At 62.3% G+C, this 55609-nt stretch carries 49 protein-coding genes and 1 pseudogene (1 of these 50 running past the window's edge); 27 read left to right on the top strand and 23 right to left on the bottom strand.

Translation table 11 applies throughout. The features are described from left to right. The first annotated feature begins 404 nt into the window (after positions 1-404). The 7 genes from J9892_RS01845 (at position 405) to proX (ending at position 6565) form a co-directional block, all read left to right on the top strand. Positions 405-743, top strand: coding sequence for a DUF3135 domain-containing protein (locus J9892_RS01845; protein WP_010675440.1), 339 nt, complete (start codon positions 405-407; stop codon positions 741-743). A 232-nt stretch (positions 744-975) separates the two neighbouring features. Next, complete coding sequence (locus tag J9892_RS01840) at positions 976-1773, top strand: threonine/serine exporter family protein (protein ID WP_050498274.1); 798 nt, start codon at positions 976-978, stop codon at positions 1771-1773. Continuing rightward, positions 1770-2237 (top strand): threonine/serine exporter family protein, encoded by a 468-nt coding sequence (locus tag J9892_RS01835; RefSeq protein ID WP_010675437.1) that lies wholly within the window; start codon positions 1770-1772, stop codon positions 2235-2237. Before J9892_RS01840 ends, J9892_RS01835 begins: the two co-directional genes overlap by 4 nt. Before the next feature lie 23 nt (positions 2238-2260). Further along, complete coding sequence (gene folA, locus J9892_RS01830) at positions 2261-2752, top strand: type 3 dihydrofolate reductase (RefSeq protein ID WP_039040330.1); 492 nt, start codon at positions 2261-2263, stop codon at positions 2750-2752. Positions 2753-3225: 473 nt separating this feature from the next. After that, on the top strand, positions 3226-4422 hold the full coding sequence (gene proV, locus J9892_RS01825) for a glycine betaine/L-proline ABC transporter ATP-binding protein ProV (protein WP_010675435.1): 1197 nt from the start codon (positions 3226-3228) through the stop codon (positions 4420-4422). Further along, positions 4419-5567, top strand: a complete 1149-nt coding sequence (gene proW / locus J9892_RS01820; protein ID WP_111896460.1) for a glycine betaine/L-proline ABC transporter permease ProW — start codon at positions 4419-4421, stop codon at positions 5565-5567. Before proV ends, proW begins: the two co-directional genes overlap by 4 nt. Beyond that, entirely contained in the window at positions 5564-6565 is a 1002-nt protein-coding gene (gene proX, locus J9892_RS01815) for a glycine betaine/L-proline ABC transporter substrate-binding protein ProX (RefSeq protein ID WP_111896459.1), read from the top strand. Before proW ends, proX begins: the two co-directional genes overlap by 4 nt. Positions 6566-6658: 93 nt before the next feature. Here the strand turns inward: proX and J9892_RS01810 are convergent, their stop codons facing one another. From J9892_RS01810 to J9892_RS01800, 3 genes are read right to left on the bottom strand one after another with little or no spacing between them, the layout of a single operon-like run. Further along, positions 6659-7465: a phosphoadenylyl-sulfate reductase gene (locus tag J9892_RS01810; protein WP_111896458.1), complete on the bottom strand. Its 807-nt coding sequence runs from the start codon at positions 7463-7465 to the stop codon at positions 6659-6661. After that, the gene (gene cysI / locus J9892_RS01805; RefSeq protein WP_103243634.1) at positions 7455-9167 is read right to left on the bottom strand and encodes an assimilatory sulfite reductase (NADPH) hemoprotein subunit; all 1713 of its coding nucleotides are present in this window, start codon (positions 9165-9167) and stop codon (positions 7455-7457) included. Before cysI ends, J9892_RS01810 begins: the two co-directional genes overlap by 11 nt. Beyond that, positions 9167-10954 (bottom strand): assimilatory sulfite reductase (NADPH) flavoprotein subunit, encoded by a 1788-nt coding sequence (locus tag J9892_RS01800; protein ID WP_103243633.1) that lies wholly within the window; start codon positions 10952-10954, stop codon positions 9167-9169. Before J9892_RS01800 ends, cysI begins: the two co-directional genes overlap by 1 nt. Before the next feature lie 198 nt (positions 10955-11152). On the opposite strand from J9892_RS01800, the pseudogene J9892_RS01795 reads away from it, so the two are divergent. Beyond that, positions 11153-11966: pseudogene (locus J9892_RS01795) on the top strand (PhzF family phenazine biosynthesis protein). Between the two features lie 106 nt (positions 11967-12072). Here J9892_RS01795 and lysS read toward each other — a convergent pair. Both lysS and prfB read right to left on the bottom strand, forming a co-directional pair. Continuing rightward, on the bottom strand, positions 12073-13551 hold the full coding sequence (gene lysS / locus J9892_RS01790) for a lysine--tRNA ligase (RefSeq protein WP_223302609.1): 1479 nt from the start codon (positions 13549-13551) through the stop codon (positions 12073-12075). 77 nt (positions 13552-13628) lie between these two features. Beyond that, positions 13629-14727, bottom strand: a protein-coding gene (gene prfB / locus J9892_RS01785; RefSeq protein WP_102948437.1) for a peptide chain release factor 2 whose coding sequence is annotated in 2 segments (ribosomal slippage) — positions 13629-14651 and positions 14653-14727 — 1098 coding nt in all. Because the reading frame shifts where the segments join, the coding sequence is not laid out codon by codon here. A gap of 252 nt (positions 14728-14979) precedes the next feature. On the opposite strand from prfB, the gene J9892_RS01780 reads away from it, so the two are divergent. Further along, positions 14980-16851, top strand: coding sequence for a methyl-accepting chemotaxis protein (locus tag J9892_RS01780; protein WP_041215693.1), 1872 nt, complete (start codon positions 14980-14982; stop codon positions 16849-16851). 225 nt (positions 16852-17076) lie between these two features. Here J9892_RS01780 and gltS read toward each other — a convergent pair whose 3' ends face one another. Next, positions 17077-18276: a sodium/glutamate symporter gene (gene gltS / locus J9892_RS01775; protein ID WP_041212483.1), complete on the bottom strand. Its 1200-nt coding sequence runs from the start codon at positions 18274-18276 to the stop codon at positions 17077-17079. Between the two features lie 489 nt (positions 18277-18765). On the opposite strand from gltS, the gene ansA reads away from it, so the two are divergent. Then, positions 18766-19773, top strand: a complete 1008-nt coding sequence (gene ansA, locus J9892_RS01770) for an asparaginase (RefSeq protein WP_010675424.1) — start codon at positions 18766-18768, stop codon at positions 19771-19773. Between the two features lie 249 nt (positions 19774-20022). Here ansA and J9892_RS01765 read toward each other — a convergent pair whose 3' ends face one another. Together J9892_RS01765 and J9892_RS01760 are read right to left on the bottom strand one after the other, a co-directional pair. After that, complete coding sequence (locus J9892_RS01765; protein ID WP_010675423.1) at positions 20023-20316, bottom strand: DUF1315 family protein; 294 nt, start codon at positions 20314-20316, stop codon at positions 20023-20025. 83 nt (positions 20317-20399) lie between these two features. After that, a complete protein-coding gene (locus J9892_RS01760; RefSeq protein WP_010675422.1) occupies positions 20400-21833 on the bottom strand; it encodes a glyceraldehyde-3-phosphate dehydrogenase in 1434 nt (477 codons plus the stop codon). Between the two features lie 211 nt (positions 21834-22044). On the opposite strand from J9892_RS01760, the gene J9892_RS01755 reads away from it, so the two are divergent. Together J9892_RS01755 and J9892_RS01750 are read left to right on the top strand one after the other, a co-directional pair. Next, entirely contained in the window at positions 22045-22848 is an 804-nt protein-coding gene (locus J9892_RS01755; RefSeq protein WP_139738047.1) for a DUF2989 domain-containing protein, read from the top strand. Further along, complete coding sequence (locus J9892_RS01750) at positions 22845-23402, top strand: NUDIX domain-containing protein (protein ID WP_045525756.1); 558 nt, start codon at positions 22845-22847, stop codon at positions 23400-23402. The genes J9892_RS01755 and J9892_RS01750 overlap by 4 nt, the downstream gene beginning before the upstream one ends. Before the next feature lie 62 nt (positions 23403-23464). On the opposite strand, the gene sppA is transcribed toward J9892_RS01750, so the two are convergent. Continuing rightward, positions 23465-25309 (bottom strand): signal peptide peptidase SppA, encoded by a 1845-nt coding sequence (gene sppA / locus J9892_RS01745; protein WP_128272961.1) that lies wholly within the window; start codon positions 25307-25309, stop codon positions 23465-23467. Positions 25310-25631: 322 nt separating this feature from the next. On the opposite strand from sppA, the gene J9892_RS01740 reads away from it, so the two are divergent. The 3 genes from J9892_RS01740 (at position 25632) to J9892_RS24985 (ending at position 29933) form a co-directional block, all read left to right on the top strand. Further along, positions 25632-27659, top strand: a complete 2028-nt coding sequence (locus J9892_RS01740; RefSeq protein ID WP_182954867.1) for an NADPH-dependent 2,4-dienoyl-CoA reductase — start codon at positions 25632-25634, stop codon at positions 27657-27659. A 107-nt stretch (positions 27660-27766) separates the two neighbouring features. Then, positions 27767-28315: an NAD(P)H nitroreductase gene (locus J9892_RS01735; RefSeq protein WP_104455425.1), complete on the top strand. Its 549-nt coding sequence runs from the start codon at positions 27767-27769 to the stop codon at positions 28313-28315. A gap of 538 nt (positions 28316-28853) precedes the next feature. Next, positions 28854-29933 carry a methyl-accepting chemotaxis protein gene (locus tag J9892_RS24985; RefSeq protein ID WP_201873044.1) on the top strand — a complete coding sequence of 360 codons (1080 nt, stop codon included), beginning with the start codon at positions 28854-28856 and terminating at the stop codon, positions 29931-29933. A gap of 20 nt (positions 29934-29953) precedes the next feature. Here J9892_RS24985 and J9892_RS01725 read toward each other — a convergent pair whose 3' ends face one another. The 3 genes from J9892_RS01725 to J9892_RS01715 all read right to left on the bottom strand — a co-directional run bounded on the left by J9892_RS01725 (position 29954) and on the right by J9892_RS01715 (position 33358). Continuing rightward, a complete protein-coding gene (locus J9892_RS01725) occupies positions 29954-30502 on the bottom strand; it encodes a sugar O-acetyltransferase (RefSeq protein WP_201955646.1) in 549 nt (182 codons plus the stop codon). A gap of 428 nt (positions 30503-30930) precedes the next feature. Beyond that, positions 30931-31809 carry a 50S ribosomal protein L11 methyltransferase gene (gene prmA / locus J9892_RS01720; protein ID WP_010675412.1) on the bottom strand — a complete coding sequence of 293 codons (879 nt, stop codon included), beginning with the start codon at positions 31807-31809 and terminating at the stop codon, positions 30931-30933. A 532-nt stretch (positions 31810-32341) separates the two neighbouring features. Beyond that, positions 32342-33358 carry a zinc-binding alcohol dehydrogenase family protein gene (locus tag J9892_RS01715; RefSeq protein WP_069784403.1) on the bottom strand — a complete coding sequence of 339 codons (1017 nt, stop codon included), beginning with the start codon at positions 33356-33358 and terminating at the stop codon, positions 32342-32344. Between the two features lie 100 nt (positions 33359-33458). On the opposite strand from J9892_RS01715, the gene J9892_RS01710 reads away from it, so the two are divergent. After that, a complete protein-coding gene (locus J9892_RS01710) occupies positions 33459-34331 on the top strand; it encodes a LysR family transcriptional regulator (RefSeq protein ID WP_180344901.1) in 873 nt (290 codons plus the stop codon). Here J9892_RS01710 and J9892_RS01705 read toward each other — a convergent pair whose 3' ends face one another. The 11 genes from J9892_RS01705 to J9892_RS01655 form a co-directional block, all read right to left on the bottom strand. Next, positions 34332-35756 (bottom strand): PTS transporter subunit EIIC, encoded by a 1425-nt coding sequence (locus tag J9892_RS01705; RefSeq protein WP_114522747.1) that lies wholly within the window; start codon positions 35754-35756, stop codon positions 34332-34334. 87 nt (positions 35757-35843) lie between these two features. After that, positions 35844-37301: a sodium/pantothenate symporter gene (gene panF, locus J9892_RS01700; RefSeq protein WP_114522746.1), complete on the bottom strand. Its 1458-nt coding sequence runs from the start codon at positions 37299-37301 to the stop codon at positions 35844-35846. Beyond that, positions 37291-37539 carry a YhdT family protein gene (locus J9892_RS01695; protein ID WP_039040309.1) on the bottom strand — a complete coding sequence of 83 codons (249 nt, stop codon included), beginning with the start codon at positions 37537-37539 and terminating at the stop codon, positions 37291-37293. Before J9892_RS01695 ends, panF begins: the two co-directional genes overlap by 11 nt. Positions 37540-37808: 269 nt before the next feature. Next, positions 37809-39149 carry an acetyl-CoA carboxylase biotin carboxylase subunit gene (accC, locus tag J9892_RS01690; RefSeq protein ID WP_010675406.1) on the bottom strand — a complete coding sequence of 447 codons (1341 nt, stop codon included), beginning with the start codon at positions 39147-39149 and terminating at the stop codon, positions 37809-37811. 15 nt (positions 39150-39164) lie between these two features. Then, positions 39165-39626 carry an acetyl-CoA carboxylase biotin carboxyl carrier protein gene (accB, locus tag J9892_RS01685; RefSeq protein ID WP_010675405.1) on the bottom strand — a complete coding sequence of 154 codons (462 nt, stop codon included), beginning with the start codon at positions 39624-39626 and terminating at the stop codon, positions 39165-39167. 36 nt (positions 39627-39662) lie between these two features. Continuing rightward, positions 39663-40112, bottom strand: coding sequence for a type II 3-dehydroquinate dehydratase (gene aroQ, locus J9892_RS01680; RefSeq protein WP_039040307.1), 450 nt, complete (start codon positions 40110-40112; stop codon positions 39663-39665). A gap of 283 nt (positions 40113-40395) precedes the next feature. Then, the gene (gene acs, locus J9892_RS01675; RefSeq protein ID WP_039040306.1) at positions 40396-42342 is read right to left on the bottom strand and encodes an acetate--CoA ligase; all 1947 of its coding nucleotides are present in this window, start codon (positions 42340-42342) and stop codon (positions 40396-40398) included. 175 nt (positions 42343-42517) lie between these two features. After that, positions 42518-44305: an EAL domain-containing protein gene (locus J9892_RS01670; RefSeq protein WP_029314774.1), complete on the bottom strand. Its 1788-nt coding sequence runs from the start codon at positions 44303-44305 to the stop codon at positions 42518-42520. A gap of 106 nt (positions 44306-44411) precedes the next feature. Beyond that, complete coding sequence (locus J9892_RS01665) at positions 44412-44780, bottom strand: hypothetical protein (protein ID WP_010675401.1); 369 nt, start codon at positions 44778-44780, stop codon at positions 44412-44414. A 7-nt stretch (positions 44781-44787) separates the two neighbouring features. Continuing rightward, positions 44788-45456 (bottom strand): molecular chaperone TorD, encoded by a 669-nt coding sequence (torD, locus tag J9892_RS01660; RefSeq protein ID WP_010675400.1) that lies wholly within the window; start codon positions 45454-45456, stop codon positions 44788-44790. A gap of 150 nt (positions 45457-45606) precedes the next feature. Beyond that, positions 45607-45894 (bottom strand): hypothetical protein, encoded by a 288-nt coding sequence (locus tag J9892_RS01655; protein ID WP_010675399.1) that lies wholly within the window; start codon positions 45892-45894, stop codon positions 45607-45609. A 341-nt stretch (positions 45895-46235) separates the two neighbouring features. Here J9892_RS01655 and glyA point away from each other — a divergent pair, with 341 nt between their 5' ends. The 11 genes from glyA to J9892_RS01600 form a co-directional block, all read left to right on the top strand. Further along, the gene (gene glyA / locus J9892_RS01650; RefSeq protein WP_010675397.1) at positions 46236-47489 is read left to right on the top strand and encodes a serine hydroxymethyltransferase; all 1254 of its coding nucleotides are present in this window, start codon (positions 46236-46238) and stop codon (positions 47487-47489) included. Positions 47490-47576: 87 nt separating this feature from the next. Further along, a complete protein-coding gene (locus tag J9892_RS01645) occupies positions 47577-48011 on the top strand; it encodes a hypothetical protein (RefSeq protein WP_010675396.1) in 435 nt (144 codons plus the stop codon). A gap of 134 nt (positions 48012-48145) precedes the next feature. Further along, complete coding sequence (gene nrdR / locus J9892_RS01640; RefSeq protein WP_010675395.1) at positions 48146-48595, top strand: transcriptional regulator NrdR; 450 nt, start codon at positions 48146-48148, stop codon at positions 48593-48595. Positions 48596-48872: 277 nt separating this feature from the next. Then, complete coding sequence (gene ribD, locus J9892_RS01635; RefSeq protein ID WP_010675394.1) at positions 48873-49982, top strand: bifunctional diaminohydroxyphosphoribosylaminopyrimidine deaminase/5-amino-6-(5-phosphoribosylamino)uracil reductase RibD; 1110 nt, start codon at positions 48873-48875, stop codon at positions 49980-49982. 55 nt (positions 49983-50037) lie between these two features. Beyond that, positions 50038-50691, top strand: a complete 654-nt coding sequence (locus tag J9892_RS01630) for a riboflavin synthase (protein WP_010675393.1) — start codon at positions 50038-50040, stop codon at positions 50689-50691. 137 nt (positions 50692-50828) lie between these two features. After that, on the top strand, positions 50829-51938 hold the full coding sequence (gene ribBA / locus J9892_RS01625; protein WP_010675392.1) for a bifunctional 3,4-dihydroxy-2-butanone-4-phosphate synthase/GTP cyclohydrolase II: 1110 nt from the start codon (positions 50829-50831) through the stop codon (positions 51936-51938). A 133-nt stretch (positions 51939-52071) separates the two neighbouring features. After that, entirely contained in the window at positions 52072-52542 is a 471-nt protein-coding gene (gene ribE / locus J9892_RS01620) for a 6,7-dimethyl-8-ribityllumazine synthase (protein ID WP_010675391.1), read from the top strand. A 14-nt stretch (positions 52543-52556) separates the two neighbouring features. Further along, on the top strand, positions 52557-52970 hold the full coding sequence (nusB, locus tag J9892_RS01615; RefSeq protein WP_010675390.1) for a transcription antitermination factor NusB: 414 nt from the start codon (positions 52557-52559) through the stop codon (positions 52968-52970). 57 nt (positions 52971-53027) lie between these two features. After that, the gene (thiL, locus tag J9892_RS01610; protein ID WP_109112126.1) at positions 53028-53987 is read left to right on the top strand and encodes a thiamine-phosphate kinase; all 960 of its coding nucleotides are present in this window, start codon (positions 53028-53030) and stop codon (positions 53985-53987) included. Then, complete coding sequence (locus J9892_RS01605) at positions 53984-54472, top strand: phosphatidylglycerophosphatase A (protein WP_109112127.1); 489 nt, start codon at positions 53984-53986, stop codon at positions 54470-54472. The genes thiL and J9892_RS01605 overlap by 4 nt, the downstream gene beginning before the upstream one ends. Positions 54473-55119: 647 nt before the next feature. Beyond that, positions 55120-55609: the beginning of an ABC transporter ATP-binding protein gene (locus J9892_RS01600; RefSeq protein WP_010675387.1), read on the top strand. The gene runs 1235 nt beyond the window's last position; 490 of the gene's 1725 nt are visible here — the first part of the coding sequence; the start codon lies at positions 55120-55122; its stop codon lies beyond the right edge, outside the window.

Genomic DNA, 55609 nt, shown 5'->3' with positions numbered 1-55609 from the left:
GAAATAAGGGAAAGACTGGAATGGGCAGCTGATTATTTGGCCAAGAACGCTTGCCGAACCAAGCAGAGAAAATCGATACAGAACAGGACCTTGGAAGGAGTTTTAAAGGGACTCAACGCTTAAGGTCCTGTACATGAATAAGGCATAAGGCCGAGAAAAATGGTGCTGAAATTTTATAAAAAAACTGACGCAGGCCGGATTCGGTTAATTTCATGAATCATAAGGAATAAATGATTTTTTCCGCCAACGATGCGCAATTCGTGCCAAAAACCGGACTCCTGTGGCTCGGCGGTGAATGGCCCAAAATCGCCACCATCCTATATAACCTTCCCTAGGGACAGTGAAACATAGTGATGTGCCCGGCGTCGTTCCATTCCATGGGCGAGGTCCGGCCAGGAGGGTATATGGAGCTGCCTGATTTCGATACCCTGAAGTACTGGGCGCTGGCCGAGCCGGAGCGACTCGACGCGCTGCTGCACCAGCAGATAGAGACCCTGATCGCCCAGGTGGGGCCAGAGCGGCAACGTCGGTTGCGAGGTCTGCAATTTCGCATCGACTGCCAGCGCCGCCTGGCAAGAAACAACCTCGACAGCTGCATCCGGATAGCCAACATGATGCATGACTCCGTCTACGCCATGCGCCAGCACATTCTGGATCTGCAGAACGAATCTTGTCAGGAAATGGCAGAGCCCCCGCTGCCGGATAATGTGATAGCGTTTTCCAGTTATCTGAAACGGAAATAATTCACGGCCCTGTTCAAGATATAAAAAAACAGGGTATTTATTAATTTGTTTCACCCCTTCTAAAACAAGTTGTTAAGCAAGTTGGGTGAATTGTTTTTTATTTGCTGCAAATATTCCCCGGGCGGCTGAATAATAGTGACCAGTGCACGCAGTCCGATAGAGATGGATGAAGGTGTATTTATTTTGGGGTAATATCCAGACACATTTCATCTTGCTATGACTCAAAGGGATCATGAGAAGCATCACACCAGGAAGGGTGCTGTCGCGAGAGCAGCAGACGGAGATCACCCGGATCATCGTCAAGGCGGGCCAGATGCTGGCCCAGTTTGGGGCGGAGAGCCGCATCATCGAGCAGACCACGGTCCGGCTCGGCATGGCGCTCGGGCTGGAGAGCGTCGAGATGGCCATCTCTTCCAGCGCCATCGTCCTCACCAGCCTCTACCAGGGCAGTTGCGTCACCACCACCCGCCGGGTGCGGGAGCACGGCATCAACATGCAGGTGGTGTGCGAGATCCAGCGCATCTGCATCATGACGGAAAAGTCGCTTATCGGCGCGCGCGAGGTACGTCAGCGCCTCGAGGCCATCACGCCGTTCCACTATCACCCCTGGCTGGTGGTGCCCATGGTGGGGCTCTCCTGCGGTGCCTTCTGCCTGCTGTTTGGCGGTGACTGGCCCATCTTCCTGGTGACCTGCTGCTCGGCCTCGGTCGCCATGCGGGTGCGCCAGCTCATTGCCCGCCATCACCACAGCCCCCTCATCAACTTTGCCGCCACCGGGTTTATCGCCACCCTGCTCGCTTCCAGCGCCACCTTCTTCGGCTGGGGCGAACAACCCTATCTCGCCATGGCCGCCAGCGTGTTGCTGCTGGTGCCGGGGTTCCCGCTCATCAATGCGGTCTCCGACATGGTGAAGGGTTACTTCAACATGGGGCTGGCCCGCTGGGGCACGGCGACACTGCTGACCATCAGCGCAGCCATAGGGATCATTCTCGCCATGTCGGTGACCGGTATCTGGGGGTGGAAGGTATGATGGAACTGCTCTGGCTGCTGGCCAAGGATGCCTTCTGGTCGGCCATTCCGGCGGTGGGCTTTGCCATGCTGTTCAACGTGCCGCCACGGATGCTCAAATATTGCGCCATGGGGGGCGCGCTGGCCCACAGCCTGCGTACCCTGCTCATCCACTACGGCATGCCCATCGAGTGGGCCACCCTGGCAGCGGCGACCACGGTCGGTTTTGTCTGTGTCTACTGGTCGCGCCGCCTGCTGGCACCGCGCCCGGTGTTCAGCGTCGCCTCCATCATCCCCATGATCCCGGGCAGCTATGCGTTCAAGACCATGATCGCCATCGTGGAGCTCAATATCTCCGGGGTGACCATGGAGCTGCTTCAGAGCGCGGTGGAGAACGGCCTCAAGGCGCTGTTTATCGTGGGGGCCCTGAGTTTCGGTTTGGCGATCCCCTCTCTGGTCGTGTACCGTAACCGCCCCATTATCTGACGACGGTGCGAGAGGTTGACCCCATGATGATTTCCATGATTGCCGCCATGGCCCAGGATAGGGTGATCGGCCTGGACAACCAGATGCCCTGGCACCTGCCGGCGGATCTGGCCCACTTCAAGCGGGTCACCCTGGGCAAGCCGGTGCTGATGGGGCGCAAGACCTTTGAATCCATCGGACGACCGCTGCCCGGGCGCCGCAACCTGGTGATCAGCCGCAACCCCGACTACCGGGCCGACGGCGTGGAGGTTATCGACTCGGTGGAGGCCGCACTGGCCCTGCTGGCGGATAGTGACGTCGCGGAGCTGATGGTGATCGGGGGCGGTCATCTCTACGGCCAGCTGCTGCCACGGGCCGACAGGCTCTATCTGACCCGCATCGATCTGGCGGTGGAGGGGGATACCCGTTTCCCGGCCTTCGACGAGGGCGACTGGTCGTGCATCGAGCGCGAGTTACATCAGCCTGACGAGAAGAATCCCCATCCCTACTGTTTCGAGACCTGGCAGCGGCGCTGAGCCCTCTGATGCCATGAAGAGCCCCTTGCGACAGCCGGGGGCTTTTTTGTGCCCTGTTACTGCAAAGAGAAGAGCGCTGAACCGACATGGCTGAAGATGCCTGAAGCAATATCCAGAATGCGTGACATTAAAATGATTAGTTATGTAATGAATAGGCCATTCATCGCCCCGGTGGGCGCCGTCGTCCCCGCCCTCTCTTTTCGCCTGCTGCTAACGCCTTTTAATCATTAATGAAATGTGCTGCGAGTGCATCGCTACTGTGGCGGCCTTGTCTGTTATAGGCGTTTTTATCGTGATTTAATGGATTTTTATGAATAAAAATAACTAATAAAAATCAATGGCTTAAATTTAATCTTTCCTGCTCAGCTTCAATTGGTTCTTTTGTTTGGGTGTGAAATTGCTTAGTGTTAAAAGTAATTGGCTCACGTTCGACGGTTTGCCAGGCAAGGCGTCGGCCAAGAAAAAAGGACAATATGACAGTCAAACTCGAGGTCAAATCCCTCTACAAAATCTTCGGCGATCAGCCGGATAAAGCGTTCAAATTGCTGGCGAAAGGGCATGATCGCGCCAGTATCCTGAAAAAGACCGGACAGACCCTGGGGGTCCAGGATGTCAATCTGGCCATCAACGAAGGGGAGATCTTCGTGGTGATGGGCCTCTCCGGTTCGGGCAAGTCCACCCTGGTGCGTCTCTTCAACCGGCTGATCGAGCCGACCCGCGGCCAGGTGCTGATCGATGGCGAGGACATCGCCGCCATCTCGGAGCGCGAGCTGCGCCGGGTGCGCCGCAAGAAGATCAGCATGGTATTCCAGTCCTTCGCCCTGATGCCGCACCTGAGTGTGCTGGAAAATACCGCCTTCGGGCTGGAGCTGGCCGGTGTACCGCTGGCGGAGCGCCAGCAGAGCGCCCGTCAGGCGCTCCATCAGGTGGGGCTGGGACAGTGGATAGAGGCTTATCCGGATGCCCTCTCCGGCGGCATGAAGCAGCGGGTCGGGCTGGCCCGGGCCCTTGCCAATGACCCCGACATCCTGCTGATGGACGAAGCTTTCTCCGCGCTGGATCCCCTGATCCGCACCGAGATGCAGGATGAGCTGCTCAAGCTGCAGGCCAGCCAGCAGCGCACCATCGTCTTCATCTCTCACGATCTGGACGAGGCGATGCGCATCGGCGATCGCATCGCCATCATGCAGGATGGCCAGCTGGTGCAAGTGGGCACCCCGGACGAGATCCTGAACCAGCCCGCCAACGACTATGTGCGCGCCTTCTTTCGCGGGGTGGATCTGGCCCATGTGTTCAGCGCCCGCGATGTGGCCAGCCGCAAGCAGGTGCCCCTCATCAAGAAACACACCACCGACGGGCCGGGCAACGCCCTGCGCCAGCTCAAGGAGCTTGAGCGGGAGTTCGGCTACGTGGTGGATCGCAGCCGCCGCTTCCTCGGGGTCGTCTCGGTGGAGTCGCTCGGTCAGGCGGTCAGGGCCAAAGGCAGCCTGGAGCAGGCGTTGCTGGCGGACATCCAGCCCATCCTGGCGGACACCGCCCTCAATGAACTGATCAGCCAGGTGGCGGCCGCCCCCTGTCAGGTGCCCGTGGTCGAGGAGGATGGCACTTACCTCGGCCTCATCTCCAAGGCCAATCTGCTCAACACCCTGGACAGGAGTACTCCGGCATGAAGCTGATGAATCCCCATTTGTTGCTGAGCGGGCTGCTGGCCCTGGTGCTGCTGGCGAGCCCTTCCCTGCGGGCCGATGAGGTGGCGGCAGATCCCTGGAGCGCGCCTGCGTCCACCGAGGTGTCCGATCCCTGGGGTAGTACCGACACCCAGGCCACCGACTGGCAGAACCAGATCGAAGCCGCCGACACCACAACCGCCATCGACTGGCTGGATCCTTTCCAGCAGGCGCTGGTGCCGCTGGATACCTGGGTGGAAGGGGGCATCGGCTGGCTGGTGGAGAACCTGCGGCCGCTGTTCCAGCTGATCCGCGCACCGGTGGAGCTGACCCTGAACGCCATGACCCATCTGCTGCAGACGGTGCCCTCCACCCTGATGATGGGGCTCCTGGCCATGCTTGCCTGGCAACTGGTGAACGGCCGCATGGCGCTCGGTACGCTCGCGTCTCTTGTGGGGATCGGGCTCATCGGGGCCTGGTCCGATGCCATGGTGACCCTGTCCCTGGTGCTGACCTCGCTGTTCTTCTGCGTGCTGCTGGGGTTGCCCACCGGCATCCTGCTGGCCCGCAGCGAGCGGCTCTCCACCTGGACCCGGCCGCTGCTGGATGCCATGCAGACCACCCCGGCGTTCGTCTACCTCATCCCCATCGTGATGCTGTTTGGCATCGGCAACGTGCCCGGGGTGGTGGTGACCGTCATCTTCGCCCTGCCGCCCATGATCCGGCTCACCATGCTGGGTATTCGCCAGGTGCCCACGGATCTGGTGGAGGCGGCCCACTCGTTCGGTGCCAGCCCCTCCCAGTTGCTGTTCAAGGTACAGCTGCCGCTCGCCATGCCCACCATCATGGCCGGGGTCAACCAGACCCTGATGCTGGCGCTCTCCATGGTGGTGATCGCCTCCATGATCGCGGTGGGAGGCCTCGGCCAGATGGTGCTGCGCGGCATCGGCCGGCTCGACATGGGGCTCGCCTCCATCGGCGGCCTCGGCATCGTGCTGCTGGCCATCGTGCTCGACCGCCTCACCCAGGCGATGGGGCAACCGGATCGCACCCGTACCGGCCGCTGGTATCAGCATGGGCCCGCCGCCCTGCTGCTGCGCCTGGCCGGCCGTGACAAGAAAATCGATTACAAAGGAGTAAACGCATGAGACAGACCACCAAAGGATTGACCCTGGGCACATTGCTGCTGAGTGCCCAACTGCTGAGCCCGCTCGCCATGGCCAGCGCCGAGTTGCCGGGGGAGGGGGTTCGCGTTCAGCCCTTGCAGAGCTCCTTGCCGGAAGAGGCCTTCCAGAGCCTGCTGGTGAGCAAGCTGATGGCGCGTCTGGGTTACGATGTCCAGCCCGCCCAGGAGGTGGACTACAACGTGGCTTATGCCTCGGTGGCCCAGGGAGACGGTACCTTCCTCGCGTTCAACTGGGTGCCGCTGCAGGACAACAAGTACGAGCAGGCGGGGGGCGACAAGGTGTTCTTCCGTGAGGGCACCTATGTGGCCGGTGCCGCCCAGGGGTACCTCATCGACAAGAAGACCGCGACCCAATACGGCATCACCAACCTGGGCCAGCTCAAGGATCCCGAGGTGGCGGCGCTGTTTGACGGGGATGGCGACGGCAAGGCCGACCTCATTGGTTGCAACCCCGGCTGGGGCTGCGAGGGGGCGATCAACCATCACCTCGACGCCTTTGGTCTGACCCCCACGGTGGCCCACAAGCAGGGCAACTACGCGGCGCTGATCGCCGATACCCTGGCTCGCTACCAGGCCGGCAAGCCGGTGCTCTATTACACCTGGACCCCCTACTGGCTCAGCAGCGAACTGGTGCCGGGGCGGGATGTGGTGTGGCTGGAAGTCCCCGCCGACGCCCCGGATGCGGCCAAGACCCGCTTGCCGAACGGCAAGAACTACGGCTTTGCGGTGAACACCATGCACATCGTTGCCAACAAGCGGTTTGCCGAGGCCAATCCAGCCGCCGCCAAGCTCTTCTCCATCGTCAAGCTGCCGCTCAATGACATCAACGTGCAGAACGGCCTGATGAACAAGGGGCAGAACAAGCCGGCGGACGTGGAACGTCATGCCGACGCCTGGCTCAAGGGCCACGAGGTACTGGTGAACGACTGGCTGAATCAGGCGCGCGCCGCCGCCATGTAATGAGGGGTACGTCGCCCTTTTGCGCAAAGAAAAACGCCCGGCAGTTGCCGGGCGTTTTTTTGTGGGCGCAGCACTTGGCCGGGCCGCGGGGGATCAGATGCCGGAGCCGTCGCTCTCGCCACCTTCCTCATGCAGGCCGCACTCGCGCTTGAGGCCGAAGAAGCGGGTCTGCTCCTCGCTCATGCCGGGCTCCCACTTGGCGGTGGTGTGCACGTCGCCGACCGAGAGGTAGCCCTGCTCCCACAAGGGGTGGTAGGGGAGGTCGAACTCCTTGAAGTAGTAGAAGACGTCCTTGTTGCTCCAGTCGATCACCGGCAGGAACTTGAAGCGACCGCGCTGGATGGCCAGCACCGGCAGCTTGCCCCGGCTGCCGGACTGCTCACGGCGCAGGCCCGAGAACCAGGTGCGGGCACCCAGCTCGTTCAGGGCGCGGTCCATGGGCTCCACCTTGTTGAGCTGGTTGTAACGGGTGATCCCCTCCACCCCCTGCTCCCACAGGAGGCCGAAGCGGGCCTCCTGCCAAGCCGGGCTGAGTTCGGCCCGGTAGATCTTGAGGTTGAGCGCGAGACGCTCGGTCAGCTCGTCGATGAAACGGTAGGTCTCGGGGAAGAGGTAACCGGTGTCGGTCAGCACCACGGGCACGTCGGCCCGCTCGCGGCTCACCAGGTGCAGCATGAGCGCCGCCTGGATGCCGAAACTCGATGACAGCACATGCTCCCCCGGCAGGTTGGCCAGGGCCCAGCGCACCCGCTCGGGAGCGCTCATGGCGTCCAGCGCCCGGTTGAGGGGGGACAGCGCCTCGACCTGCTCCTCCCGGCCCAGGGCCAGGAGGGCGTCGAGGTCGAGCCGGCCGTCGGCGGTGCGCGCCAGACGGGCTGTATCAGTCTGTTCAGGCTGCATAGAAGTCCCTCGCGGAGTCGATAACCGGGGCGATGATGCCGGCGCGAATGACAAAATCGCCGAAGCACTCGTCCGGGTTGCGTTCGCTCGCCCAGCGGCCGATCAGGGCGTCCAGTTCGGCCAGGATCTGCGGCTCGGTGATGTTCTCCAGATGCAGGCGCGGGATGCGGGTCCCCTCGAGGTTGCCCCCCAGGTGCAGGTTGTAGCGACCCGGCGCCTTGCCCACCAGACCCACTTCCGCCAGCATGGCGCGGCCGCAGCCGTTGGGGCAGCCGGTGACCCGGAAGATGATGGCGTCATCCGCCAGGCCGTGCTTGGCCAGCAGCCCCTCGATGTCGGTGACGAAGGCAGGCAGCATGCGCTCGGCCTCGGCCATTGCCAGGGGGCAGGTAGGCAGGGCCACACAGGCCATGGACTGCTTGCGCTGCTCGCTCACGCCGTCATCCAGCAGACCGTACTGACGGGCCAGGGCTTCGATGCGGGCCTTCTCGCCGGCAGGCACGCCCGCGATGATGAGGTTCTGGTTGGCGGTGAGGCGGAAGTCCCCCTGATGCACCTTGGCGATCTCCAGCATGCCGGTTTTGAGGGGCTTGCCCGGGAAGTCCAGCAGGCGGCCGTTCTCGATAAACAGGGTCAGGTGGTGCTTGCCGTCGATCCCCTCCACCCAGCCGAAGCGATCGCCACGACTGGTGAATTCATAGGGGTGAACCGGCCCGAACTGGATGCCGGCGCGGTTCTCCACCTCGGCCTTGAAGGCCTCGACCCCCACCCGTTCAAGGGTGTACTTGGTCTTGGCGTTCTTGCGGTTGACCCGGTTGCCCCAGTCGCGCTGGGTGCTGACCACGGCGGCCGCCACCTCCAGCACGTGGGAGAGCGGAATGAAGCCAAAGTCGCTCGCCTTGCGCGGGTAGGTGGTGGTGTCGCCGTGGGTCATGGCCAGACCGCCCCCCACCAGCACGTTGAAGCCTACCAGCTTGCCGCCATCTGCGATGGCCACGAAGTTGAGATCGTTGGCGTGGATGTCCACATCGTTGTGGGGCGGGATCACCACGGTTGTCTTGAATTTGCGCGGCAGGTAGTTGGAGCCCAGGATCGGCTCCTCGTCACCCCCCAGCTTCTCGCCATCCAGCCAGATCTCCACGTAGGCGCGGGTCTTGGGCAGCAGGTGCTCGGAGATCTTCTTGGCCCACTCGTAGGCCTCCTGGTGCAACTCGGACTCCACCGGGTTGCTGGTGCAGAGCACGTTGCGGTTCACGTCCCCCGCGGTGGCGATGGAGTCGATACCGGTGCTGTTGAGGGTCTGGTGCATCAGCTTGATGTCGCGCTTCAGTACCCCGTGGAACTGGAAGGTCTGGCGGGTGGTCAGGCGGATGCTGCCGTACATGCTGTGTTCTTCGGCGAACTTGTCGATCACCTGCCACTGGGCCGGGGTGATGATGCCGCCGGGCAGGCGGGCGCGCAGCATGACATTGTGCAGGGGCTCTAGCTTCTGGGCGGCGCGCTCCGGGCGGATGTCGCGGTCATCCTGCTGATACATGCCGTGGAAGCGGATCAGCTGGAAGTTGTCGCCGTTGAAGCCGCCGGTGAGCGGGTCCTGCAGATCTTCGGCGATGGTGCCGCGCAGGAAGTTGCTCTCGCGCTTGAGGCGTTCGTTGTCAGCCAGCGGCCCTTCGACCGGTCCCGGAATAAGTTGTTTGCTCATCAATAGACATCCCTTTGATAACGTTTGGCACGACGCAATTCGCTCAGATACTCTTCTGCTTCCTCACGGCTCTTGTGGCCGTGTTCCGCAATCACTTCCAGCAGGGCTTCCTGCACATCCTTCGCCATGTGGTTGGCGTCGCCACACACATAGAAGTGAGCGCCTGCTTCCAGCCACTGGTAGAGCTCAAGCCCTGCCTCGCGCAGACGGTCCTGCACATAGATCTTGTTGGCCTGATCCCGGCTGAAGGCCAGGGAGATCTTGGACAGCAGGCCCGATTTCACATAACGCTGCCACTCCACCTGATAGAGGAAGTCCTGGGTGAAGTGGGGGTTGCCGAAGAAGAGCCAGTTCTTGCCCTCTGCCCCCTGTGCTTCCCGCTCCTGCAGGAAGGCGCGGAACGGGGCAATGCCGGTGCCCGGCCCCACCATGATGACGGGGGTGTCGGGATTGGCGGGCAGTCGGAAGTTGTCGTTGTGCTCCACGAACACCCGGACCTCGGCATCTTCCGGCAGACGGTCCGCCAGATAGGAGGAGGCGCCGCCGCTTCGCACTGTGCCATCTTCTTGGCGGTAGCGCACCACGCCGACGGTCAGGTGCACCTCTTCTTCCACCTCGCTCTGGGCGGAGGCGATGGAGTAGAGGCGGGGAGTGAGGGGGCGCAGCAGTGCGATCAGTTGATCGGCACTCAAGGAAGCCGGGAAGCGTTTCAGTACGTCCACCACTTGAGCAGAGGCGACCAGGGCGTTGACCTGGGCCTTGTCACCGGCCAGATCTTTGAGCGCCGCGTTGTCCGTGATCTCGGCGAGGCCCGTGATCAGGCCCCCGTGCAGTCGGGTCAGCTCGTAGTGACGGGTCAGCGCCTCGCGCAGGCTGCCATGGGGGGTGGCCTCGTCACCGGTGAGACCGGTCAGGGCCAGCACTTCCCCCACGAGATCGGCGTCGTTGTCGAACCAGATGCCGAGCGCATCCCCCGGTTGATAGGTGATGCCGGACTCTTCCAGGTTGATCTCGATGTGACGGATGTCCTTGGTGGAGTCGCGGCCGGTGATCTTCTGGTTCACCGAGAGTCTGGCGGGGAAGGGGTTCTCCTTGTTGTACTGGTTGTGGCCGACGGCGGCCTGCACCGAGCCCGCCACGCTGGCAGTCGCGGCGCCGGCAGAGAGGGTGGCGGCGACCGCCGCAACGGCCTGCTCGCCCCAGGCCTTGGCGGCATCCTGATAATCCACATCGAGGCTAGCTAGCTCATGGATGCGCTCGGCCCCTGCCTTGGCGAGAAAGGCATCGAAATCCTTGCCGGTCTGGCAGAAGAACTCATAGGAGCTGTCACCCAGCCCCAGCACGGCAAACTTGAGCCCTTCCAGCTTGCCGACCTTGCCCTTCTTGAGCTGCTCGAACAGATCGACGGCGCTCTCGGGGGGCTCCCCCTCCCCGTAAGTGCTCACTACCACCAGCAGGTGGCTCTCTTTCTTGAGCTGCTTGGGTTTGTAGTCTGCCATGGAGGTGAGGGTCACCGGCAGGCCGCGGGCCTCGGCCTGGGCCTTGATGGCGCTGGCCACGCCCTTGGCATTCCCGGTCTGGGAGCCGTAGAGAATGGTCAGGCTGCCGCCGGGTGCCGCGACTTCTGCGCCTGCGCTCGCCACGGGCTGGACGCCCGCCTGAGAGAGGCCGTAGAGATAACCGCTGACCCAGGCCAGTTGCTGGGTATTGAGGGTGGTGAGAACTTGGTTGAGCTGGCGCTGCTGTTCGTCAGAGAGCGGGCTCAGGGTGGGGGCTGTCAATGGCATCACACATGTCTTCCATGGTCTGATTTTTGGTCAGGGTAAGGGGTGTAATGAATAACAACAAAGAATAAAAATATCTTCTTTATGCGATTTATGAATTTATAAAGCCAAAATCCATCTCAGCCCCGGGGCGCCCGTGATATAAAAATGGCCTTGCCGAGCCCCCTGTCCCGGGGATCTCTCATGCCTCAAGGAGCAACCATGTCCCGTCTCTATCATGTCAACGCCTTCAGCCATCACCCCTTCGGAGGCAACCCCGCCGTGGTGGTGCTGGGGGAAGCGCGGCCCGACGCCGAGCTGCAGGCCATGGCAGCGGAGTTCAACCTCTCTGAGAGCGCCTTTCTGACCCAACTGGGAGAGGGGCATTACGGGTTGCGCTGGTTCACCCCGCAAGTGGAGGTGGACTTGTGCGGCCATGGTACCCTGGCGGCGGCCCATGTGCTGTGGCAGACGGGGGAGGTGTCAGGGGAGCTCCCCATCCGCTTCGTGACCCGCAGCGGTGAGTTGGTGGCCCGGCGGGAAGGGGGAGTGGATCTGGCTCGATTTTCCGCGCATTGCCCTGGCGCCCCTCGAGCTGGACCCTGCCTATGGGACGGCTCTTGGCTGCCAGCCGCTGCGCACACTGGCGGCCGGGGCCAAGTTCCTGCTTGAACTCGGTAGCGAGGAGGCGGTCCGCGCGCTCACCCCCGATTTTCACGCCCTGCGGGCGCTGCCGGGCCGGGGGATCATGGTGACGGCGCTATCGAGCCGGGGAGAGGACGACTTCGTCTCCCGCTATTTCGCCCCCTGGGTCGGGGTGGACGAGGATCCGGTGACCGGCTCCAACCACTGCGCCCTGGTGCCCTTCTGGGCCGAGCGGTTCGGCAAACGGCAATTGCGGGCACGCCAGGTCTCGGCCCGAGGCGGGGATCTCAGGCTGGAATTGCAGGAGGAGCGGGTGCTGATGGCGGGCCGGGCTCTGACCCTGTGGCAGGGGGAGTGGCTGCTGCCCCCTGTCGCACCAGCGGACCGATGACCGTTCGTCACTGTGTGACTTCTGCATAAAAAAACGCCCCGCAATTGCGGGGCGTTTTGATTGCCATGGACGGCAGCGTTTTGCTGCGGCCCTGTTTCTGAGGCTCTTACTTTTGTGGACGCAAGGCCGGGAACAGGATGACGTCGCGGATGGTGTGGCTGTTGGTGAACAGCATCACCAGACGGTCGATACCGATACCCTGACCGGCGGTCGGCGGCAGACCGTGTTCGAGCGCGGTGACGAAGTCGGCGTCGTAGAACATGGCTTCGTCGTCCCCTGCGGCTTTCTGGTCAACCTGGGCCTGGAAGCGCTCGGCCTGATCTTCCGCATCGTTCAGCTCGGAGAAGCCGTTGGCCAGCTCGCGGCCGCCGATGAAGAACTCGAAGCGGTCGGTGACGTCCGGGTTCTGGTCGTTGCGACGGGCCAGCGGGGAGACGGCGGCCGGGTACTCGGTGATGAAGGTCGGTTGCAGCAGCATGTGTTCCACGGTCTCTTCGAAGATCGCGGTGATCACGTGGCCCAGCTCCCAGCTCTTCATCAGCTCGATCTTCAGACCCTTGGCGACGGCGGTGGCCTTCTCCAGGGTGGCCAGATCGTCACGGGTCACACCTGGGTTGTACTTCAGGATGGAGTCGACCATGGAGAGGCGCTGGAACGGCTGACCGAAATCGATGGTCAGGCCCTCTTCGCCCTCTTTGGCGTAACGGATCCTGGTGTCGCCCAGGATGTCCTGTGCCAGGGTGCGCAGCATCTCTTCGGTGAGATCCATCAGATCGATGTAATCGGCGTAGGCCATATAGAACTCGAGCATGGTGAACTCGGGGTTATGGCGAACGGAGATGCCTTCGTTGCGGAAGTTGCGGTTGATCTCGTAGACACGTTCGAAACCACCGACCACCAGACGCTTCAGGTAGAGTTCCGGAGCGATACGCAGGTACATGTCGATGTCCAGCGCATTGTGGTGGGTGATGAAGGGACGTGCGGAGGCGCCACCCGGGATGACTTGCATCATGGGGGTTTCCACTTCCATGAAGCGCTTGTCGTTCAGGAACTTGCGAATGCCGGCCACCACCTTGGTGCGGGTCACGAAGGTCTTGCGGGACTCTTCGTTGGCGATCAGGTCCAGGTAACGCTGGCGGCAGCGGGCTTCCTGGTCGGTCAGACCCTTGTGCTTCTCGGGCAGCGGGCGCAGGGCCTTGGTCAGCAGGCGGATGGTGGAGACGTGTACGGAGAGCTCACCGGCGTTGGTGCGGAACAGGGTGCCCTCGACACCGACGATGTCACCCAGATCCCACTTCTTGAACTGCTCGTTGTAGAAGCCTTCCGGCAGATCGTCACGGGTCACGTAGATCTGGATCTTGCCAGCCATGTCCTGCAGGGTCGCGAAAGATGCCTTGCCCATGATCCGGCGGGTCATGATGCGACCGGCAATCTTCACCTGTTTACCCAGGGCGACCAGCTCGTCATTGCTCTTGTCGCCGAATTCGGCATGCAGATCGCCGGAGAGGCTGTCACGACGGAAGTCGTTGGGGAAGGGGTTGCCCTGGGCGCGCAAGGCGGCCAGCTTGGAGCGACGCTCAAGCATCTCGTTGTTCAGTTCGAGAGTCTGGTCGACTTCCGGGGTGGTGGTTTGTTCAGACATGGTGATTCCTGCTGCTCTGTTTACAGGCCTGATTTCAGGCTGGCTTCGATAAACTTGTCCAAGTCGCCGTCGAGTACCGATTGGGTATTGCGGGTTTCGACGCCGGTGCGCAGATCCTTGATACGGGAATCATCCAGTACGTAGGAGCGGATCTGGCTGCCCCAGCCGATGTCGGACTTGGTCTCTTCGAGGGCTTGCTTCTCAGCGTTCTGCTTTTGAATTTCCAGCTCGTAGAGCTTGGCCTTCAACTGCTTCATACACTGATCTTTGTTCTTGTGCTGGGAACGGTCGTTCTGGCACTGCACCACCACGCCGGTCGGCACGTGGGTGATACGCACCGCGGACTCGGTCCGGTTGACGTGCTGACCACCGGCACCGGAGGCGCGGTAGACGTCGATGCGAAGATCAGCCGGGTTGATCTCGATCTCGATGTCATCATCGATCTCGGGGTAGACGAACACGGAGCAGAACGAGGTGTGGCGACGGCCGCCGGAATCGAACGGCGACTTGCGTACCAGGCGGTGCACGCCGGTCTCGGTGCGCAGCCAGCCGAAGGCATACTCGCCGGTGAACTTGATGGTGGCGGACTTGATGCCGGCCACGTCGCCTTCGGAGCATTCGATGAGCTCGGGCTTGTAGCCGTGGGCATCACCCCAGCGCAGGTACATGCGCAGCACCATGTTGGCCCAGTCCTGGGCCTCGGTGCCACCGGAACCGGACTGGATGTCGATGTAGCAGTCGGAACCGTCGTGCTGACCGGAGAACATGCGACGGAACTCGAGATCCACCAGCTTGGCCTCCAGCTCGTCCGCTTCGACCACGGCTTCGTTGAAGGTCTCTTCGTCTTCGCCTTCGACGGCCAGGCTGACCAGCATCTCGACGTCATCGACGCCCTGGGTCAGGGTATCGATGGTGCTGACGACGTTCTCCAGGGAGACGCGCTCCTTGCCCAGCGCCTGTGCGCGCTCGGGTTCGTTCCAGACATCCGGCTGTTCCAGCTCGGCATTGACCTCTTCCAGACGCTCTTTCTTGGCGTCATAGTCAAAGGTACCCCCTAAGCAGCTCGGTCCTCTCAGACAGCTCCTTAAGCTTGTTTAATACAGGATTGACTTCAAACATCGTGAAAACTCTCGGGGTCGATGTGATTTAAAAACGGGATATTCTAGCCAATTGCAGAAGGAATAAACAGGGTTGGCTGGCCCCGCTCTTTTTCCTGCTCCAATTTTCCGCAGCATTTTTAAAATTTCCGCGTAAAATATCGTCACTCACGCCATTCTCCGCTTCAGTTTTACGCGGATTGGCCGCTAACAACACACAGTGCCACGCACTCCCGATTGATCCTGTTCCCGACCCCCACAAGAAGAAAACACGATGAAAAACCTATCACTCAAGCAGAAGATACTGTTGTCTGTGGTCATCGCCTTGTCACTGGTGATCCTGCTGCTCTCCTGGCAGAGCTACACCAGCCAGAAGTCCATGCTGCTGCAAGGCAGTCAGGAACAGGTGCAGCGCCTTGGCAGCCAGCAGGCCGCCAGCGTCAGCGACTGGCTTGCCGCCCGTCGTGACGTCATCCAGGCCCTTGGCAACAAGGCCGGTGCCGAGCCCCTCAACGCCCTGCAACAGGCCCAGGTGTCCGGCCGTTTCCAGCTCACCTATTTTGGTGAGGGCAGCGGCAAGATGAACGACTCCGACCCCTCCATCAACCGCGACGGTTACGATCCCCGCTCCCGTGGCTGGTATCAGGAAGCCATGGCCAAGGGCGGCATGATCGTCACCAAACCCTACCTCGACGTGGCCTACAACATTCTGGTGGTGACCCTGGCCCAGCCGGCCCAAGGCGGCGTGGTGGGGGGGGATCTCTCCATCGCCTCCCTGGTGGATGACATCACCAAGATGAAGCTGCCAGCGGACGGCTTCGCCATCCTGATGCACAAGGATGGCACCGTCATCGCCTACAAGGATGCGGCCAAGGCGATGAAGCCGGCCAGCGAGATCGACAACGATCTGACCAATGCCCTGATCGAGCAGAGCAAGGCGAGCAACAGCCTGGTGCCTGCTTTCTTCGACAACGAGGGGCGTGACAAGCTGCTGTGGGCGACGGACATTCCGGACACCGACTGGGAGCTGGTGCTGGTACTGGACAAGAGCACCCTGGAGGCGCCGCTCTCCTCCCTGCTGATGACCCAGCTCGGCCTGGCCCTGCTGGTGCTGGTGGGCAGCATCCTCGCCATCTCCTGGCTGGTCAGCCTGCTGCTCGGTCCCCTCACCAAGGTGTCCCAGGCCCTGGCCCGCATCGCCGACGGTAACGGCGATCTGACCCAGCGCATCAAGATCGACGCCAATGACGAAGTGGGCCAGCTCGCCGGCAGCTTCAACCGCTTCGTGGGCAGCCAGCATCAGCTCATCGCCAACATCCGTCAGCTTGCCAACGAGCTGAACGCCGATGCCGAACGCAGTCTGGTGACCAACCAGGCCGCGGTGGAAGAGCTGCAACGCCAGCAACAGGAGGTGACCATGGTCGCCACCGCCGTCACCGAGATGGCGAGTGCCACCATGGAGATCGCGGGCAACGCCGAGAACACCGCTGCCGCCGCCCAGCAATCCGCCCAGAGCAGTGAACAGGGCAAGATCCTGGTGAACCAGACTCGCCAGTCCATCAACAACCTGGCCGAGGAAGTGGGGCAGGCGACCGGCGTCATCGGTGAGCTGAGCCGTCACGCCCAGGCCATCTCCGGCATCCTCTCCACCATCCAGGGCATCGCCGAGCAGACCAACCTGCTGGCGCTGAACGCGGCCATTGAAGCGGCCCGTGCCGGTGAACAGGGTCGCGGTTTCGCCGTGGTGGCGGACGAGGTGCGGGTGCTGTCGCGCCGTACCCAGGATTCCACCCAGGAGATCCAGTCCACCATCGAAACCCTGCAACAGACCACGGCCCGCGCGGTGAGCCTGATGCAGACCAGCCAGGGGTTGGCGGACAACAGCGTGAAGGATGCCGACGCTGCCGCTGCGGCCCTGGAGGAGATCACCCAGGCCGTCAGCCTCATCTCCGACATGGCGGGCCAGATCGCCACCGCCGCCGAGGAGCAGACCCAGGTGACCGGTGAAATCACCCAGAACACCACCGCCATCAAGGATGTGAGCGACGAGATCACCGCTTCCGCCATGCGCGACCTGGATCAGGCGCACAACCTCAAGGGGCGTGCCACCAACCTGAACCAGCAGGTGTCGACCTTTATTTTGTAAGGAAGGTCAGGCCGCAATTTGAACCAGCTGGTGTTGGCCTTCATTCTGTAAGGAAGGTCAGGCCGCAGTTCTACCGTGGCGTCAGTAAAAAGCCCCGCACCTTGGTGCGGGGCTTTTTGTTGCCTGCAGTCGGCCCCTTGGTGAGGGTCGGGGCAGCGTCCAGGGGCCAGCAAGCAAAGAGCCCACCGCAAGGTGGGCTCTGTCATACGGGGCCTGCGCCCGGGATCACAGGAAGGGCAGGGCCAGGAACAGCTTGATCACCACGGCGTTGATGATGTCGATGAAGAAGGCTCCGACCATGGGCACCACCAGGAAAGCCAGGTGGGAGGGGCCGAAGCGCTGGGTAATGGCCTGCATGTTGGCAATGGCCGTGGGGGTGGCGCCGAGGCCGAAGCCGCAGTGACCCGCCGCCAGCACGGCTGCATCATAGTTGCGCCCCATGACCCGGAAGGTGACGAAGATGGCGTAGAGCGCCATGGCCACCGTCTGAACGGCCAGCAGGATGAAGATGGGCAGGGCCAGGCTTGCCAGCTCCCACAACCTGAGGCTCATCAGCGCCATGGCGAGGAAGAGCGACAGACTGACGTTGCCGAGCAGGGAGACCTCGCGGTCGCTCACTTCGTGCCAGTTGAGCAGGGTGAGCAGGTTGCGCAGCAGCACGCCGACAAACAGCACGCAGACGAAGATCGGCAACTCGAAGACGCCGCCCTTGAGATAGAGGGCCAGCATTTCGCCCCCTTTCAGGCTGATGGCGATGAGTGCCAGGGTCTCGATCAGGCTGAAGGTGGTGAGCGGGCGCTCCATGTCCGGCATTTCGAAGCCCTGGGGGGCGCCGTCACGGTTGTGCTCCTCACCGGGCACCTGCACCTTCTTCACCAGATAACGGGCCACCGGGCCGCCGATGAGGCCCCCCAGCACCAGGCCGAAGGTGGCACAGGCTATCGCCAGCTCGGCGGCGGATTGCACGCCGTACTTCTCGGTGAAGATGGAGCCCCAGGCCGCCCCGGTGCCGTGGCCGCCGGAGAGGGTGATGGAGCCGGCCAGCAGCCCCATGTGGGGATCCAGCCCCAGCAGGGTGGCCAGACCCACCCCCAGGCTGTTCTGCACCAGCAGCAGGCCGGTGACCACCAGCAGGAAGGTGGCCACCGCCTTGCCGCCGCGCTTGAGGCTGCCCAGATCGGCGGAGAGGCCGATGGAGGCAAAGAAGGTCAGCATCAGGGCCGTCTGCAGGCTGGTATCAAATTGCAGTTCGATCTGCAGGGTGGAGCGCAGCACCAGCAGTACCAGGGCAACCACCAGGCCACCGGCCACGGGTTTGGGGATGTTGAAAGTGCGCAGGGGTCCTATCTTGTTGACCAGCAGGCGGCCAAGCAGCAGCACCAGGGTCGCGGCGACCAGGGTGGCGTAGGCATCAAGTTGTAGCATTCAGTGCTCCCATGTTGATCGGCTGTGTCTTTGGCGAGAAAGACTCACGGATCCAGCCGGGATGAAACAGAGTGGCGAACGCGCCAGTGACAGAGGGGCCGCAGCCCCGTCCCTCTGCAAAAGAGGGGGTCGACACGAGCCCGTGTTCGTCGGGCGTCCAGATGAGATTTGTGAAAAATCCGCCGGATACTAGCAAAAAACACCAAGTACATCCACATATGTCACATTAATGATTAAAACATGGTGTTAACATGGCATTTAAAACTGCCTCGCCGAGTGTGCTCCGGATCGCAACAATGCTGCTGCGGCTGTCATTTGCAGCGGCACTCTTTATAATTCGCCCGGTTCCGCCCCCACGGGAGGACACAGACCCTCAAGAGGTCTGCTGATGACCGATATTGAGCCCGCCCGCACCATCTGAAGGACGGGGGCTGTATCGGTTGAGCCCTGTTTGATTTGCCGGTTTCCAGTCCAGAGAGAGGAGAGGGTGTGAAGAAGTCCATCTACATTGCCTACACAGGCGGCACCATAGGGATGCAGCGTTCCGACCACGGTTATGTACCGATGGCGGGCTTCATGGAGGACTGTCTGGCACGGATGCCCGAGTTCCATCGACCGGAAATGCCCGATTACCATATCCACGAATATGCCCCCCTCATCGACTCTTCCGACATGACGCCGGCAGACTGGCAGCGCATCGCCGAGGACATCAAGGGCAACTACGACAAGTACGACGGTTTCGTCATTCTGCACGGCACCGACACCATGTCGTTCACCGCGTCTGCGCTCTCCTTCATGCTCGAAGATCTGCACAAGCCGGTCATCATCACCGGCTCCCAGATCCCCCTGGCCGAGCTGCGCTCGGACGGTCAGCAGAACCTGCTCAACGCCCTCTACATCGCGGCCAACTACCCGATCCACGAGGTGACGCTCTTCTTCAACAATCAGCTCTATCGCGGCAACCGCAGCAAGAAGGTGCATGCCGACGGCTTCCACGCCTTCGACTCGCCCAACTACCCGCCCCTGCTCAATGCCGGTATCGCCATCTCCCTGGAGGCAGGTGAGCTGGGCGTGCCGTGCGATCGCCCCCTGGTGCTGCACGACATCACCCCCCAGCCCATCGGGGTGGTGACCCTCTACCCGGGGATATCGGCTGAGGTGATAGCGAACATCCTGCAACAGCCGGTGCGTGCGCTGATCCTGCTCTCCTTCGGGGTGGGCAATGCGCCCCAGAACCCGGCCATGCTGGCGCTGCTCTCAGAGGCATCTGCCCGGGGCGTCATCATCGTCAACCTGAGCCAGTGCCTGCACGGCAAGGTCAACATGGGGGGCTATGCCACCGGCAACGCCCTCTCCCGTGCGGGAGTCATCTCGGGCTTTGACATGACAGCCGAGGCAGCGCTCACCAAGCTGCACTTCCTGCTGAGCCAGGATCTGCCGGCGCCGCGCATCCGTGAGCTGATGCAGCAGTCCCTGCGCGGGGAGTTGACCCCCTGACTTTCCCTCTCACCCTAACCCTCTCCCAGCGGTAGAGGGGATAGATCGAGGTGGCGAGGTTTGCCATGAAGATCGCCGGCAGGTGGCCCGCTGACTGCTCGCAGGTGCGTGCCAGCTCCCTTCTCCCCTGGTGGGAGAAGGGCCGGGGATGAGGGGATGAGTCATCCTGCATAGAGAGGAAAAAAGAGGGGAGCCATTATGGCTCCCCTCTTTCGTTTCGTTACCGCGATAGGTGACGTGCGGCCTGCCTCAGTGGCTAAGGTCGACCCGCACTATCTCTTCCTCATCGCGATACTGACGCTTGAGCTCGCTCTTGCTTTTCATCACGATCTCGCCGTCACGGCCGATGTTCATGTGCTCGGGGTTCTCAAGGTGCATCGCCTGCCAGGCCATCACGGCCTGCAGGGAGGTGGCCTTCTGCTCCTCGGTGAGGGGCTTGCCATCCGGCCATTTGCCGAGCTCGACCGCAGTCTTGAGTCGCTCGTACACCTCTTTGGGCATCTGCGCTATCGCTTGTTGAAACGTCACTTGCTGAGACGACATCCGGCCTCTCCTTGAAAATTGAGCCATGAACGCGGGGTCAGGCGGGCAGATCCTGTCGGACTATACCGGTAGATCCTGGCGGACTATACCGGTAGATCCTGGCGGACTACGCCAGCCATCTGCTCCATCACCCGTACTACCTGACAACTGTACCCGAACTCGTTGTCATACCACACGTAGAGCACGCAGTGATCCCCCTCGGCGATGGTGGCCTGGGAGTCGACGATGCCCGCAAAACGGGAGCCCACCATGTCGGAGGAGACCAACTCGGTGCTGGCGCTGAAGTCGATCTGGCGATGCAGGGCGGAGCTCAGTGCCATCTGCTGCAGATAGGCGTTGAGGCTCTCCCGATCGGTGGTCTGCTCCAGCGACAGGTTGATGATGGCAAGCGACACGTTGGGTGTGGGCACCCGGATGGCGTTGCCGGTCAACTTGCCCTTGAGCTCCGGCAGCGCCTTGGCCACCGCCTTGGCGGCACCGGTGCTGGTCATCACCATGTTGAGGGCTGCGCTGCGACCGCGGCGCTCCCCCTTGTGATAGTTGTCGATGAGGTTCTGATCGTTGGTATAGGAGTGGACCGTCTCCACGTGGCCGTGGCGGATGCCGTACTTGTCCTGCATCACCTTGAGCACCGGGGTGATGGCGTTGGTGGTGCAGGAGGCGGCGGAGACTATCTTGTCATCCGGGCCTATCACCTCGTGGTTGACCCCGAACACCACGTTCTTCATCTCCCCCTTGCCGGGGGCGGTCAGCAGCACCCGGGCGGCGCCGCGGGCCTTGAGGTGCTCGGACAGCCCCGCCTCGTCACGCCAGACGCCGGTGTTGTCGACGATCAGCGCATTGTCGATGCCGTAGGCGGTGTAGTCGATGTCGGCCGGGCTGTTGGCGTAGATCACCTGGATGAAGGTGCCGTTGGCGATGATGGCGCTGCGTTCTGCATCCACCTCGATGGAGCCGTTGAAGGGGCCGTGCACCGAATCGCGGCGCAGCAGACTGGCACGCTTCTCCAGATCCCCGTCGCGACCGCCGCGCACCACGATGGCGCGCAGGCGCAGGGAGTTGGCGGCGCCGGTGCGCTCGATGAGCAGACGGGCCAGCAGGCGGCCGATGCGGCCGAAGCCGTAGAGCACCACGTCGGTCGGGGCGGGCACGGCACTGCGGTTCAGGGCCGGTGCCAGCTTGGCACGCAGATAGTCCTCGATGCCGGCTTCATCCTGGTGATCCTGCCAGTAGCCCACGGCCAGTTTGCCGAGATCGACTTCGGCGGCGGTGGGGTTCAGGGCGACGATGGCGCGCAGGAGAGGGAAGCTTTGCTGGATGGGCAGCGGGGTGCCCTGGTGGCGGCGAACGACCCGGTGGGCCTTGAGGATATCGATGGTGGAGGCGTTTTGCAGCGGGCGTCCGTAGAGGGTGATCTCTATCCCTTGCTGTCGGTAGAGGCGACCTATCAAGGGTTGCATGGCTTCGGCGAGCTCCTGGCTCTCCTGCCACGCCTGCAAGTAGTGCTCGTGGGTCATTAACCAGATCCTTTTATTTCACGTTGTTGAAGCAAGTTGCCTGGGCAAATTGAAATTCGTCGAAGGCAGATCAGTGTAGGGCTGATGGTTTCGTTATATTATTCTGCAATCGCGGCCTTATACGGCGCGCGCATTGTAATGGATATGTAGCCTGTTTGCTAGTTGGCGGTGGCCGGTGCGGGTTGCGATTGTTATCAACCAGATGTGAACCATGACCCTATTCTCACAGCGTCCGTTACTGCTTTCCCTCGCTTGTTGCCTGACGTTGACGGCCTGCGACGACGACAGGATCCACAACATCTGCTCCCAATATCCCGCCCTGTGCGCGGACCTGGTGGACGACGGCTGGTGTCGCTATGAGCGCAGCGACGTCATTCGCGGTCGTTACTATCTCCAGGAAGAGGGGACGGACAGGCGCAAGTACGATCTGATGCGCGGCCTGGAGCGTTATCTGCAGTGCGCCGAGCACTCCACCAACATCGAGTACAAGCGGGCCAGGGAGCAGAAGAGCCCCAGAGTGGAAGGGATGCTGGCCGCCGGCCGTCAACTGGAACAGCTGGATGCGCAAACCCGGAACTCCCGGGATCCCTACCTGCTGCTCTGGCACTGGACCAACAACACCAGCCCCGAGGCTCGCGCCAGCTTCCTCGCGCAGGAGGGGACGCCGAGCCTCGAGGAGCCCGAGCTGCAACTGGCGCTCGGCGGCATCTATGCCAAGAGCGAGCCCGAAAAGGCCATCAGGCTGATGCACCATGCGCTCTCCCTCTATCGGGAGGGGGACAAGGTCAACAGCCGGATCCTCACCGCCCTCAGCACCCTCTACATGGGGCAGAAGCGATTTGATCAGGCCTATCTGTGGGGCAAGGTGAGCGAGTCATTCCAGGAGAGCCCCGAGGTCTCCGCCACCCGGCTCGGCATTTACCATGCCATCGGCAAGGAGGAGCAGGAGACGCTGGACGACCAGGCGGCCACCATCGTCGATGCACTCAGGCAGGGGAGCTACCGCACACCATGAATCCGACCCTGTCAGAAGCCCGGGAATGGGCCCATCCCTTCGATATCCGTCTAGTGCACGGCCAGATCCGCGGCGAGGACAGGGTGCTTGAACGGGCCACGGTGAGGGCCGTGGTGATGCGTGGTGATCGACTGCTGCTGGTGCACTCCAGCGTCAACGGGGATCTCATGTTCCCTGGGGGCGGCATCGAGCACGGGGAGGCGCACGATGCGGCCCTGGCCCGGGAGTTGCGGGAAGAGTGTGGCGCCGAGCTGGTGGCCGTGGGCCCCCTGCTGGGAGAGACCCGGGAGTATCGTGCCGCGCGCGAGCCGGATTACGATGCCTACTGCATCCGATCGTCCTATTACCTCTGCCGGGTCGGGGAGGACTGGAGTGCACCGCGCCCCCAGCCCTACGAGATCCGCCTCGGCTTCACGCCGGGCTGGTTCCCCCTGGCCGAGGCCCTGCAGACCAACAAGACCCAGCTGGCGGGTCCCTGTCCCCAGTGGACGGCGCGAGAGACCCGGGTGCTGGCAGAGTTGCACCGCTGGCAAGCGTCCGGCTTGCTGACCTGACAAGGCCGCTTGCCCCATAAAAAAACCGCCTGTCGGCGGTTTTTTTATGGCTGTCCCCGGCGTCAGGGGAGACAGACCGGGCAGAAGGCGTAGGTGCCCTGGGGATCGTTGAAGCGGGTCAGCGGGTCCAGAGTGCGGTTCATCTCCAGCAGCGCCTTGCCAAGCCCGGCGGGCAGCCAGCTTTGCAGGTGCGGGGCCAGCGCCTGGGCGCTGCTGTCAAACAGCTCGCGCAGGAACTTGTCCCTGGCAGACTCTTCCGGTGCGATGGGGGTGACCTGCCAGCTCTTGAGGTTGGCGAGATCGGCGGCCGCCTTGAGGGCGTCATCCAGATTGCCGAACTCGTCCACCAGCCCCAGTGCCTTGGCATCCTGCCCGGTCCAGACCCGGCCTTCGGCGGCTTTTTCCGCCTCTTCCAGGCTAAGGCCCCGGCCCTTGCCCACCAGGCCGACAAAGCGCTGATAGGTGTCTTCCACGCTCAGTTGAATGGCTTCACCCACGTGATCCGGCAGGGCACGGGTCAGCCCGACCCCCACGAAGTCGGTGGTGCCGACGCCGTCGGTGTGTACCCCGTACTGGGAGAGCGCCTTGTCGATGGTGGCGAACATGCCGAACACCCCGATGGAGCCGGTGAGGGTGGTGGGGGAGGCGAAGATCTTGTCCGCATCGGCGGAGATCCAGTAGCCACCGGAGGCGGCGTAGCTGCCCATGGAGATGACCACCGGCTTGCCTGCCTGTTTCAGGGCCAGCAATTCGGCGCGGATCTGCTCGGCCGCAAAGGCGCTGCCGCCGGGGCTGTCCACTCGCAGCACCACGGCTTTCACCTGATCGTCACGGCGGGCCTCGGCCAGCAGATCGGCAAGGCTGTCGCCGCCGATGGTGCCGGCAGGCTGGACGCCATCCATGATGGCGCCGCTGGCGGTGATGAGGCCAACCTCATCCTTGCCGCTCTGGGGGTACTGTTCCGGGATGGCGGCCAGATACTCTTTCAGGCCCACGCCCTTCCAGCCGTGATCATCGGCCTCGCCCACTTCCTTGATCACCGCCTGGGTCATCTCGTCGCGGGTGGCGAGCTGATCCACCAGACCGTTGTCGAGGGCGTAGCTGGCCGCATTGCCGCCGGCCTTGCGCAGCAGTTCGAGGAAGTGATCCTTGTTCGGTGCGACGGCATCCGGCTCGATCTCCCGCTGCTCCGCCACGTCGGCCACATAGGATTGCCACAGCTGATCCAGCCAGCGCTGGTTCGCCTCCTTGCTCTCGGGGGACATCTCGTCCCGGGTGTAGGGCTCGACGAAGGACTTGTAGGTGCCGACCTTGAAGACGTGCGGGGTGATATTGAGCTTCTCCAGTGCCGACTTGAAGTAGGTCTGGTAGACACCCAGCCCCTCGATCAGCACGGCACCACTCTGGTTGAGCAGCACGTGGTCTGCGTGGGCGGCGAGCAGATAGGCCCCCTGGCTGTAGTAGTCCGCCATGGCGATGACCGGCTTGCCGCTCTCCTTGAAGGCGTCGATGGCGGCCGTCACCTCCTGCAGTTTGGAGAGGCTGGCCCCTTGCAGACCCTGGGGCTTGATCACCAGCGCCTTGATGCGATCGTCATTCCCCGCGCTCTTGATGGCCCACAGCAGATCGGAGAGGACGATTTCGCTTGGCTGCTCGTCCCCCTTGTCCATTTGCCTGAGCAGTTGCACCGTGGGATCGGTCTGGGTGCGCTGTTCTACCAGCACACCGGAGAGATTGAGGGTGAGCGCCCCCTCGATGGGGGTGCTTGGGGTCTCGCTCTGGCTGACGCTGAAGACAATGACCAGCACGACGAGAAGAAACAGCAGGTTGACCAGCATCAAGCGGGTAAAGTTGAGCAGGCGCCAGAGGCTGCGAAAGAGCCATCCCAGACCTTTGAAAATAGACATAGCTGCGTTGTCGCCCTGTTAATGGGTTGAGAGCAGCCATTATTAACCAGTTGCGCAGCCAATTGCCATTTCCCCTTGAGTCGACTGCCTCCCCGCCACTTCGGAACACGGTTGTTCGCTGAAAAAATGTCCAAACATTTGTTTGAAAAAGAGTTTTCGATTCTTTACTCTAGCTTCAGTTTGATAACAAAAAATTAACTGAAAGGCCCGATGAGCCGGCCCCATCTCCACCCACCCCCTTCTTTTTACTGCCCGTCACCCGAGGCAGCCAGGAAGGCTGGAGCATGACCCCGTGCACATCGACCTCGACAAGGAGTGCATCATGAGCCGTTATCCCACGCTGCTGACCCCCCTCGATCTGGGTTTTACCCAGTTGCGCAACCGCGTACTGATGGGGTCCATGCACACCGGCCTCGAGGAGGAAAAGGGGGGCTTTGACAAGCTGGCCGCCTTCTATGGCGAGCGGGCCCGTGGCGGGGTCGGTCTCATCGTGACCGGCGGTATCGCCCCCAATTTGCGGGGGCGGCTGGTGCCCCACGGCTCCCAGCTGAGCTTTCCCTGGCAGGTAGCCAAACACCGCAAGGTGACCGAGGCAGTGCACCGGGAAGGGGGCAAGATAGCGCTGCAGATCCTTCATGCGGGCCGCTACGCCTACCATCCGTTCAGCCTGGCGCCGAGCGCCCTCAAGGCTCCCATCTCCCCGTTCAAGCCGCGGGCCATGAGCGAGCGGCAGATCCGCGGCACCATTCGCGACTTCGCCGCCACTGCGGCGCTGGCCAAGGCGGCCGGTTATGACGGGGTCGAGGTGATGGGGTCGGAAGGCTATCTCATCAACCAGTTCATCTGCGAACGTACCAACAAGCGCACCGATGGCTGGGGCGGCAGCAGTGAAAACCGCATGCGCTTCCCGGTGGAGATTGTCCGCGCCATGCGGGAGCGGGTGGGCACGGATTTCATCATCATCTTCCGCCTCTCCATGCTGGATCTGGTGGAGCAGGGCTCCTCCCTTGAGGAAGTGATCGCCCTTGGCCGGGCACTGGAGCAGGTGGGGGTCACCCTCATCAACACCGGTATCGGCTGGCACGAGGCGCGCATTCCCACCATCGCCACCAGCGTGCCGCGCGGTGCCTTCAGCTGGGTGACCGCCGAGCTGAAAAAGCACCTCAAGGTGCCCCTCATCACCACCAACCGCATCAACACCCCCGAGGTGGCGGAGCGCATCCTGGCGGGGGGGGAGGCGGACATGGTCTCCATGGCGCGCCCCTTCCTGGCGGACCCCGAGTTCGTCATCAAGGCGGCTGAAGACAGGGCGGACGAGATCAACACCTGCATCGCCTGCAACCAGGCCTGCCTCGACCACGTGTTCAAGCAAAAGCGTGCCTCCTGCCTGGTCAACCCCCGCGCCTGTTTCGAGACCGAGTTGACGTTTGGCCGGGTGCCCCAGCCCAAGAAGCTGGCGGTGGTGGGGGCGGGTCCTGCCGGGCTGGCGTTTGCCTGCTACGCCGCCGAGCGGGGCCATCAGGTAAGCCTGTTCGATCAGGCGAGCGAAATCGGCGGCCAGTTCAACTTTGCCAAGCAGATCCCGGGCAAGGAGGAGTTTCACGAAACCCTGCGCTACTTCGCCAAACGGCTTGAGAAGTGCGGCGTCGAGCTCTATCTGGGCCAGCGCCAGAGTGCCGAGAGCCTGCTGGGCGGCGGTTTTGACGAGGTGATCCTCGCCACCGGCATCCGCCCGCGCACTCCCAACATTCCGGGTATCGAGCACCCCAAGGTGTTGAGCTACCTCGATGTCTTGCGTGATCACAAGCCGGTGGGCGAGAAGGTGGCGGTGATCGGCGCCGGTGGTATCGGCTTCGATGTGGCCGAATACCTGGTGGAGAAGAGAGGATCGCCGGATGCCGCAAGCCATCGCGATCACTGGCTCAAGGAGTGGGGCATCGACAAGCAACTGGGTGAGCGCGGCGGCCTGACTACCCCCGAAATCGATGCCCCCGAGCGCCAGATCTGGTTGCTCCAGCGCAAGGAGAGCAAGGTGGGCGACGGCCTTGGCAAGACCACCGGCTGGATCCATCGCACCGTGCTCAAGAATCGCAAGGTGCAGATGCTCTCCGGCGTCCAGTACCTGCGTATCGACGATGCCGGGCTTCACATCCAGGTGGGCGACCAGCAGCAGTGCCTGCCGGTGGATCAGGTGATCATCTGTGCCGGACAGGAGCCCCTCAAGGAGTTGCAGGCCGGTCTGCAGGCTGCTGGCAAGCCGGTGCACATCATCGGCGGTGCCGACGTGGCCGCCGAGCTGGATGCCAAACGCGCCATCCGTCAAGGGGCGGAGCTGGCTGCCGTCATCTAGCCTCCCGGCCCTTTCGTATCCTGACAAACCCCTGAACCTCAGGGGTTTTCTTCATCTGGTGCTGTGCTAAGGTAGCGCCATCATCGCCTTTGACAAGGAACTGCCCCATGGATGCCCTCCATCTGTTACTCAATCGCCACTCCTGTGGTCGTCTGGCCGAGCCTGCCCCGAGTGGCGAAGTGCTCGACAATATCCTCAAGGCCGGGCTGCGGGCGCCGGATCACGGCACTCTGACCCCCTGGCAGTTCATCCTGTTTGAAGGGGAGGGGCGTGAGCGTCTGGGGACATTGCTGGCCGATGCCGCCCATGCCCGTGGCGAGGATGCGGACAGTGTCGAGAAGTGCCGCGTCGCGCCACTGCGTGCTCCCCTGGTGATCGCGGTGGCGACCCGTTATCAGGCGCACCCCAAGGTACCGAAACTGGAGCAGGAGCTCTCTGCCGGTTGCGCCCTGATGGCGATGCAGATGGCGGCCCAGGCCCAGGGCTTCAACGGCATCTGGCGCTCCGGCTGGTTCATCTTCGACGAGCAGATCCATGGTGCACTGGGGCTGGCACCGGAGGATCAACTGGTGGGCTTCCTCTACCTTGGCACCCCCATGCTGGAGGCCCGCAAGCTGCGCGAGTTGCCCATTCAGGACTTCGTGCGCAACTTCTGAAGCGCAGAACGCCAAAAGCCCTGATTATTCAGGGCTTTTTTGTTTTCTGACAAAGCCGTCAGGCTGTACTGATAAATGCGCACTTGCCAAGAGGGTAGAAGGGGGTTGGCCGGACATTTTTTGAATTGTGAGAGATTCTTCTCACTCCTGGTTTATTACGCTATGTAAAACGTTTGCGCCACGTTATTATCCCACTGCCAGTTTAGAAGGTGACCCCTTCTAATTTTCTGCGATGAGAGTCGCAATTCCGTAGCACCTTTTTAGAGCCCAACGTCTTGATGACATTGGGCTTCATTTTTTGTAGGGCTGGCACGTCAGTGTTCTTTCTCCTCCGCCTCTTCTCTACCTCACCCTGTCTCTTTGTGGCGATCTTTTGCACAGCCATTGATGTGGCCTCGATTGGAATCAGGATCAGGGTCAAATATCCTGCATTTGCAGGTGAAATCCGGCCCGGGATCCGCCAGCATCGGCAGAGACAAGAGAGCCAGAGGCTTCCCTTTGACGTCGACTGTCCGCACCTTTGCCATCCGGAGGCCATATGTGGTTCAACCGCAAGCTTGAAAAAGAGAATCAACAGCTCAGGGAGGCGATGCTTCTCAAAGAGCAGCAGCACCAGAGCGAGCTGGCCGAATTGCGCGCCACCATCGGTGAATACGAGCACATGCAGCGCACCAGCCGGGAGCGTGGCGATCTCTTCAATCAGGTGATCTCCTGCCAGAACCAGGGAGGTGAGATGCTGCAGAGCGTGCGGGAAGCACTGGCCGGCAGTGCCGAGCACCTGATGGCGGAAAAGGGCGCGCTCTGCGAGCTGGATCAGCTCTTTGCCCAGACCCGGGGCGCCATCACCCGTCTCTCCGATCGCGCCCATGCCATCACGGATGAGGCGGCTCGCAGCCTCGCAGCCGTCCATCAGCTCGATGCCAGCACATCCGCCATCAACCAGTTCGTGACCGCCATCCAGGGCATTTCGGATCAGACCAACCTGCTGGCACTCAATGCGGCCATCGAGGCGGCCAGGGCCGGTGAAGCTGGTCGAGGATTCGCCGTGGTCGCCGATGAGGTGCGTCAGCTGGCGAGCAAGGCTCATGAAGCCAGCAGCCAGATAGAGGTGCTGGTCAGACAGATAGTGGCCCAGGCGCAGGAGATCAAGTCCATCATCGATGACAACCAGGCCAGTGCCGCCGAGGTGGCGATCTCCTCCTCCCAGATCGATGTGGTGGTGACCCAGGTACTGGCACAATCAGACCGGATGCAGCAGGTGATCCACAGTGCAGCCTCCACCTCCTTCCTCAATACCACCAAGCTGGATCACGCCGTCTGGAAAAACACCATCTATCGGCTCATCGATCAGCAGCATTTTCACGAGCCGGTGAGCGACCACGCTCAGTGCAGGCTGGGCAAATGGTATTTCGAGGGGCAGGGCGCCGAGCTCTTCGCCCACAAGCCGGGCTTTCGTGAACTGGACGGGCCCCACAAACGGGTCCACGAGAGCGGCAAGGCCGCCCTGCACGCGCGCGAGCAGGGGGATATCAAAAGCATGGTCGAGCAGCTCAAGACCATGGAAAACGCCAGCATGCAGGTGGTGCACTGCATCGACCGCTTGCTGGAAAGCGCCTGAGCGAGCCTCGGGCCTTCCGCTCAACCTTTGACTGGCAGCAGCCGTGCCGGGTTGCCTGCCACCCTGGCACCGGCCGGTACATCTCTGGTCACGACCGAGCCCGCACCCACGACGGCTTCCCGCCCTATGGTGACGCCGGGCAGCAGGATGGCGCCGCCGCCTATCCAGACCCTGTCTTCGATGGTGACCGGCAGTGCCGTCTCAACCCCCTGAATGCGCTCATCGGCGTCCAGCGCATGGGCGGCGGTGTAGATCTGCACGTTCGGCCCTATCATCACCTCGGCGCCGATGCGAATGGGGGCATTGTCCAGCAGGGTGGCCCCCATGTTGATGTAGCTGCCCTTGCCAAGGTGGATGTGGCTGCCATAGGTGCAGTAGAGGGGCGGGCAGATGAAGGCACCCTGTGCCAGGTCGCCGACGATCTGCTGCAGCAGCGCCAGCTGTTCATCCTCCTCGTCGCTGCGATTGAAGCGGCGGTAGCGGCGAGCCGTCTCCCGGCGCAACAGATCCAGCTCTGGTGCCATGCAGTTGTAAGGCTGGCTGGCGATCATCTTCTCGTATTCGGTCATGACTGGGCCTCGATGGGGTGGAGGAAGAGAGGATAAGCCATCGGGGGGCAGAGAAGCGTGAGGCTCTCCCCAGAGTGGGCAGAAGGAGAACGGGCGTCCGGAAACGACAAGGGCACCCTGGGGTGCCCTTGCCGTTCAACGACCTAAGTGTTGCCGCTGTGGCCTGTTGCTTGTCAGCCGAGTGTGCGGCTGATGGGTTGGCAGCCACCGTGGCTTGTTGCTTATCAGCCGAGTGTACGGCTGATGGGTTGGCAACTGCCGTGGCTTGTTGCTTATCAGCCGAGTTTGCGGCCGATGGGTTGGCAACTGCCGTGGCTTGTTGCTTATCAGCTGAGTGTGCGGCCGATGGGTTGGCAGCCACCGTGGCTTGTTGTTTATCAGCCGAGTGTGCGGCTGATGGGTTGGCAGCCACCGTGGCTTGTTGTTTATCAGCCGAGTTTGCGGCCGGAGAGGCGGCACCACTCTTCCTTCACCGCAGTCGGGTCCATTTCGAACCACTGGCCATAGATGGTCTCCAGCTCTGGCGCCTGGCTTTCCAGCACGCCGGAGAGGGCCATCAGGCTGCCCGCCTTGCCGTGACCGGCGATAAGCGGCGCCAGCTCCCGCAGCGGGCCGGCCAGGATGTTGGCGACCACCACGTCCGCTTCGACGTCTTGCGGCTGATCCGCCGGCAGGTAGAGTTCAATCTGGTCGGCTACGCCATTTCGCTCGGCGTTGTCACGGCTGGCCTGGATGGCCTGCGGATCGATATCGATGCCGATGACCCGGGCGGCCCCCAGTTTCAGGGCGGCGATGCCGAGGATGCCGGAGCCGCAACCAAAGTCCACCACGGTTTTGCCGGCCAGATCCAGCCCGTCCAGCCACTGCAGGCAGAGTGCCGTGGTGGGGTGGGTACCGGTGCCGAAGGCCAGGCCCGGGTCCAGCATGACGTTGACCGCATCGGGGTTCGGCACGTCGCGCCAGCTCGGGCAGATCCAGAGCCGCTCGCCGAACTGCATGGGGTGGAAGTGATCCATCCACTCGCGCACCCAGTCCTTGTCTTCCAGCTGTTCGACCTTGTAGCCCACGTCTTCGCCGAAGATCTGCTGGAAGAAGGCGATGGTGGGAGCCGGATCGGTTTCGGCATCGAACAGCCCCATCACTTCGGTCTCGCCCCAGAGTGGGGTTTCACCGGGCATGGGCTCATAGACGGGCACATCCTTGGCATCCATAAAGGTCACCGCCTGGGCCCCACGCCCCAGCAGCATGTTGCTCACCTTGTCTGCGGTCTTGGCAGTGGCGTTGATTCGAATTTGTATCCAGGGCATGGCGTCGGCTCTTCATAAATGTGAAACCGCGGGATTCTATCATCATGGGCCCGTGCTGTCGTGGTTTGACCATGGCCTCATGGGGAAGGGAGGTAACTCTGCCAAGTTGGCACGGTTAATGTATTCCTTCATGGGTGACGGGAAGCAACTTGTTCCCGCTGAATGCTTTGCTCTATGAAGTTCCGTCATCTTTTTTCAGCCACCTTCGGGTGGCTTTTTTTATGCCGGTGCGCTGAAAAGCGGTTAATTGGGAGGGAAAAGCAGAGATTGGCACGCTATCTGCAAAGTTACAGATGTCCTGCATAAGGATATGTGTGTGATTGTTACCCCAACGTTCAGGTTTTTAGGGCCATCCCGACGGGATGGCCTCTTTTTTTATGGTTTTTTCGGGGGAGATGCCCCGTCAGGGACAAAGGTTACCTGCGGGGCTGTGCACTCTTGGGGCTTGTCACTGGTGATTTCACCCCATGATGGTGCATTTATTTACCTACAAGGGAATAGTCAGGACGACGATACCCGCTCTGGCGGCGCCTCAGCGATGGAAACCGCTCATGTCGATCACCAGCTTGCCCACCATGCGACCCGCTTCCAGCTCGGCATGAGCCCGGGCCAGGGTGAGGGGTGTCAGTTCGGGCACCACCTTGCTGAGGGTGGTCTTGAGCACCCCTTCATCGATCAGGGCCGCGACCCGGCCGAGCAGGTTGTGCTGCTCTATCATGTCCGGGGTCTGGAACAGGGAGCGGGTAAACATGAACTCCTGGCTGAAGGTGACGCTCTTTGGTTTGAGCAGACCCAGATCCCAGGGTTCACTGGACTCGGCGATGGTGCAGATGTGACCAAACGGACGGATGAGGCTGGCCATGGTGTTCCAGTGCTGCTCGGTGGCGTTGGTGCAGAAGATGGCATCCACCTCGCTGATGCCGAGCGCCTTGAGCTCCGCCTGCAGATGGTGATGGCTCACCACCTGGTGGGCCCCCATGTCCAGGCACCATTCCCGGGTTTCGGGGCGCGATGCGGTGGCGATCACCTCCATGCCGGTAAGCTGGCGGGCCAGCTGGATGGCGATGGAACCGACTCCGCCGGCACCCCCGATGATCAGCAGTCGCCCGGTGCTTTCGCGGGTAAGGCTCATGCGCTCGAACAGGGTTTCCCAGGCGGTGATGGCGGTGAGCGGCAGGGCGGCGGCTTCCAGATCGGTCAGGGTGACTGGGGCGATAGCGGCGATGCGCTCGTCCACCAGTTGCAAGGCGCTGTTGCTGCCCGGGCGGCTGATGTCGCCGGCATACCAGACCCTGTCACCGGCCTTGAACAGGGTGACGTCGCTACCGACGGCGATCACCTCGCCCACGGCGTCCCAGCCCAGCACGCGGGGGCTGCTTTCGACCTTGTCCTTGGGGGCGCGTACCTTGGTGTCGACCGGATTGATGGAGGTGGCGTTGACCCGTACCAGCAGATCCCGCGGGCCCGGTGTCGGATCGGGCAGATCGCTCTCGATGAAGCAGTGGGGGTGGTTGCTTGGCAGATAGTGAGTCAGGGCGATGGCTTTCATGGCTTTTCCTTTCAAATAGCAGTGTTCGGGATTGCCACTCACTCTAGTCTGGATAATTATCAAGATTAAGATGGGTAATTGGTAAAGACTGTTTGAATATATGAACAATGTCGAACTGGAGTTGATGGGGCTGTTCGCCACCGTGGTAGAGCAGGGGAGCTTCACCGGGGCGGCCGAGGTGCTCGGCATGCCCAAGTCCTCGGTGAGCCAGAAGATCTCGCGCCTCGAATCCCGGCTCGGGGTGAGGTTGCTGCAACGCACCACCCGCAGGCTCAGCCTGACGCCCCAGGGGGAGGTCTATGTGACCCATTGTCAGGAGCTGCTGGCACTGGCGCGCAGTGCCAACCTGGCGATGGCGCGGTTGCGCGCGGCTCCTGGAGGGCGGGTGCGGATCACTGCTCCCGAAGCCACGGGAACCTTGCTGCTTGGCCGGATACTGGCCGAATTTCGCGCCCTCTACCCCGAGGTGGTGCTGGAGCTGACCCTTTGCGATGAACAGCTTGATCTGGTGGGGGAAGGTTACGATCTGGCGCTGCGGGCGGCGCCGCTGAAAGATTCCAGCCTCATCTGCCGGCGCATCGGCCAGGTGGCGCGCCATCTGGTGGCATCTCCCGGTTACCTGGCGGCCAACGGGACGCCGCTCCAGCTCTCAGAGCTGGCCGGACACGCCTGCCTGGTACATGGCTCCTTGCCGGTGTGGCCATTGCAGGAGGGGGGCTGGCGCCCTCGCGGGGCCTGCCAGAGCAACAGCCTGCTGGCGCTGCGGGAGCTGGCACTCCATGACGGGGGGATTGCCCTGCTGCCGGCCCATGTCTGCGGCGACGATCTGGCGGCGGGGCGACTGCTCAAGGTGCTGCCGGATCTCCTGGTTCCGGTGAACCCCTTCTATCTCATCTACCCGAGCCGGGAACACCTGGCCCCCGCCCTTCGCAGCCTGATGGACTTCGTGGCCGAACGTCTTCCCTTCGCCTGATCACTGGTGCTGGCCAAGGGGAGCCTGAGCCGGTTCGAGACCGAGCGGGACCGACTGGCGTTCCGCCAGCATGCGGATCTGCCCTTCGATGAGGCCGGCATGGGGGCCGAGCACCAGCACCAGCTGATGTTCGTTGAGCACGACCCAGGAGAGGCAGCCCAGTCTGGCCAGGCAGGATTGATCCACCAGGGCCATGTCGCGAACCCGCAGGCTGAGGCGGGTCAGGCAGACGCTCATGGCCTGCAAGTTGTCCATGCCCCCCAGCATCTTGAGGTACTGGATAGCCAGCATCTGGGGATCGGTGGGGGCCACGGTCGCGAGCCGGGAGAGATCCTCGGCGATGGGCTTGCCCGGCAGACTGAGGGGGGCGTGTTCCAGCAGCCGGGAGAAGAGCAGGGCATAGACGACGAAGAAGAGGATGCCCAAGGGGATGAGCCAGAAGCTGTGCAGACCGGCGTGGTAGCTCAGCACCAGATCCAGCAATCCGGCGGAAAAGTAGCTGCCCACCTGGATGTCGAGCCCGCTGCAGATGGCCAGCGACAGCCCGGTCAGCAGGGCATGGGCCAGAAACAGCCAGGGTGCGGTGAAGGCAAACAGGAACTCGATGGGCTCCGTGATGCCCACCAGTGCCGAGGTGAGCGCCAGGGTGAGCAGCAACCCTCCCTGGGGCAGTTGCTGCATCCGCTGGCGATGGATCCAGATGGCAAAACAGGCACCGGGCAGGCCGAACATGATGACCGGATAGAGCCCGGCCACATAGCCTTCATGAAGCGGCTGGGCGGTCGAGAGGGCTTGCAGATTGCTCTCCCCGAGCCCGATGAGGCTGCCCAGCACCTGGTGCAGGCCGAGGGGGATCAGCAGTCGGTTCAGCACGCCGTAGCAGAAGGCGCCAAAGGGCGTGGTGAGCAGATCGGAGGCGAGCAGGGTGAGCCCCTGTTCCAGCAGCGGCCAGAGGATGGAGAGGGGGAGCACCAGCAGCAGGCAGGCCAGCGCCGAGAGCAACATGCCCGGCAGATCTTCCTGCAGGGGGCGCAACCAGCCCGGCAGCCGCAGAGTGCGGGCCCGGGAGCAGACCATGGCGGTGACGAGCCCGGCCAGCAGGCCGCAGATCATGTCCGCATGCAGCCCGGGCACCAGGGTGCCCAGCGCCGAGCTCAGCAGCAGGAAGTTGACCGCACCGGCGAGCGCCTGGGCTCCTTGCCCCTGGCGACTCAACCCGAAGGCGATGGCCACCGCATAGATGAGCGGCATCTGGCTGAAGAGGGCGCGACCGGCGAGGGAGAGCACGGCGAGATCCAGCACGTCCGGTTGGCCGAGCCGGTGGAGCAGGGCGGCCAGGGGCAGGATGGAGACGGGCAGCAACAGGGCATAGCCGAGGCGCTGCAGGGACTGGGTCAGGATCTTTCTGGCGTTCTGGACTGGCATGGGGGCACGGTATTTGTGACGTGGCGCACATTTTACCCGTGAGCCCCCATTTGGGAATAGGCGAGCCTTCCTTTATTGATCCTTTTCTTAATTTTGATCAAACAATCGACGGACACGCTGATCCGGGGCAGGAGTGAGCAGGCTGACCAGGACAAAGGCCGCCAGGCCAAGGGCCAGGCTCGGGACGATGGCGTGCAGACCGGCCAGCTTGATCCCCCACTGGCTCAAGGTGCCGTAACAGAGGATGCCGCAGACCATGCTGGCCAGGGCTCCCGGGCCGTTGGCCCTGGACCAGTAGAGGCCGAGCACCAGGGGCCAGAGGAAGACCGCCTGCAGGCCGCCGAAGGCGAGCAGGTTGAGCCAGATGATCATCTCGGGGGGCTGGAGCGCCGCCAGCAGTACCAGGGTACCCAGGATCAGGGTGCAGAGCAGGGAGAGGCGCGGCACCCGGACCTCCGGCTTCTCCTGCCTGGGGTTGAGGTAATTGAAGTAGAGATCTTTCACCAGGGTGGCGGAGGCCTGGATCAGCTGGGAGTCGATGGTGGACATGATGGCCGCCATGGGGGCGGCCAGGAAGACCCCGGCCAGCCAGGGGGGGAGCACCTCCATCATCAGGGAGGGCATGATCTTGTCCGGGCTGTCCATGCCGGGCAGGATGGCGCGGCCCAGCGCCCCGGCCAGGTGCATGCCGAACATCAGCAGGGCGCAGACGATGGTGCCGATGAGGATGCCCCGGTGCAGCGCCTTGCTGTCCCGGTAGCCAAAGCAGCGCAGCGCCGAGTGGGGCAAGCCCACCACCCCGATGCAGACCAGCACCCAGAAGCTCAGCATGAAGGGTTGGGTCAGCATGTCGCCGGCCCCCTGGGGGCTCACCAGCTTGGGATCTATCTCCTTGAGCTGGTGGACAAGATTCGGCAACCCGTCACCGGCGATGAGGATGCCCGCCAGCAGGGCGCCAGTGCCGATGAGCATGACGATGCCCTGCAGGGCATCCGTCATCACCACGGCGCGAAAGCCGCCGATCACCGTGTAGAGCAGCACGCAACTGGCAAACAGGAAGAGCCCCTGCTGATAGCTGAGGCCGGTCGCCGTTTCCAGCAGGCGGGCGCCGCCGATGAACTGCACCACCATGGTGGCGATGAAGGCGAGGATGATGGTGACCGAGCCCAGCACGACCACCGCCCTGCTCTGGTAGCGGGCCCACAGCATGTCGTTGATGGTCACCGCGTTGACCCGGCGGGCGATGATGGCGAACTTCTTGCCAAGCACCCCCAGCGTGAGCCAGACGGTGGGCAGCTGGATCATCGCCAGTAGCACCCAGCCGAGGCCGACCTTGTAGGCGGCACCCGGCCCGCCGATGAAGGACGATGCAGAGGTATAAGTGGCCACCAGGGTCATGGCGAGCACCAGCCCCCCCATGCTGCGGTTGCCGATGAAGTACTCTTGCATGAAGTTGCCGCCGGTCCGGTGGCGACTGGCCCAGAAACCGACCCCCAGTACCAGCACAAGATAGATGCAGAGCGGCAGCATCAGCTCAAGATTCATGGGGTGGTACCTCGCTATCCAGGGGAATATCGACGAACAGGCGATCCACCATGAGGGCGCAGAGGCCGATGAACAGCAGCGGCATCAGGATGCAACTGAGCAGGAACCAGAGAGGCAGGTCCCACAGCTCGAGATCCTCGGGGATGAAATAAGCCGAGCCATACCAGGCGACAAAGTAGAGCAGGGTCAGCAGCAGGCAGAAGGCTGCTTCCCGACGGGCGAGTGCGAAACGGTTCACTGTGGCCTCCGACGAGTGAGCGGGGCGCAAGAATAACAAAAAAGGGCCATGTCGCCATGGCCCTTTTTTACGTTGGCGATCCGGATGGATCGCGCAATATCCCGATGAAAGGGGTCTTTGCAGACCCGACTTCTTGTGCTGGGAGTGGCTGCTCATGCGGCCACCATTGCTCAATGGGTCGGGCCTCAAGCCATTACAGACCCGACTTCTTGTGCAGGTGGTGGCTGTTCTGTGCTGCCATCGTGCTCAATGGGTCGGGCCTCAAGCCATTACAGACCCAACTTCTTGTGCAGGTAGTGGATGTTAGTGCCACCGTGCTGGAAGTTTTCGTCCTTCATGATCTCTTTTTGCAGGGCGATGTTGGTCTTGATCCCTTCCACCACCAGCTCGTCGAGGGAGTGACGCATGCGGGCGATGGCCACGTCGCGGTTCTCCCCGTAGCAGATCAGCTTGCCGATCATGGAGTCGTAGTAGGGGGGGACCTTGTAACCCGCATAGATGTGGGATTCCCAGCGCACGCCCAGGCCGCCCGGCGCGTGGAAGCGCTGGATGAGACCGGGAGAGGGCAGGAAGGTGGCCGGATCTTCGGCATTGATCCGGCACTCGATGGCGTGGCCACGAATGCGGATGTCTTGCTGGGTGATCGACAGGGGCTGACCGGCGGCAATGCGCAGCTGCTCCTTGATGAGGTCGACGCCGGTGACCATCTCGGTGACCGGATGCTCCACCTGGATACGGGTGTTCATCTCGATGAAATAGAACTCACCGTTCTCGTACAGGAACTCGAAGGTACCCGCACCGCGGTAGCCGATCTCGAGACAGGCGCGCACACAGCGCTCACCGATGAACTTGCGCATCTCGTCGGTGATGCCGGGGGCCGGCGCCTCTTCCACGACCTTCTGGTGACGGCGCTGCATGGAGCAGTCCCGCTCACCCAGATAGAGAGCGGTACCCTGACCGTCAGCCAGCACCTGGATCTCGATGTGGCGCGGGTTCTCCAGGTACTTCTCCATGTAGACCATGTCGTTCTTGAAGAACTGGCCCGCTTCGGATTTGGTCAGCGCGATGGCGGAGGCCAGTTCGGCCTCGTTGCGCACCACGCGCATGCCGCGACCACCACCGCCACCGGCGGCCTTGATGATCACCGGATACCCGATCCGCTTGGCGATGGCGGCGTTGCGCTTGGCATCGTTGTCCACCGGGCCGTCGGAGCCGGGTACGCAGGGCACGCCCGCCTTCTTCATCGCCTCGATGGCGGAGACCTTGTCACCCATCAGGCGAATGGTCTCGGCGCGCGGGCCGATGAAGATGAAGCCGGATTTCTCGACCACTTCGGCGAAGTCGGCATTCTCGGAGAGGAAGCCGTAGCCCGGGTGGATGGCGACGGCACCGGTCACCTCGGCGGCGGCGATGATGGCCGGCACATTGAGGTAGGACTCACCGCTGGCAGGTTTGCCGATGCAGATGGTTTCGTCCGCCAGGAGCACATGCTTGAGCTCCCGATCGGCAGTGGAGTGAACGGCCACTGTCTTGATCCCGAGCTCTTTGCAGGCGCGCAGGATCCGCAGGGCAATTTCACCGCGGTTGGCGATGACTACTTTGTCCAACATGGGTGGCATTTTCCCTTATTCGATGATGAACAGCGGCTCGTCAAACTCGACGGCCTGACCATTTTCAACCAGGATCGCTTTGATCACGCCGGCCTTGTCAGACTCGATTTGGTTCATCATTTTCATGGCTTCGACGATGCACAGGGTGTCGCCGACATTGACGTGCTGACCGACTTCCACGAACGGCTTGGCTTCCGGGCTGGAGGAGCGGTAGAAGGAGCCCACCATGGGGGAGCGCATCAGATGACCGCTCGGGGCGGCATCGGCAGCAGGTGCAGCGGCTGCTGCCGGAGCAGCGGCAACCGGTGCGGCAACCTGAGCTGCGGCCTGGGGCATGATCATCTGCGGGGCAACGCTAACCTGGCCGGAGAAATTACGGCTGATGCGAACGGACTCTTCCCCTTCGGAGATTTCCAGCTCGGCGATGCCGGACTCTTCAACCAGTTCAATCAGCTTCTTGATTTTGCGGATATCCATTAGCATTCTCTTTCTTCTTTATCTGATCAGTGATTATCAAGCCGCGCGCAACTGATGCACGGCCGCGGTTAAAGCGAATTGGTAACCATCGGCACCCAACCCGCAGATCACCCCCTTGGCGACATCAGACAGATAGGAGTGATGACGGAAGGGCTCCCTGGCATGAACGTTTGACAGGTGAACCTCGATAAAGGGGATGGCCACACCCAGCAGGGCATCGCGCAGGGCAACGCTGGTATGGGTGAAGGCGGCGGGATTGATGATGATGAAATCCACCTGGCCCATGGCCTGATGGATGCGGCCGATCAGCTCGTGCTCGGCATTGGATTGCAGATGTTCCAGGGTGACACCGAGTTCGCTGGCGCTGCGCGTCAGATCGGCGACGATCTCATCGAGCGTCTTGCTGCCGTAGATTCCCGGTTCCCGCTTGCCCAGCAGATTCAGATTGGGGCCGTTAAGCAGGAGGATTCGGTGATGTTGCGACATATTGAGTACATCCTCGATGATTATGCTGCTATCTATCAGCTATCTTTGGACTACCAAAAATCTAGCCAATTTTTGCACAAATCGGTGTGCCCTGACACACAGATTTCGCAATTATATTGATTTCGTGAAAATTAGCAGCATTTTACTGGTCTAATCTCTACATCTGGCTGTTTATTGGCCTGGTTTGCCCGCAAGCCCTGCCTGCCACCGAACTCTGCCCTGTCCGGATCCCGAAGACAACAAAGCCGGCACGTGGCCGGCTCTGTTGACGTGGGGAAGAGACTCACGCCGCTTCCGACTTCTCGCGGATCAGCTTGTCCACGACCCCCGGATCCGCCAGGGTGGAGATATCCCCCAGGCTGTCGGTTTCGCCGGTGGCGATCTTGCGCAAGATACGCCGCATGATCTTGCCGGATCGGGTCTTGGGCAGCCCCTCGGCCCAGTGGATCACGTCCGGGGTCGCGATGGCGCCAATCTCCTTGCGCACCCACTCCTTCACTTCCTTGTGCAGCTCGCGGCTCGGCTCTTCCCCGGCGATCAGGGTGACATAGGCGTAGATGCCCTGTCCCTTGATCTCGTGGGGAACGCCCACCACCGCCGCTTCGGCGATTTTCGGATGGGCCACCAGAGCGGACTCGATTTCGGCGGTACCCATGCGGTGGCCGGAGACGTTGAGTACATCATCCACCCGGCCGGTGATCCAGTAGTAGCCGTCCTCGTCGCGACGGGCACCGTCGCCGGTGAAGTAGCGACCCGGGAAGGTGGAGAAGTAGGTCTGCTCGAAGCGCTCGTGATCGCCGAACACGGTACGCATCTGGCCGGGCCAGGAGTCGGTGATCACCAGGTTGCCCTCGGTGGCGCCTTCCAGCGGCTCACCCAGGTTGTCCACCAGAGCAGGCTGTACTCCGAAGAAGGGACGAGTGGCCGAGCCGGGCTTGAGCGCGGTGACGCCGGGCAGCGGAGTGATGAGGATGCCGCCGGTCTCGGTCTGCCACCAGGTGTCGACGATGGGGCAGCGCTCGTCGCCGATGGTGCGGTAGTACCACTCCCAGGCTTCCGGGTTGATGGGTTCACCCACCGACCCCATGATGCGCAGGCTGGTGCGGGAAGTGCCTTCGACAGCCTCCTTGCCCTTGGCCATCAGTGCGCGAATGGCGGTGGGGGCGGTATAGAGGATGGTGACCTGGTGTTTGTCCACCACCTGACTCATGCGGTTGGTGGCCGGGTAATTGGGCACCCCTTCGAACATGACGGTGGTGGCGCCGTTGGCCAGTGGCCCGTAGACCAGATAGGAGTGACCGGTGACCCAGCCCACGTCGGCGGTACACCAGTAGATGTCCTCTTCGTGGTAGTCGAACACGTATTTGAAGGTGAGGGCGGCATAGACCAGATAGCCGCCCGTGGTGTGCAGCACACCCTTGGGCTTGCCGGTGGAGCCGGAGGTGTAGAGCACGAACAGGGGATCTTCGGCGCCCATGGCTTCGGGCGGACAATCCGGGCTGGCGGCGTTGACCGCATCATGCCACCAGATGTCTCTGTGCTCGTGCCAGGCCACGTTGCCACCGGTGCGCTTGAGGACGATCACCTTGCTGACCTTGGTATCCGGGTGGGTAAGGGCCTCATCCACGTTCTTCTTGAGGGGGATGGGGCGACCGCCTCGCAACCCCTCATCGGCGGTGATGACGACGGAGGCGCCGGAGTCGATGATGCGGCCCGAGAGCGCCTCCGGCGAGAAGCCGCCGAAGACGATGCTGTGCACGGCCCCGATGCGGGTACAGGCCAGCATGGCGATGGCCGCCTCCGGCACCATGGGCATATAAAGGCAGACCATGTGGCCACGCTTGACCCCCTGGGCTTTGAGCACGTTGGCAAACTTGCACACTTCGGCGTGCAGTTCGCGATAGGTGATCTTGCGATCTTCAGCCGGGTTGTCCCCTTCCCAGATGATGGCGACCTTGTCGCCGCGCTCGCTCAGATGGCGATCCAGGCAGTTGGCCGAGACGTTGAGCAGGCCATCCTCATACCACTTGATGGAGACGTGGCCCGGATCGTAGGAGGTGTTCTTGACGCGGGTGTAGGGGGTCATCCAGTCGAGGATCTTGCCCTGCTCCCCCCAGAAGGCGTCCGGATCCTGCACCGACGCCTGATACATGGCTTCATAACCTTCCTTGTCCAGCAGGGCGCCGTTGCCGATGTGGGCCTTGACCGGGTAGACCTTGCTCTCGCTCATCTCTCACTCCTGTGAATACATTTTCTTAATGATTGAGTAACAACTTATACCTTTGGTTCCCGAGGGCAATTAGACTTTTGGATAGCGACGAAGATAGCGGGCGGGAAGCCATGATGATGAAGCAGAAGGGAGCCATGGGCTCCCTTCTTTGCTTGCGTGGTGGCGCGGCCAAGGCTCAATGGCGGAGGGGGAGCAGGGGAGGCAGGCTGGGTTCTGGCAGGGGATGGCTGAACAGGTTGCCCTGTCCCTCTTCGCAACGCAGGGATTGCAGGAACTTGCGCTGGGGCTGGGTTTCTATCCCTTCCGCCGTGACGGCCATGCCGAGGGAGCTGGCCAGCTGGACTATGGTACGGCACAGCTCGCGGCTGTGCTTGTCGTCGGGCAACGCCTGGACGAAGGCCCTGTCTATCTTGATGCGATCGATGGGCAGGCTCCTGAGCAGGCTCAGGGAGGAGAAACCGGTGCCGAAGTCGTCGATGGCGATCTGTACCCCCAGCGCCTTGAGGCGGGTGAAGAGCCGCAGACTGTGATCCACGCTCTGGATGATGCTCTCGGTCACCTCGATCTCCAGCCGTTCGGCAGGAAAACCGGTCTCGGCCAGAATGGCTGTCACCCGCTCCACGTAGTCGTGGGAGCGCATCTCCCTGACCGACACATTGACCGAGAGCCGGGGCACGGCGAGCCCTTCTGCCAGCCACTGCTGACCTTGCCGGCAGGCGGTGCGCATCACCCATTCGCCCAGTGGTTCGATGAGACCGCACTCCTCTGCCACCGGAATGAAACGGTCCGGGGATATCATGCCAAGGCTGGGATGCTGCCAGCGGATCAGGGCCTCCAGGCCGCTGAGATGACCATCCGCCAGATCCGTCATGGGTTGGTAGAGCAGGCGAAACTCTTGCTGCTCAATGGCCTTGAGCAGTCCCTGCTCCAGCAGCATCCGCTCCCTGGTCTGTGCCGTCATGTCGGGGGAGTGGAACAGATAGCCGTTGCGGCCACGGCGCTTGGCTTCATGCATGGCGTTGTCCGCCGCGCTGATAAGGCTGTCCGGGGTCTGGCCATGCTCCGGATAGAGGGAGACGCCGATGCTGGCGGAGAGCCTCACCCGCTCCTGGCCGATGTCGGCGGGATCGTGCAGCCTGCGTTGCAACCCCTCGATGAGACCCAGCAGATCCTGGGTGTCTCTGATGGCGGGCAGCAACACCAGAAATTCGTCTGCCCCCAGCCGGATGGCGATGTCTCCGGGGCGCAGGCAGTGGCGAATGCGGTCTGCCGACAGCTTGAGCAGCAGATCGCCGGCACTGTGCCCCAGGTTGTCGTTGATGAGCTTGAAGCCGTCGAGATCGATGAACAGCAGCGCCAGGACGTGGTGGTTCACCCTGGCCGTCTCTATCTCCAGGGTGAGGCGCTCTTGCAGCAGATGGCGATTGCCGAGATCGGTGAGGGGATCGTAATAGGAGAGGTGCTGCAAGCGGGCTTCGGCCTGATAGAGACGCAGTGCATGAAGGTGGGTCATCTCCTGCAGGCCGGGTGACACGGGCGCGTCGAGGTGGGGGCCTGTCTGTGCGGACTCCCTCATCACGAGGACGATGCCGCTGAAGGTGCCGTCCTCATCCAGCACGGAGCTGACGCTCACTTGCCAGCGTGCGGGGGAGGCCGCGCGGGAGAGACCGACCATTTCCACCTCAAATGTGCATCGGGGGGGACCTTGCCGCAGTTGCTGAAACAGCGGGAGCAGCTGGGGAGTCTGGGCAGGGACAATGTCGAACAGCATCTTGCCCGGGTGCTCTGCCCGTGCGAGGCCGGTCAGTTCGGCAAAGCGTCCGTTGACGTCGCGACACCTGAATTCGTGATCGAAGACCCCAATCCCGACGGGCGCCTGGGCGAACAGCTGTTGCAACTCGTGGGGAGAGAGCGGGCCTGACAAATGCCGTGTCGGAACCGATTCGGGTAGCACTTTTTCCATGGAGGCTCCTGAATTGATTGCTTTGTCATTTGGACGACTGTGTCAGTATGGCAGGAAGTGTCAGGAGAGAAAGAAAGTGTGAGAAGGGTGTGAAATCAACGAGATGTCAGCCTTTCTGGCGGCCAAACGCCTGGATCCCGCGAACAAATACCAGCCAGCCCACCAGATGAAACGGCAACGCCATGGCGTAGAGCACCAGCCAGTGGCTCTCGGTGCCGCTGCTGTTGATGAAATCTGTCCAGGCGGCGAGCAGGGCCAGCATGCCCGCTATCTGGAAGCGGCGACGCAGCACCACTTCCACCCCGAGATTGGCGAGGTAGAGGGTCAGCAGGATGCCGGCAAAGCCGGTGAGCTGGGCGGTGCTGTAGAGCGCGCGGTCCGGGTTGAACAGCAGCGTCACGAGGGGAGTGAGACCCTGATCCAGCGGGATCAGGGCCAGCAGCCAGCATGCGATAAGAAGCAGGGCTGTCTTCATGCCGGGCTCAGTCGGCGGACGGTGCCGGTTTGACCAGGGAGAGGTAGTTGGCGTCCATCTTGAGGAACACCCCCAGCAGGCGGGCACTGGCACCGTAGAAGCCAAACGTGTCGGCGGCCCGGCAGGCCTGCTCGAAGCGCTCGAACCAGCCCAGCAGGTGGCCGTGCAGCAGGGACTCCTGCTCGCCAAGCCACGCCTCGCGCTGGTCGGCGGTGGTCGACTCGGCGGCGCGGATGATGAGGCTGCCCATCAGATCCAGCTCGATGGCCAGATGATCGGCAGGCTCATTGTATTTGTCGCTGACGTTGATGCCGAGGCGATCGAGGCGTGCCTGCATCTCGGTCATGGGGGCCTGCATCAGCTGCTTGCCTTCGCCCCGGTAGAGGGATTCGTAGGGCAGGGCACCCTGCTCGGGAGCGCTCAGGAACAGGCCGGCGAAGTCGGCGGCCAGGGCCGTCTGGCGCTCGGGGCGCACCAGCAATCGGGCGATGGCGTCGTTGAGCTCAGCCACGGCTTCGCGCATGGGATCGAGAGTGGAGAGGCTCTTCAAGAAGCTGCGCACGTCATAGGTGTCGTATTCAGCGATCTGTGCATCACTGAGTTCGGCAGCAAACAGGGTGGAAAACCACCAGTAAAGCTCGGCCCGGCGTTCGCTGGTCGCCATGAATTCCTGCATTTTTCCTCCGTGGATGACAATCGGGAGCCTTGATGGCCCCCGATTCTAACGACTTTAAAAATAAAGGAAACTCATGGGGCCTTTTGGCCGGATAGCGCCAGGCGAGGGGGTCGCATTCGCGGGATCACCGTGGGCGACGAGGAGGCCGACCTACTCCTCGACGCGATAGAGCACCTGCTTGCAACGGGGGCAGATGTGCTGGCGGCGGTAATCCATCTGGTGCACCAGGCCGACCTCCCGCTGCTGATGATGACCGCAATGGATGCAGAAAATGAGATCCCCGTCGGCGGCGCCGGGATGGGCCGCCAGGTACTGCTCCCGTGTGGGAAGTGTCTCCCAGTTGGCGGTGCAGGCACCCTTGCGGCTGGCGGTGTAGTAGACCCAGTAGAAGAGAGCGAAGACCGCGACAATCACGAACAGCATCAGATGATCCATCATGGCGTTTCCCCTTGTGTTCCGGGATGGCAGGGAGCGACACCCGCTCGTGCAGATGTCCCATGGCCTAAAGATGTTATCTGTTAGTAAATGCTATATCCATGATCTGGCTCTGGTTTTCATCGCCTTGCCCGGGAAGCGGGGACGATGGCTGGAGCCGGATTGCTGGTGTGGGGAGGCCGGGGGGATGAGCGAAGCCAGGGGGCGGGATTCGAAATTTGCGACGTATTTTACATTTTATAAACAATTTTTTGGGTGGTTGGACTGTCTCTTTGATCCAGCTCACGTTACAATGCGCGGGCCCACTTCACCTATCGCGCAAACGATTTTCAGGAGATAAACGGATGTTGAAACGTGACATGACCATCGCCGGCTATGATCCAGAGCTGTGGCAGGCCATCACAGACGAGACCCGTCGTCAGGAAGAGCACATCGAGCTGATTGCGTCCGAGAACTACACCAGCCCCCGCGTCATGGAAGCCCAGGGCTCCCAGTTGACCAACAAGTACGCCGAAGGCTACCCGGCCAAGCGTTACTACGGCGGTTGCGAGTATGTGGATGTGGTTGAAACCCTGGCCATCGAGCGCGCCAAAGAGCTGTTCGGTGCCACCTACGCCAACGTGCAGCCGCACTCCGGCTCTCAGGCCAACAGCGCCGTCTACATGGCCCTGCTGCAACCGGGCGACACCGTGCTCGGCATGAACCTGGCCCACGGCGGTCACCTGACCCACGGCTCCCCCGTCAACTTCTCCGGCAAGCTGTACAACATCATCCCCTACGGCATCGACGAGTCCGGCAAGATCGACTACGACGAGATGGAGCGCCTGGCCGTTGAGCACAAGCCGAAGATGATGATCGGCGGCTTCTCCGCCTACTCCGGCATCGTCGACTGGGCCCGCATGCGCGAAATCGCCGACAAGATCGGTGCTTACCTGTTCGTGGACATGGCCCACGTGGCCGGTCTGATTGCCGCCGGCGTCTACCCGAACCCGGTGCCCCACGCTCACGTGGTCACCTCCACCACCCACAAGACCCTGGCCGGTCCGCGCGGTGGTCTGATCCTCTCCGCCGCCGACGACGAAGATCTGTACAAGAAGCTGAACTCCGCCGTCTTCCCGGGTGGTCAGGGCGGCCCGCTGATGCACGTCATCGCCGGCAAGGCCGTGGCCTTCAAGGAAGCGCTGGAGCCCGAGTTCAAGACCTACCAGGCCCAGGTCGTGAAGAACGCCAAGGCCATGGCGGCGACCTTTATCGAGCGCGGCTACAAGATCGTCTCCGGCGGTACCGACAACCATCTGATGCTGGTTGACCTGATCGGTCGCGAGCTGACCGGCAAAGATGCTGACGCAGCCCTCGGCAAAGCCAACATCACCGTCAACAAGAACTCCGTACCGAACGACCCGCGTTCCCCGTTCGTGACCTCCGGCGTGCGTATCGGCACCCCGGCCATTACCCGCCGCGGCTTCAAGGAAGCCGAGTCCATTCAGTTGGCCAACTGGATCTGCGACGTGCTGGACAGCCACGACAATGAAGAAGTGCTGGCGACTGTGCGCGAGAAGGTGCTGGACATCTGCCGCCGCTTCCCGGTCTACGCATAATCAGCCTGACCTTCAGGTTGAAGACCAATGCCACCCTCGGGTGGCATTGTTTTTTGCAGCGTCTGGCAAGATGAGACAGAGGTGATCATGTGCGATGACATGGAAGAGGACGTGCTGGAGGCGTCACTGCGGCAGACGGTTCGCGCCCTGTACCACTTTCGCGCCAGCGAACAGGGACTGCTGGCCTGGGATGTGCGCCGCTTGATCCGGCTGAGCCGCAACCTGCCGGTGCAGGCGGTGGCACTCGGCGAGATTGCCGAGCTTGACCGCGACCACTGGTACGGCCATGGCGACGCCACGCCCACGGTGCGCAGCGTGGTGGCGCATTGCCAGCTCATGATGGCGGCGGATCTCGCCTATCCCATCCTGCTGGACAGCGCCGGTCGGGTGATGGATGGCATGCACCGGGTGGGCAAGGCGCTGATGCTGGGTCACAGCCATGTGGCTGCTCGCCGGTTCGCGGCGGATCCTGCCCCCGATTACCAGGATTGCGACCCCGAGGCGTTGCCCTATGACGACTGAGTCCTGCCCGAAGGTCTGGCTGGTTGTCCCTTGTTTTCATGGGCTTTTACCGGTTCTGGATGGCCGTGTTACACTGGCCGGCCTAGCGCCAGCCCCCGGGGCCCGCGCCCATTTTCATCCACGCCGGAGGTCAGATGCATTGCCCTTTCTGTAGTGCCGTTGATACCAAGGTGATCGATTCCCGTCTGGTGGCCGAGGGCCATCAGGTGCGCCGCCGTCGCGAATGCCTGCTCTGTCACGAGCGTTTTACCACCTTCGAAATGGCCGAACTGGTCATGCCCCGCGTCATCAAGTCCAACGGCTCCCGCGAGCCCTTCAACGAAGACAAACTGCGGGCCGGCATTCTGCGGGCGCTGGAGAAGCGGCCGGTGAGCATGGAGGCCATCGAGAAGGCGGTCAACCACATCAAGTCCCGCCTGCGGGCCACCGGTGAGCGGGAGGTGGCCTCCCAATTGGTGGGCAATCTGGTGATGGATGAGCTCAAGAGCCTGGACAAGGTGGCCTACATCCGCTTTGCCTCCGTCTACCGCAGCTTTGAAGACATTCGCGAATTCGGGGAAGAGATCGCCAAGCTGGAGAAGTAACGCCGGCCTGCGGCTCCCTATGTGAATAAGAGAGGGCCTGCCGTTGCGGCAGCGCCAGTTGTCACACCAGTGAGACATCTAGATAGCGCATCGTTGCACTGGTGAAAAAGTATGAGGGCGTGCGGCCGCATCCTGCGATGTGTGTGCCCGTCGCCATGGCGTCAGATGCCATGGCCGATCTGCCCGAGAAGGCGTGCGGCAAGCGCGTACACCCTATTTTCTTGTCCCATCGGATGGCCGTGCCACCGGGGACAGGTTGCTGGACACAGGAGCCCGGATGTTTAGTCAAGACGATTACCAATGGATGAGCCGGGCCCTCGAACTGGCCCGGCGCGGCCGTTACACCACGGCCCCCAACCCCTGCGTCGGCGCCGTGCTGGTGAAGGCCGGCGTGGTGGTGGGGGAGGGCTGGCACAAGCGGGCCGGTGAGCCCCATGCCGAGGTCTATGCTCTGCACGCGGCAGGGGAAGAGGCCCGCGGTGCCACCGCCTATGTGACCCTGGAGCCCTGCTCCCATCATGGTCGCACGCCGCCCTGCGCCGAGGCGCTCATCAAGGCCGGGGTGACCCGGGTGGTCGCCGCCATGGTGGATCCCAATCCCCAGGTGGGCGGGCGTGGCCTGCGGATGCTCTCTGAGGCGGGGATCAAGACCGATTTCGGCCTGCTGGCCGCAGAAGCCGAGGCCCTCAATCCCGGTTTCTTCAAGCGGATGCGCACCGCGTTTCCGCTGGTGACGGTCAAGCTGGGGGCGAGCCTGGATGGTCGCACCGCCATGGCGAGTGGCGAGAGCCAGTGGATCACCTCTGCGGAGGCGCGCCGGGACGTGCAGCGGCTGCGGGCCCGTCACGATGCGGTCCTCTCCAGCGCCGAGACCGTGCTGGCAGATGGCGCCTCCCTCACCGTGCGCTGGGACGAGCTGCCCCCCTCGGTCAAGGCGGTCTATCCCAAAGAGACCCTGCGCCAGCCACTGCGGGTCATCGTGGATTCGCAAAACCGGCTCACCCCGGATCTGCCCCTGTTCCAGAGCGAGAGCCCGGTATTGCTGGCCCGCCACAAGGCATCCGGTGAGTGGCCCGCCTGGGTGCAGCAGCTGGAGGTGCCGCTGCTGGATGGCAAGCTGGATCTGGTCAGCCTCTTCATGCTGCTGGCCAAACAGAACGTCAACTCGGTACTGGTGGAGGCGGGGCCGCGGCTGTGCGGCGCCCTGCTGGAGAAGGGGCTGGTGGACGAGCTGGTGCTCTATCAGGCGCCCAAACTGATGGGGGATGAGGGGCGCGGCCTGTTCCATCTGCCGGGGCTGACCCGGCTGTTCCAGGCTCCCAAACTCAACCTCAAGGATGTGCGCATGCTTGGCCAGGATATTCGCATCACTGCGAAAATAGCCTGATTTTTCAATGTTCACGGGGGCATCCATCGCCCCCGTCATCAGCAAGGTGATCTGCATGTTTACCGGAATTATCGAAGCGGTGGGAACCCTGGCCGAGCTGCGTCGCCAGGGGGAGGACATGGCCCTCACCGTGCACGCGCCGACCCTGGGCTTCAGTGACGTCAAGCTGGGCGACTCCATCGCCACCAACGGCGTCTGTCTCACCGTGGTGGCGCTTGGGGATCACAGCTACACCGCCGACGTCTCCCTGGAAACCCTCTCCCGCACCGGTTTTTCTGCCGCCAAGGTGGGGGATCCGGTCAACCTCGAGAAGGCGTTGATGCCCACCTCCCGCCTCGGCGGCCACCTGGTCTCCGGCCACGTGGACGGTATCGGCGAGGTGAAGAGCAAATCGTCCAGCGGCCGCGCCATCGAATACTGGATCAAGGCGCCGGGGGAACTCTCCCGCTACATCGCCGAGAAGGGGTCGATTGCGGTGGATGGCATCAGCCTCACCGTCAACGCCGTGCAGGGGGATCTGTTCCGGCTGACCATCGTGCCCCACACCGCCCAGGAGACCACCATCGCCCGCTGGAAACCCGGCTACCGGGTCAATCTCGAGGTGGACCAGATAGCCCGCTATCTGGAGCGGCTGATGACGGGCAAGCGCGAGCAGAGCAGTGCTTCTACCCTGACCCTGGAGAAGCTGGCCCAGTCCGGATTCTTGTGAGCCGTTTTGACGGGAAAACGCGGTTCTGTGATCCCGCGCGGATTGAAACGGGGCCGCGTGCCCCCATCTAGAGCACAATACGCAGTATCAAGTCGAGCCGACTGGCTCAATCCCCAAGCATGTTGATGGAGTAGCCCATGGCGCTGAGCACGACCCAGGAAATCATTGCCGATATCAAGGCTGGCAAGATGGTGATCCTGATGGATGACGAAGACAGGGAGAACGAAGGGGACCTGATCATGGCCGCCTCCTGTGTCCGCCCGGAAGACATCAACTTCATGGCGCGCTACGGTCGTGGCCTCATCTGCCTGACCCTGACCCGGGATCGCTGCAAGCAGCTGGCGCTGCCGCTGATGGTCGATCGCAACAATGCCCAGTTCTCCACCGCCTTCACCGTCTCCATCGAGGCGGCGGAAGGGGTGACCACCGGCATCTCCGCCGCCGACCGCGCCGTCACCGTGCAGGCCGCGGTGGCGCCCCATGCCAAGGCCGCCGATCTGGTGCAGCCCGGCCACATCTTCCCGCTGATGGCGCAGGATGGCGGTGTGCTGACCCGCGCCGGCCACACCGAAGCGGGCTGCGATCTGGCCCGGCTGGCCGGCTTCGAGCCTGCCTCCGTCATCGTCGAGATCCTCAACGAAGACGGCACCATGGCCCGGCGCCCGGATCTCGAGATCTTCGCCGAGGAGCACGGCATCAAGCTCGGCACCATTGCCGACCTTATCGAATACCGCAACCAGCACGAGACCACGGTAGAGAAGGTGGCCGAGTGCAAGTTGCCCACCGAATACGGCGAGTTCGACCTCGTCACCTTCCGCGACACCATCGACAACCAGGTGCACTTCGCCCTGAAGAAAGGGGACGTGAAGGCCGACCAGCCGACCCTGGTACGGGTGCACCTGCACGACGTGCTGAGCGATCTGCTGCTCACCGACCGCCACAGCGCCCGCAGCTGGCCGCTGCCCAAATCCATGGCCCGCATCGCCGACGAGGGCGGGGTGCTGGTGATCCTGGGGGCGGAAGCCCATGGCGCCGAGCTGCTGGCCAGGGTCAAGGGTTTTGAAGCCGCCGACAAGGGGCTGGCACCGGAAGGGGCCAAGTGGCAGGGCACCTCGCGCCGGGTCGGCGTCGGCTCCCAGATCCTCAAGGCGCTGGGGGTCGGCAAGATGCGCTTGTTGAGCTCCCCCAAGAAGTACCATGCCCTCGGTGGCTTTGGTCTGGAAGTGGTGGAGTACGTCGGCGAGTAAGCGCTGCGTACGGTTGAATTCATCACCATGGCCGCCCGTTGCGGCCATGGTTTTTTGTCGCGGCTCTGTTGTGCTAGAATGCGTGCACTTTTGAGCCCGGCCCCTAATTGATTGCACAGAGACAGGATTTCCAATGAAGATTATCGAAGGAAATATCGCCGCTCCCGAGGCGCGTGTTGCTATTGTCGTTGCCCGTTTCAACAGCTTCATCAATGACAGCCTGGTGAACGGCGCGCTGGACGTGCTGAAGCGTCAAGGTCAGGTCCAGGAGAGCAATCTGACCCTGGTGCGCGTACCGGGGGCCGTCGAAATTCCCCTGGCGGCCAAGAAGCTGGCCAAGAGCGGTCAATACGACGCCATCGTCGCACTCGGCACCGTCATCCGCGGCGGTACCTACCACTTCGAACTGGTAGCGAGCGAGAACGGCAAGGGTCTGGCCCAGGTAATGATGGAATACGACATTCCCGTTGCCTTCGGCGTGCTGACCACCGAAAACATTGAACAAGCCATCGAACGCGCCGGTACCAAGGCGGGTAACAAGGGTGCAGAGGCTGCACTGAGCGCGCTCGAAATGATCAACGTCCTGAAACAACTGGACGTGTAACGAGGAGAAATGCATTGAAACCGTCCGAGCGCCGTAAGGCCCGCCATTGCGCCACCCAGGCCATCTACCAGTGGCAGATGACCCAGGCCAACGTGGGCGACATCGAAGAGCAGTTCAAGATCGATCAGGACACCAAGGGTGTGGACCTGAACTATTTCCGCGATCTGCTGTTCGGGGTAGCGGTCCACTGCAACGAGCTGGACAAGGTGTTCGCGCCTTTCCTCTCCCGTCCGCTGGAAGAAGTGGACATGGTGGACAAGGCGATCCTGCGTCTGGCGACCTACGAGCTGACCCGTCGTGAAGATGTGCCGCCGCGCGTGGTGATCAACGAAGCGATCGAGCTGGCCAAAGCCTTCGCCGCCGATGACAGCCACAAGTTTGTCAACGGCGTCCTGGACAAGGTGATCAAGACGCTGCCCAAGCGCTGATCCTGCTGTCCGTCAGCAATTAAGAGAGGAGCCAGCTTATTGCTGGCTTTTTACTGTATGGGTGAATTTGAGCTGATTGAGAAGTACTTCAAGGTCCCCCACGCCCGCAAGGACGTGGTGATGGGCCCTGGAGATGACTGTGCCCTGCTGACCCTGCCCCCCGACGCCCAGTTGGCGGTGAGCACGGACACCCTGGTGAGCGGCGTGCACTTCTTCCCCGACATGGATCCGGTGGATCTCGGCTACAAGGCGTTGGCGGTCAATCTCTCCGATCTGGCCGCCATGGGTGCCGAGCCGCGCTGGGTCTCCCTGGCCCTGACCCTGCCCGCCATCAACGAGCGTTGGGTCGCCGGTTTCGCCGAAGGGTTCCTCGAGCTCGCCGAGTACTACAACGTGGCGCTGGTGGGGGGAGACATGACCCGCGGGCCCCTCTCCATCACCGTCTCGGTGAAAGGATCGGTCCCGGCAGGTCGCGCCCTGATGCGCAGCGGCGCCAAGGCCGGTGACGGGGTCTACGTGACCGGCACCCTGGGGGATGCCGCCCTGGCGCTCTCCCACCTGCTGGGCAAGCGCACCCTCAACGAGAACCAGCTGGCGGCCGTGCTGCCGCGCCTCGACCATCCCCATCCCCGCATCCTGGCCGGTCAGGCCCTGCGCGGGCTGGCCAGCAGCGCCCTGGATCTCTCAGACGGCCTGGCTTCGGATCTCGGCCACATCCTCAAGGCGTCCGGCGTGCGGGCCCAGATCGATCTCAACCTGCTGCCCCTCTCCCCCGTGTTGCAGGATGCGGTGCCGGCCATGGATGCCTGGCAGCTGGCTCTGGCCGGGGGCGACGACTACGAGCTCTGCTTCACCGTGCCCCAGGAGCATCACGGTGCCCTGGACACGGCGCTGGCCAATTGTGGCGTGAAGTTCACCCGCATCGGTCGCATCCTGGTCGGGGAGCCTGGCATCGACTACCTGCAGGACGAACAACCCGTCGAACTGCACCTCAAGGGCTGGGATCACTTCGCATGATGTCTTTCAAGATAAAGCCCGAACTGACGCGGCTGAACCTTAAAAACCCGCTCCACTTTCTGGCGGTGGGGTTTGGCTCCGGCCTCTCCCCCAAGGCGCCGGGCACCATGGGGACCCTGGCAGCCATCCCGCTCTATCTGTTGGTGAGCGGGCTGTCGACCTCCTGGTTCATCGCCCTGCTGGTGGTGGGTTTCGTGGCGGGCATCCGCATCTGCCAGAGCGCCACCGACGCCATCGGGATGCCGGATCACGGGGCTATCGTCTGGGACGAGGTCATCGGATTCGGGGTCACCATGATTGCGGCCCCGGCCGGCTGGGAGTGGGTGCTGGCGGGTTTCGTGCTGTTTCGCCTGTTCGACGTGCTCAAGCCCTGGCCCATCTCCTGGTTCGATCGCCGCATTCACGGCGGGCTTGGCATCATGCTGGACGATCTCATCGCCGGCCTGTTCGCCCTGGCCTGCATGCAACTGCTTGCCCACTGGTGAGGGGAGGCGGCTCCCGAACGCCCGTCTCGTTGTTTTTTCACTCCTCTCCTCTTGCAAAGAGGTCGGATATACCGCACACGCAGGCCCTGAGGGGCCTGCGTTTTTTTGTATGCAATCCCTCCCGGCTTGCCGTGCCGGCGGGCCTGTGGCCCAGGTTGATCCTTCTGCATTGTCCCTATTTAGCTCTGCCTATTTTTCCTTACTCCGGATATGCTGCCGTCAAAAAATCATTTCACATAAATATTCACTACTCATTCGAAGCTCGCCAGCATAATGCTGATAGTGAATAAGATGGTTTGTTGCTATTTTGTTGAAACATAATTGGTTGATGGTCTCGCATTGCCAGCGTAATCTCTGGTAATGTGACTTTTATCGACATTTTAACCCCAGGGTGTCGGCATTCTCTGGGCAAAGTATTGCGAAATTGTATAACTGGATCATTTACACCCGCGGGCAAACCGACTAACTTACTCGCGGGTTATTCCAAAAAAATGCAAAAAACCCGCCCGGATCGCTGGTTTGGCTGCCTCATGGATTGAGCGTTAATTACACAACAACGGCTCTCGAGCAGTACCAAGGCACAACCAGCATCTGCGGCTGATTTACGGACGAATTATTTGGGACGGATGTCCCCCGCAGAGGTAACCATGTCCTTGCTTGAAGTCAAAAACTTGCGGATCGAGTACCCCTCCCGCTACGGGGTGCTTGCCGCGGTCAAGGATCTCTCTTTTTCTGTTGAAAAGGGCGAGATCGTCGGCGTCGTCGGTGAGTCCGGCGCTGGCAAATCCACCATCGGCAACGCCGTCATCGATCTGTTGAGCCCGCCCGGTCGCATCGCCCGTGGCGATATCTACCTGAACGGCGAGCTCATCTCCGGCAAGAGCCAGAACGAGATGCGGGCCATTCGCGGCTCGCGCATCGGTTTCATCTTCCAGGATCCCATGACCTCCCTCAATCCGCTGTTCACCGTGGAGCAGCAGCTGGTGGAGACCATCCTCGCCAACACCGACCTGTCCCGCGAGGCGGCCTTTGCCAAGGCCCTCGAGCTGATGGGGGCGGTGGGGATCCCGAACCCGGACGTGCGCATCAAGCAGTATCCTCACCAGTTCTCCGGTGGCATGCGCCAGCGGGTGGTGA

It is taken from the genome of Aeromonas sp. Prich7-2 (genome assembly GCF_017939255.1).
Lineage (GTDB): Bacteria > Pseudomonadota > Gammaproteobacteria > Enterobacterales > Aeromonadaceae > Aeromonas > Aeromonas caviae.
This window is presented reverse-complemented; position numbering and strand designations above follow the sequence as displayed.

Coding starts and splice junctions, on each gene's coding strand:
- J9892_RS01845 (WP_010675440.1), top strand. CDS start 405: ATGGAGCTGCCTGATTTCGATACCCTGAAGTACTGGGCGCTGGCCGAG.
- J9892_RS01840 (WP_050498274.1), top strand. CDS start 976: ATGAGAAGCATCACACCAGGAAGGGTGCTGTCGCGAGAGCAGCAGACG.
- J9892_RS01835 (WP_010675437.1), top strand. CDS start 1,770: ATGATGGAACTGCTCTGGCTGCTGGCCAAGGATGCCTTCTGGTCGGCC.
- folA (WP_039040330.1), top strand. CDS start 2,261: ATGATGATTTCCATGATTGCCGCCATGGCCCAGGATAGGGTGATCGGC.
- proV (WP_010675435.1), top strand. CDS start 3,226: ATGACAGTCAAACTCGAGGTCAAATCCCTCTACAAAATCTTCGGCGAT.
- proW (WP_111896460.1), top strand. CDS start 4,419: ATGAAGCTGATGAATCCCCATTTGTTGCTGAGCGGGCTGCTGGCCCTG.
- proX (WP_111896459.1), top strand. CDS start 5,564: ATGAGACAGACCACCAAAGGATTGACCCTGGGCACATTGCTGCTGAGT.
- J9892_RS01810 (WP_111896458.1), bottom strand. CDS start 7,465: ATGCAGCCTGAACAGACTGATACAGCCCGTCTGGCGCGCACCGCCGAC.
- cysI (WP_103243634.1), bottom strand. CDS start 9,167: ATGAGCAAACAACTTATTCCGGGACCGGTCGAAGGGCCGCTGGCTGAC.
- J9892_RS01800 (WP_103243633.1), bottom strand. CDS start 10,954: ATGCCATTGACAGCCCCCACCCTGAGCCCGCTCTCTGACGAACAGCAG.
- lysS (WP_223302609.1), bottom strand. CDS start 13,551: ATGCTTGAGCGTCGCTCCAAGCTGGCCGCCTTGCGCGCCCAGGGCAAC.
- J9892_RS01780 (WP_041215693.1), top strand. CDS start 14,980: ATGAAAAACCTATCACTCAAGCAGAAGATACTGTTGTCTGTGGTCATC.
- gltS (WP_041212483.1), bottom strand. CDS start 18,276: ATGCTACAACTTGATGCCTACGCCACCCTGGTCGCCGCGACCCTGGTG.
- J9892_RS01765 (WP_010675423.1), bottom strand. CDS start 20,316: ATGTCGTCTCAGCAAGTGACGTTTCAACAAGCGATAGCGCAGATGCCC.
- J9892_RS01760 (WP_010675422.1), bottom strand. CDS start 21,833: ATGACCCACGAGCACTACTTGCAGGCGTGGCAGGAGAGCCAGGAGCTC.
- J9892_RS01755 (WP_139738047.1), top strand. CDS start 22,045: ATGACCCTATTCTCACAGCGTCCGTTACTGCTTTCCCTCGCTTGTTGC.
- J9892_RS01750 (WP_045525756.1), top strand. CDS start 22,845: ATGAATCCGACCCTGTCAGAAGCCCGGGAATGGGCCCATCCCTTCGAT.
- sppA (WP_128272961.1), bottom strand. CDS start 25,309: ATGTCTATTTTCAAAGGTCTGGGATGGCTCTTTCGCAGCCTCTGGCGC.
- J9892_RS01740 (WP_182954867.1), top strand. CDS start 25,632: ATGAGCCGTTATCCCACGCTGCTGACCCCCCTCGATCTGGGTTTTACC.
- J9892_RS01735 (WP_104455425.1), top strand. CDS start 27,767: ATGGATGCCCTCCATCTGTTACTCAATCGCCACTCCTGTGGTCGTCTG.
- J9892_RS24985 (WP_201873044.1), top strand. CDS start 28,854: ATGTGGTTCAACCGCAAGCTTGAAAAAGAGAATCAACAGCTCAGGGAG.
- J9892_RS01725 (WP_201955646.1), bottom strand. CDS start 30,502: ATGACCGAATACGAGAAGATGATCGCCAGCCAGCCTTACAACTGCATG.
- prmA (WP_010675412.1), bottom strand. CDS start 31,809: ATGCCCTGGATACAAATTCGAATCAACGCCACTGCCAAGACCGCAGAC.
- J9892_RS01715 (WP_069784403.1), bottom strand. CDS start 33,358: ATGAAAGCCATCGCCCTGACTCACTATCTGCCAAGCAACCACCCCCAC.
- J9892_RS01710 (WP_180344901.1), top strand. CDS start 33,459: ATGAACAATGTCGAACTGGAGTTGATGGGGCTGTTCGCCACCGTGGTA.
- J9892_RS01705 (WP_114522747.1), bottom strand. CDS start 35,756: ATGCCAGTCCAGAACGCCAGAAAGATCCTGACCCAGTCCCTGCAGCGC.
- panF (WP_114522746.1), bottom strand. CDS start 37,301: ATGAATCTTGAGCTGATGCTGCCGCTCTGCATCTATCTTGTGCTGGTA.
- accC (WP_010675406.1), bottom strand. CDS start 39,149: ATGTTGGACAAAGTAGTCATCGCCAACCGCGGTGAAATTGCCCTGCGG.
- accB (WP_010675405.1), bottom strand. CDS start 39,626: ATGGATATCCGCAAAATCAAGAAGCTGATTGAACTGGTTGAAGAGTCC.
- aroQ (WP_039040307.1), bottom strand. CDS start 40,112: ATGTCGCAACATCACCGAATCCTCCTGCTTAACGGCCCCAATCTGAAT.
- acs (WP_039040306.1), bottom strand. CDS start 42,342: ATGAGCGAGAGCAAGGTCTACCCGGTCAAGGCCCACATCGGCAACGGC.
- J9892_RS01670 (WP_029314774.1), bottom strand. CDS start 44,305: ATGGAAAAAGTGCTACCCGAATCGGTTCCGACACGGCATTTGTCAGGC.
- J9892_RS01665 (WP_010675401.1), bottom strand. CDS start 44,780: ATGAAGACAGCCCTGCTTCTTATCGCATGCTGGCTGCTGGCCCTGATC.
- torD (WP_010675400.1), bottom strand. CDS start 45,456: ATGCAGGAATTCATGGCGACCAGCGAACGCCGGGCCGAGCTTTACTGG.
- J9892_RS01655 (WP_010675399.1), bottom strand. CDS start 45,894: ATGATGGATCATCTGATGCTGTTCGTGATTGTCGCGGTCTTCGCTCTC.
- glyA (WP_010675397.1), top strand. CDS start 46,236: ATGTTGAAACGTGACATGACCATCGCCGGCTATGATCCAGAGCTGTGG.
- J9892_RS01645 (WP_010675396.1), top strand. CDS start 47,577: ATGTGCGATGACATGGAAGAGGACGTGCTGGAGGCGTCACTGCGGCAG.
- nrdR (WP_010675395.1), top strand. CDS start 48,146: ATGCATTGCCCTTTCTGTAGTGCCGTTGATACCAAGGTGATCGATTCC.
- ribD (WP_010675394.1), top strand. CDS start 48,873: ATGTTTAGTCAAGACGATTACCAATGGATGAGCCGGGCCCTCGAACTG.
- J9892_RS01630 (WP_010675393.1), top strand. CDS start 50,038: ATGTTTACCGGAATTATCGAAGCGGTGGGAACCCTGGCCGAGCTGCGT.
- ribBA (WP_010675392.1), top strand. CDS start 50,829: ATGGCGCTGAGCACGACCCAGGAAATCATTGCCGATATCAAGGCTGGC.
- ribE (WP_010675391.1), top strand. CDS start 52,072: ATGAAGATTATCGAAGGAAATATCGCCGCTCCCGAGGCGCGTGTTGCT.
- thiL (WP_109112126.1), top strand. CDS start 53,028: ATGGGTGAATTTGAGCTGATTGAGAAGTACTTCAAGGTCCCCCACGCC.
- J9892_RS01605 (WP_109112127.1), top strand. CDS start 53,984: ATGATGTCTTTCAAGATAAAGCCCGAACTGACGCGGCTGAACCTTAAA.